We start from the raw sequence: 57,671 nt of genomic DNA, 5'->3' as shown, positions 1-57,671 counted from the left end.
GGCCCGGTCCTCGAGCGAGTGGTAGGACAGCACCACGATGCGACCACCGCCGCTGAGCGCGTCGACGGCCGCTGGAAGAGCCCGTCGCAGCACCTCGAGCTCGCCGTTGACCTCGATGCGAAGTGCTTGGAAGGTCCGTTTGGCCGGATGGCCGCCGGTCCGCCTGGCCGCGGCGGGAACGCTGTCGTAGATCAACCGCACCAGCCGCGCGCTGTTGTCGAACGGCTCGACCTCACGAGCCCGCACGACTTCCGACGCGATTCGGGCGGCGAACTTCTCCTCGCCGTACTCCCGAAGTATCCGGATCAGTTCGGTGCGCGAAGCGGTGTTGAGCACGTCGGCGGCTGTCCGGCCGGTGGTGGTGTCCATGCGCATGTCCAGTGGCGCGTCCCTGGCGTAGGAGAAACCGCGTTCGGACTCGTCGAGCTGCAGCGAGGAGACGCCGAGATCGAACAGCACACCGTCGAGTTCGGATATCCCCTGTTCGGCCAGGATCTCGTCCAGTTGATCATCCACCCCGTGCACCAGCCGCACACGTTGTCCGTATTCCGCGAGGCGCCGCCGAGCCAACCGGAGGGCCTCCGGGTCACGATCCACGCCGATCACGGTCACGTCGGGAAACGCACGCAACAACGCCTCGGTGTGTCCCCCCATGCCGAGTGTGGCATCCAGCACCGTGGTTGGGCGGTCCCGCAACACGGGTTCGAACAACTCCACGGTTCGTTCCAACAGGACGGGAAGATGCCGCTGCTGTGCCGCTTCCGGATCGGGCTTCCCCTCGGTGAATTCCCGCTCGTGTTCGGCAGCGGGTTCGGGGTTGTCTGGCACGCTGGCCTTTCCTTCCTGTTCCGATCGGGTCGTGCCGGGCGGGGCGGCGATTCACGAGAAATGTTCACGATCCCGGGCGAAGCGATCGGCTCCTCCCGGCCGCCCCCGAGCTGTCCGAGCCGACCGCCGGGACAACGCATCGGAGGCCGGCCGGGGCGACGAACTCACGGAGCGGAACGCGGTGCGGCAGCACGGCCGAGTTCCGGTCTCCGACGTCTTCGAACCCGTGACCACGACCGGCGAGACTCATCGGAAACCACCCCCCGCGGACCGGAAACCGGGCCAATTCGGCCGGGACTCCCGGAAGCCACCCCTCACGGGACCACCGGCGCGAATCCCGCACGTCTCGATCGCCCCGCCGGTTCGATTCCGCCGGAACGGCGAAATCGAAAATCCCCACTCGGAGGCCACATTACCCCACCCCTTTTCGCCGTCAACCGGAAACGCCGGGCCACACGGCGCTCCGGAGGGACGCGGATCGGAGTTCGCGGTCGCGGCTGCCGCGTGGAGCGCCGACGAGAGACCTCCACCCTCACACGGGCGTTGGGTCGCGGCGGGGAGCTCGTGGTGAGTTGTACGCACACTCACCACTTACACCGGGTCTGAGAGACTTCCGGCGAGGTGCGTGGCAACACCGCGAACGGCCGTGGACGCCCCGACCGCGGTAGTACGGGTCCACTCGTGGCAGCACGTCCGGCTGTGACGATCCGGGCGGAACGGTATCTGGAGGTTTGTTGAGGCCGGAGAGGAACACAACGAACGGCGCAGCGCCCACCACGGCCGACAGCGAGACGGCGCGGAACCCGGCGGGCGAGAACACACCTGACATCCCGCACGACGTCCCCATCGAGTGGATGCACGACACGTTGCGACGCATCACCACCAACGTGGAAAGCGTGCTGGTCGGGAAGCCCGAAGTGGTCCGGCTCGCCATGGTGACGCTGCTGGCGCGCGGACATCTGCTCGTGGAGGACGTGCCCGGCGTGGGCAAGACCTCGTTGGCCAAGGCACTCGCACGTTCCGTGGACTGCACCGCCAGCAGGATCCAGTTCACCCCGGACCTGCTGCCGAGCGACGTCACCGGGGTGTCGATCTACAACCGGGGCACCGAGAAATTCGAGTTCCGGGAAGGACCGGTGTTCGCGAACATCGTGGTCGGTGACGAGATCAACCGGGCCTCGCCGAAAACCCAGTCGGCACTGCTGGAATGCATGGAGGAGAACCAGGTAACCGTGGACGGCCACAGTTACGAGCTGGCGATCCCGTTCATGGTCATAGCCACCCAGAACCCGGTCGAGCTGGAGGGCACCTACACCCTTCCCGAAGCGCAGCGCGACCGGTTCACCTGCAAGATCTCCATCGGTTATCCGGACCCCACCGCGGAGTTGGCGATGGTCGACGAACGCGCCGCCTCCGATCCGCTGGACAAGCTGGAACCCGTCACCGACGCCGCCGAAGTGGCCGAGCTGCTGGCGGCGGTGGGCGGGATCCACGTCGCGGTCGAGGTGCGCCGCTACGCGATCGACCTGGTGGCGGCCACTCGCGATCTGGCCGAGCTGCGGCTGGGAGCGTCCCCACGAGCCACCCTGCAGCTGATCCACGCGGCCCGGGCACAGGCCGCCATCGAGGGACGGGAGTTCGTCGTTCCCGACGACATCCAGGCCGTGGCCGTGCCGGTACTCGCACACCGACTGGTGCTCAGCGGCGAGGCCCGCGCGGCGCGGCAGAGCGGAGCCGATCTGATCGGCCGACTGCTGGATCGAGTACCGGTACCGCGGGGTACCGAGCGACTTCGGCGACGGTGATCCCGTGTTGTCCGGCTTGACCATCCGTGGCCGGTGCCTGCTGGCCGCGGCCGTCGCATCGGCGATCTGCTCGTTGGTTCTCGACGAGCGCGACCTGCTCCGAGTGGCGGTGTTCCTCGCCGCACTGCCGTTGCTCGCCACCGCCTTCGCGGCACGCGGCGGAAGGGGACTCGCGGCACGGCGTGAGCTGGAACCGTGGCGGACCGAGGTCGACACCCCCACCACCGTGCGGCTGTGGTTGAGCTCCCGCTCCGGCACGCCGGTCGGTGCGACGGAGCTGACCGACAGCGTTCCGAGCACCCTGGGCGGTGATGCGTACCGAGCACTCGACCGGTCTCCGGGACGCGGCGGAACGACCGTGGAGTACACGATCCACGCCGAGCTCCGGGGCGTGCACCGGATCGGGCCGTTGCGCTGCCGCTCGGGAGATCCGTTCGGGCTCTCGGCCTTCGACAGGGAACTCCTGACCACGACCCGGTTGACCGTCGTACCGCGCGTATTCGAGTTGACCGGGCTGCCCGCCGGATTCGGCACCGGAACGGGGGAGCCCGGTTCCGGCAGGGCCCGCGCCGGTGAGGGGACCGATGACAGCACAGTGCGGGAGTACCGGCAGGGTGACGACATCCGCAGGGTGCACTGGAAGACGACAGCACGACGCGACGAGCTGATGGTCCGTACCGAGGAACGCGCGGAACGCGGCGGGACGACCGTACTGCTCGACCAACGGGCCGCCGCGCATCGCGGGGTGGGCAAACACTCCAGTTTGGAATGGGCGGTTTCCGCGGCGGCGAGCATATGCGCCCACCTGCACGACAGCGATCGGCGGCTACGACTGGTGGGCGCGGGAGGGGATCCGATACCGGGCGACGATCACCGGAGCAGTCGGCTCGACGTCGAGGTGAACGAGGCGCTCCTGCTGGAGGCGCTGGCGGCGCTGCAACCCTCCGGTAGGCGTGATCTCGCCGGGGGTGAGGATCCGGCCCGTGGGCAGGACCTGGTGGCGGTACTGGGGCGCACGACTCTCGCGGGCGCCGACGAACTGGCCTCACTCCGTCCCGCGGGTGCGCGCAGTCTGGCGCTGCTGCTGAACGTGGCGGGGTGGAACACCGACGGCAAGGAGGGTGGCCAGTCGGCTGTGGCACGACGACTGCGCGGCGCGGGATGGACAGTCACCACGGTCGACGGATCGACGACTCCGATACCACGCGTGTGGGAGAACCTTTGCGAACAGACCGTTTCCCCGGACATCGCGCGGACGGACCGATGAACCGGACCGAAACCGACCGTCGCTCCACCACCGGTGTACTCGCCCTGCTGGCCGTACTGCTGACCTCCACCTCCTTTTCGGTTGTGCTCGCCGACTGGAGGTGGTTCCCGCCCGCCGTGCTGACGGCCACGGCCGTGGCCGGAACCGGAATCGCGCTCCGCATGAGGCGTGACTCGTGGTGGGGTCTGCCGGTGCAGCTCGCCACGCTGGTCGTGATGCTCACGGCACTGTTCGGCGACCACGGTGTTCTCGGGCTGGTTCCCACTCCCACGACCTTCGATGAGTTCTCGCACCTGCTCGGCGAAGCGGTCGAAGTGATCCGTACCGGGATACCGCCCGTCCCGGCGGAGACCGCCATAGTGGCTCTGATCTGTTCGGGGATCGGAACGGTCACGATCCTGGTTGATCGGATCGCCGTCACCTGCCGTGCGCCGGCCGTGGCGGGGCTGGTGCTGCTGTGCATGTTCGCGATCCCCGCGTCACTGGCCGATCGGATGTTGCCGTGGTGGGTTTTCGTGGGCAGTGCCCTGGGATTCGCCGCCCTGCTGCCGCTCGGGGTGGGACTCCCGCGATCGAGGCGGGGAGATGGGGTTTCCGCTCGGCGGATCTCCGAGGTCGTCACCGTCCCGGCCATGGCCTCCGTGGTCGGTTTGCTGGCGGGCGCGGTCTTCACCGGGGTGGGGACGCAAGGCAGGATTCCGGGGGCCGACCGAAACCCGACAGCACCGGACACCGGCGAGATCGGACTGCGCCCGTTCACCTCGTTGCGCGGTCAACTGACACGCGACGAGGAAGTGGAGCTGTTCCGGGTGGAGGGGTTGCCCAGGGAAACCTACCTGCGTGCGATGACGCTGAGTCGCTTCGAACCGGAGCAGGGCTGGCGACTCGGCAGGCTCTCCGAAGGCGTTCCCGCACAGGGCCGGCTTCCCACACCCCCCGGAACGGAGCGGTCGACGACACCCCCGAAGCGGATCGAGATCGAGCCGGTGGGCTACCGCGATGCCTGGTTACCGGTGTTCGGGGTACCTCGCCAGGTCTCCGGCATAGGTGACGACTGGCGTTACGACCCCGATTCCGGAATGGTCTTCACCCGGGAAACCGACGACACCGAAAGCTACACCGAACTGGCCGTCCTCCCCGACCCGAGCAAGGCGGAACTGCGGGCCTCCTCGGGAAACTCCTCGGTCGATCGGGCCTATCTCGCCACCAGTGGTGCCGGGAAGCGGGTACGCGAGCTGGCTCGGCGCATAACGGCGAACGCGGACAACCGGTTCGACAAGGCCCTCGCGTTGAACAACTATTTCACCGATCCGGCGAACGGTTTCAGCTACGAACTGCGGACAGCGCCTGCTTCCTCGCACAGTGCGCTGGAGGACTTCCTGTTCCGGGGCAAACGGGGTTATTGCGAGCAGTTCGCCTCCGCCATGGCGGTACTGCTGCGGGAGGTCGGCATTCCTTCCCGCGTCGCCGTCGGGTTCACCTCGGGACGGCCCCGGGGCGACGAACGCGTGATCACCACCGAGGACGCGCACGCATGGGTGGAAGCGCACTTTCCCGGCCACGGCTGGGTGACCTTCGATCCGACCCCGCTGGCGGACGGCCGCGGTTCCACACCTTCGTACCTCGATCCCACCGCTGCCCAGCAGGAGGACGAAGGGGAGGCCACCGCCACGAGTGAGCGGACCACGACTCCGACCCAGCGGAACGACGGGACACAACACCAGGGGGATCCGCGAGCGGGTTCGGGTGATTCGACAGGATCCGACATACCGCTCGGTATACTGCTGCTCGGCGGCACGACACTGGCGATACTGGTGGCGGGTACCGGCACGCCCGCGGTACTGCGGTCACTGCGGCGCGGAAGACGATCGAGCATGATAGCCGCGAGTGGCCTCGGAGCGGCCGAGAACGCGTGGCGGGAACTGCTCGACGAAGCCACGGACCGGGGCGAACTCACCCCACCGGGCGAAACCCCGCGTCGTACCGCCGACCGGATCAGCGGGAAGTACGAGATGCCCCCGGAACAGCGGGGAGCCTGGCACGAACTGGCGAGCGCCGTGGAGCGGGAAAGGTACGGCCCGCCGGGGCGGCGCGAGACCGCGTCACCGCTCGAGATCCTGCACCGGGCCAGGGCGGGCCTGCGGACGGCCAGACCCCTCGGGTTCCGGGAGCGACTGCTGCCGAAGTCGGTACTGCGGCTGCCCGCGCGTCGAAGGCCCACGGCACGTCGCTGAGAGCCGTTCGAACGGAGACCGAACACGGAAACGCCCGGATCACGTCGTGACCCGGGCGTACCCAGCTCCGCTCGGGTGCGGCGAGCGCCGTCCCCGAGTCTCACATGAGCACTACCTCTCGAAGCGCTTCCGGAAACGGTCCTCCATTCGCTGCGTCAGGGAGTTCCGTTCCCCCGCCTTGCGTTTCGCACCGGAAGAACCATCACCGCCGTCACCCGACTGCGACTCCGGGTCCTCCGCACTACCGCGCATGGCGAACAGAATGATCACTGCTCCGCCGAACATCACGAGGAAGCCGACCACGCTCACAATGGGTATCCCGGCTGCCGTGACCGGAATAACCACGCCGAGCACCAGTAGGATCAACCCCAGCACGAACACGGCGGCGCCTTGCAGGCGACGCCGCCTGGAGGGTCGATGCAACCGCCCTCCACGCACGTTGGAGGCGAACTTGGGATCCTCGGCGTAGAGCGCGCGCTCGATCTGATCGAGCATTCGCTGCTCGTGCTCGGAGAGTGGCATGGCTCCTCCTCCGGCACACTAGTTCGTGTCACCGGAGCCCCACTCACTTCGTTTCACGAAGCTCCGGTGAACGCTTTTTGGGGGCGTCACACCCGAGGATACGGCCCCAGCGACGAGACGACTACCCGGTCCCGCCCCCGAGGCCATAATAATCACCCAACATCATCCTGTAGGGGTATTCCTCACTGCGCCGCGTGACCGCCCGGGACGCGGGCCAAGGCGTGCAGCCTGGTGGCTATGTCCCGCAGCGGCGGTTGCGCCGCGGCTGCCATCTCCAGTTCTCGCAGCGCATCGCCGTTCGAATGGGATCCCTCCAGCAGTGAACCGGGGACGAGGTCGGAAATCACGCTCTGCCCCTGCATCAGCTCGACCTCGAGACCGACGGAAACGAGCACGGCCCGTAGCGAATCCGTGTCGAAACGACGCCGCACTGTCTCACTCACCGGATGGTCGAGACGACCGTTCGGGTCGTTGAACAACCGCAGCGCCTCGGGAACCCGCCCGGTAAGGGCTCGCGCGAGCACGGCCGCGTACCTGTTGGCCGCCAGCACGGAGACGGCCGCGCCGGGGGAAACGGCGGCGGCGAGCGCACGCAACGACTCGCTGACGTCGTCGACGTACTCCAGCAGGCCGTGCCCCAGGACCAGATCGGCCCCTCCCTCGGGGACGGCTCCGCGCAGCGCATCGGTGTCACCCTGGACCGCGGCCACACGCTCGCTCACACCCGCCTCGCCCGCCCTGCGGCGCAACGTCGCGAGCGCGTCGGGGCTGGGATCCACCACGGTGACCGAACATCCCGACACCGCCAGTGGCACCGCCCAGACACCGCTGCCGCCCCCGATATCCAGCACCTCGGGCACACCGCCACGACGGCGACGTGCGTCGATCAACTCGGTTTCCAGCACCCGGTACACGGCGTCGGACTTCATAGGGGAAGCGTAATCTCGCCGTTCGAAACTACTGCACCGGACCGGTCCGCGACGGATCAGTTCACCCGGACGACTTGCGTGATACGTAGGCTACGGGCGTGCACACGGTGGCGGTACTGAGCCTCAAGGGCGGCGTGGGTAAGACGACAGTGGTGCTGGGGCTGGCTTCGGCGGCCATGCGCAAGGGCGCGCGCACCCTCGTGGTGGATCTCGATCCACAGTGCAACGCGACGGCTTCGCTGGAGCCGGGACGGACCGAGCGCGGGTTGAGCGACGTGCTGGCCGACCCGAGTCCCGAGACGGTGGCTCGCGCGGTGGCACCGAGCGCTTGGGGCGAGGAGGTCGACGTACTCGTCGGTTCCGAGGACGCCGAGATCCACAACGGTTGGGACGGTAGCGAACAACGCCTCACCAGGCTGACCGAAGCGCTCTCGGAGCTGACCAAAGCGGCGGCCGACGGGGAGCTGCCGTACCGACTGATCCTGTTGGACTGTCCACCCTCGCTCGGACGGTTGACGCGTTCGGCGTTGATAGCCGCGGACCGGGCACTGCTGGTCACCGAACCGACCATATTCGCTGTTTCCGGCGTACAGCGGGCGTTCGAAGCGGTTCAGACGGAACGAACGGCCAACAATCCCGACCTGCAACCACTCGGGGTGGTGGTGAATCGGGTTCGTGCTCGCTCGCACGAGCACCAGTTCAGAATCGACGAGTTACGTGACATATTCGGCCCCCTGGTGATGCCGGTAGCCCTACCGGACAGACTGGCGGTACAGCAGGCCCAGGGCGCCTGTGTACCCGTGCACCAGTGGGGAACACCGGGTGCCAGGGAGGTGGCTCTGGCGTTCAACCTGCTGCTGGCGCGCACCCTGCGTGCGGGTAGACCGCAACGCGATCCGGAACCGGAGGAGGGGGAGGACGACGAGATCGACGCGGCGGAGGGCTGAGGGCACCTGTCCGCCACTGCCGCACCCCCGTGGGATCGGCGAATTCCCGCCGACGGTCAGTGCCGGGAACCCGCCCTCCGAGCGGTACGGGCAACCCGTGCTCGCTGAGCACCTCGAGCTGCGGAGTCAGTCGCGCGGACGACCCCGTACCGCGTCGACCAGGGCGCGCAGCAAGGGGTAAACCAGCACGAGCAGGAGTGAGCCCCAGACCACGCCACTCAGCCGGAAGCCGCCGAGCGAGAGCGTGGGATTGCTCGCACCGATGAGCAGCGTGGCGACCACGACCGCCAGGTTGGCCGGATCGGCGAACCGAATGCGGGCCCGCAGCCAGATCCGTCCACCTACCAGTGTGACCATCCCCAACAACACCATCGTCGCCGCGCCCACGACACCGATCGGAACAGTGTCCAGCAGCGCCACGAACTTCGGCGAAAAGGCCAGCATCACGGCAGCCACAGCCGCGGTCACGCAGGCCGCCGTGGAAAACACCCTGCTGGCGACCATCACTCCGGTGTTCTCGGCGTAGCCGATCAGCCCGCTCCCTCCCACGGCCCCGGAGAGCGTCGTGGCCAGGCCGCCACCGATCAGCGCATCGCCCACGTTTCCGTCGAGATCGCGATCGGTCGAGGCCGCCACCGCCTTGACCACGCCCACCTGCTGCGCGGCCAGGACGACCACCAGGGGCAGCACGACCGGGATCACCGAGATGTGCAACCGCGGCGTGATCAGTTCGGGAAGCCCGAACCACGGAGCACTGCGCAGTGACTCGAGCCGAGCCTGGTAGATCCCTCCGACGGCGAACGCGTAGAACCATCCGGTGGCGATCCCGAACAGCACACAGCCACGGTTCAGCAGGCCACGGCCGAAGACCGCCAGCAGCACGATGACCAACGCGGTCATCACGGCAGCCACCGGAACCGGCCGGAAGGACGGGACGCTTCGCGCGGCTTCCCGGAACAACGTGACCGAGTGGGTGGCCATGCCGAGTCCTACGAGCACGACGACTCCCCCGGTGACGACGGAGGGCATGACCGTCTCCAGCAGTCGCACCCCCAACGCTTTGACGGAGATTCCGACAGCGGTCACCAGCAGCCCCACGACCAGAACGGCACCCACCAGGCCGCCCGGTCCCGCGCCGGAACGCTCGGCAGCCACCCCCAGCGGCACCACGAAGGTGGCCGAGGCCCCCAGATAGGCGGGCACGCGGTTACGCGTCAGCAGCGGAAAAAGCAGGGTTCCCACCCCGGAGGCCAGTAACGTCGTCGCCACCGGCAGTCCGGTCAACCTGGGCACCAGCACCGTCGCGCCGAACATGGCGAACAAGTGCTGCAGCCCGAGTCCCATCGTCAGTGGCCAGCTGAGCCGCTCCTCGGTTGCCACGTCCTCGCCGTCCGGCGGTTGTCGACCGTTGCCGTGCACGGCCCACAAAGCCACATCTTCCTCCTGTCGTAGGAATCGTGGGAAACGTATCCCGAGCCGTGTTGTTCCAACGCGGTGTTCTCCCGGCCGGCTGACCCGTGGACGGATCGCCGACAGCACGCCGCGGCGCACGAGATCACCTCAACCGACAACCGCGAAGATTACTATTTCACAACAGTTGAGGAAACCAACTTGGGGGTTGTTAGCTGTTCCCGCTCCTGTGTAACTGTGTGCCAAACATTGTGATACTGTCCGTGGTGAAGGAGTTCGGGGTAGCGAACGCCAAGCCGCCCCGAGGTCCTGATCGTCCGCTACGGCGGCGTCCACGGAGAGTTGCGCCGGGACGGTAAACAAGCCCGCTGGAAACCTCGGTAAGACCAGCTCCGCTGGCGCAGGGTATCGCCACGGGAAGACCGCACCCACGGGTGCGGTCAAGGCCGCGTAGTAATACGACGGCTCAGAGAGTGCACGTTTCTACACACTTTCTGAACGGAAACTCAGGTCCGGCCGACTTCGCGGGGAGTGCTCGCGCGGCGTGCCCGCTTTCCGGAAGCCCGGACGGGCGGCTGGAATCGGCAACGGGATCGGGGCAGCCGTCACCCGCGCGGGCAGCTGGGACTTCACTCCGAGGAGTCGTTCCGAGGCCGTCGGCCGGGAGGCTGCTCCGGCGGGCCGAGGTCCTCGGTTTCCTGGGATTCGTAACCGGAGAGTTCACGCAGTGCCGAGGCCAGCCCCGCGAGTCTGTCCGTGGCGTCACGCAACTGGTGCCCGTGCTGTTCACCCCCGCTGGCGGCCACGGCACGTCCAGCCGCGGCCACGAGGGCGCCGTACCGTTCGACACCGTCGTCGAGCTCGGCGCGCATCCGACGAACGTCCGCGCGCAGCTGGGCGCGTTCCGCTTCCGGAGCGTGTTCGACCGTGGCTTCCACCGCCACGAGACGGTCGGCCACCGAACGCAACGTCGTTGCCACCTCGGCGGCGGTACCACGCGCCTCGGCCACCGGCTCGTCGAGCTGACCGACGTTCTCGGCGAGTCGACTCAACGAGATGTACAGGCTCTGCTCCGCATCGCGTAGTCGCCGCATGGGCTCGTGAGCGGCGGATTCGCGCGTAGGCAGGCTGACCGGTTCCGGCGGCGGCTCCGGAAGCGGCGTCCGGTTGAGCCTGCGGTAGCGACGTATCGCCCCGACGGTCCCCACCCCCGCGGCCAACGCCATGCCACCGAGTCCGAGTGAAGCCAGGTCGAGCAGCACGTCCCCAGCGGAGTCAGCCGGAAGCCCGATGGTTTCCGGCGCGTAGGCCAGGTAGGCCCCACCTCCGAAGACTCCGGTCGTCATTCCGCTGCCGACAGCGGTTCGTTTCGCCCTGTTCCGCCTCCGGATCAAGCGGGCGCGCGGATCACGCCAAGCCGCGATCCTGCGGCGAACACCGGTGAGCACCGGTCCACGCAACTGCTGGAGCGCGTAGTCGCTCCACTCGCCGAATCCGTCGCCCCTCCCGCGCACGGTGGGTCACGCTTGGCCGGACTGCGGGTTCTGCTGCTGCGACTGCGGCTGCTGTTGCGGGGCGGGGGCCGACTCGCTCCGAGTCGTCCCATCGGTGACCTGCTGCTGGTCGCCGGTCCCCATGGACGCCCTGATCTGGGCGAGTCGATTGACGCCCGCCGCGTCCGTGGCCGCCTGCTGGACCTCCATCATCCGCCCCTGCACACTGTTCTGCGCCAGGTCGGCCTCACCGAGCGCGGTGGTGTAACGCTGCTCGATCTTGTCCCGCACTTCGTCGAGCGAGGGAGTGTTACCGGGTGCGGCCATGTCGTTCATCTGCCGCAACGAACCCGCCACCTGCTCCTGCATCTTGGCCTGCTCGAGCTGGCTGAGCAGCTTGGTCCGCTCGGCTATCTTCTGCTGCAGTACCTGTGCGTTGCGCTCGACGGCCTGCTTGGCCTGGTCGGCGGCCTGCAGGGACTGATCGTGCAGGTTCTTGAGGTCCTCCACCCCTTGTTCGGCCGTGACGAGTTGGCCGGCCAACTGCTGGGCGGTTTCCTCGTACTGCTGCGCCTTGGTCTCGTCACCCTCGGCGCGAGCCTGATCGGCCATGGTCACGGCCTGGCGCGCCGACCCCTGCAGCTTCTCGACCTCGTTCAGCTGCCGATTGAGCTTCATCTCCAGCTGCCGCTGGTTGCCGATGACCGAGGCGGCCTGCTGCGACAACGCCTGGTGCTGCCGCTGAGCTTCCTCGATGGCCTGCTGGATCTGCACCTTGGGATCGGCGTGCTCGTCGACCTTGGACGAGAACGACGCCATGAGGTACTTCCAGAACTTCACGAAAGGGTTGGCCATCTCCTCCGCCTGCTTTCTGTCCTACCGGTTGCGCCCTGATCGGGCATTCACGCCGATGGGACGCCGCTGCCGGTTGCTCCGCGGAGCCGCTTCACCGAACCGTGGAACCCCGCGCACAACAGACCGGAAACGCTTACCGACCTCAGCGTCTACCCCCATAGTGTCAGCTCGGTCGAACGGCTTCCACCAAGACCCGTGGATCTCCGGCAAAAATTCGGAGACCCACGGGCGTTTCGGTCGGTCACGGATTCTCAAGCGGCCACTACCACCCCGTTGGAAGTTCGTCCCGGCGGGCTGATGCGCTGGCTGAGCACCGGCTGCAGCCGCCAGTCCTGCGACTCGGAGTCCTCGTCCACGTCGAACGAATCCGAAACACTTTCGGCTCCGGCCGGCACGGGCTCGGCTTCCCCGTCGGCCATCTCCGCTTCGGCCAGTTCGGAGTCGATCAGGCTGGAGACCAACCGATCCCCCTCGATCTGGGCAGGCGTGGCCTGCTCCACGACCGAAGGCGCTACCACGGTCTCCGAGGAGTCCAAGTCGCCCGCCACGGTCACGAGCAACTCGGGCAATGGTAGATCGAGTGCGTCGCAGATAGAGCCGAGCAGCTCACTCGACGCTTCCTTGCGACCGCGTTCCACCTCGGACAAATAACCAAGACTCACCCGGGCTGCGCGCGAAACCTCCCGCAGGGTGCGGGACTGAGCAGCCCGCGCGCGGCGCAGTCGCTCTCCGACCGCCTCCCGCAACAACACGGTCATCGCGCGCCTCCATTCCGTCGCCTACATCCTGCGCGACGCGTCAACGCCCCACACTACTCAACGCGACGCCAACGCACGGCTCGCTTACCACGAGTCCGCCGAGGGCGAACGAGTCTCACCCACGAGACGGAGCCAACGACCCCAATGTCCCATGAAGCGAGACAACGCGCGTGACTGCCGGCGGTAACGTCGAGTTCTCTTCCGATTCAACGCAACAGCCCCTCCAAGTGTTCCAGGGCTCGAAAAGCGGCGCCGCACCGGATCGAACCACGGTCCCCGCTCAACCGCTCCGTCCGGATCACGGACCCGCGCGGCCCGGCGAATCCCAGGTGAACCGTTCCCGGTGGAACCCCGTCCTGCCAGTCGGGCCCGGCAACGCCGGTGAGACCGACACCCCAGTCCGCCACGCAGTGTCGCCGAGCTCCCCTGGCGAGCTGTTCGGCCACCTCTGGCTGCACCGCGCCTCCCTCGGCCAACAGCTCGGAGCTCACTCCCGCGAGCGAACTCTTCAGATCGGTGGCATACACCACAAGGCCGCCACGCACCACCGAACTGGCACCGCTGACATCGGTCAGCAGCATGCTCAGCATCCCGGCCGTCAGGGACTCGGCGGTGGCGATCGTGAGATCACGGAGCCGCAGCGATTCCAGGATGCCACCGACCAGCTCCTCGTGCTCCCCCTGCCGCTCCGGGCGGAAGCTCATGCGCGCACTCCACGCGAACGCGGACTCGACGAGCGCAGCCGGAGCGCGCGCACTGCGTAGTCGACACCCGTGACCACGGTGGCCAGCACGGCCGCCCCCATGACCACCCATTTCAGCGGATCGGCGGCGTCACCGAGCGGCAGCAGGTAGAGGCCGATCGCCACGGCCTGCAACATCGTCTTGAGCTTGCCGCCCGGGCTGGCCGGAATGACGCCGTGCCGGATGACCCAGAATCGCAGCAGGGTGACCGAAGCCTCCCTGAAAATGATGACACCGGTCACCCACCAGCCGAGATCACCGAGCGCGCTCAGCCCGACCAACGCGGCCCCGGTCAGCGCCTTGTCCGCGAGCGGATCGGCGATCTTGCCGAAGTCGGTGATGAGACCGCGACGACGAGCCAGGTCACCGTCGATACGATCGGTGACCGAGGCGACGACGAAGACCGCGGTGGCCACCCAGCGCCACAGCGAGTCGTGTCCGCCCGCCCAGAACAGCACGATCAGGAAGACGGGAACGAGCAGCAAACGTGAAGTGGTCAGCGCGTTGGCGATGTTGACCAACGGGACCTTCCGCTCGGTATCGGCGTCGCCCTGGCCGGACGCAGGCCGGTCCGACGCCGCACTGTCCGCTGTCATGGCAACTCCTCGAACCGATCCTGTCCGCTACGAACCTCATGCGCCGTTCCACCCCCAGGATCTGCGACGACGGTCGCACCGTCCACCGCAGGGGCGGTCGACCGGACGAACTCGCACCGACAACGGCGGTGCGGCGCGACGGCCGCGACTTCAGGGCGGCGGACGAACCGACCACCACTGGCGGGCCAAGCATAGCGTCCGGTCACGAGGCGACGACCGGGGAAACCCACCGGTTCGGGAGAGTACGGCAACCGGTCGAGATCACGACGGGCTCAACCCCGGCTTTCCACCGGACCGGAAAATCGCAGTAGAATACCTTTATGCATGATTATGCGGAAAACAGGATAACGATTCGTCGTGCTCGTATCGGCGACGTGCGGGAGATCAAACGGCTCGTGGACACATATGCCGGTCGGGTACTGCTCGAAAAGGATCTGGTCACCCTCTACGAGAACGTGCAGGAGTTCTGGGTGGCCGAACGCACGGATCGGGAGCCGAAGGACATCGTCGCCTGTGGCGCGCTACACGTGCTCTGGGAGGATCTCGGCGAGGTGCGCACCGTGGCGGTGGACCCGCGTGTCCGCGGCCGGGGAGTGGGGCACCGACTGGTGAACGGTCTCGTCGAACTCGCGGCGGAACTGGGGCTGCCGAAGCTGTTCGTACTCACCTTCGAGACCGAGTTCTTCGCCAAACACGGATTCGAACCGATCACCGGAACACCGGTCAGTCCCGCCGTCTACGCGGAGATGCGTCGCTCCGCGGACAAGGGAGTCGCCGAGTTCCTGGATCTGCCCTACGTCAAGCCGAACACGCTGGGCAACACGCGCATGTTGCTGCGACTGGACGAGCGGACCTGACCACGACGCGGCGAAAGGGACCGAGCGGCTCATCCGATAACGCCCGATCGCACGAAGCGTTCGCCCGCCCGAAGCGATAGAACTGATTCGACTACAGATCATCCGTCGCTAGGGGACGATCCGTGTTCGGACGGAATACTCGAAACGGGCCGCGAGTACTGGTGATGCTGCTGGCAGCCTGTTTCGCGACACTGCTGACCGGCACCAGCGCGTACGCGGCGATCGGCGACTCGCAACTTCGCCGGACCACCGACCACTACCTCTTCGAAGTCACACTGGGCGAGTTCGGGCAAATTCGCGCCGAACGCCCGTATCCCGACCAACTCGACTGGTCCTCGGACTCCTGCTCGTACTCACCGGACGCTCCACTCGGCTACGACTTCACGCCGAGCTGCCAACGGCACGACTTCGGGTACCGCAACTACAAGCTCCAGAACCGGTTCACCGAACAGAACAGGGCGATCATCGACGACAACTTCCGCGCGGACATGTACTCCAGCTGCGCGGGTGACGCGCTGTGCGAACGCGCGGCCGATGTGTACTACTACGCCGTGCGGCAGTTCGGCGCCAGTAGCGCCAGCACCGCGGAGGCACTTCGGAAGGCACAGCTCGCGACGCGGTAACCGTTCCGAAGACGGAGTTCGGGAGCCGCTCGAGTGGCGTCGGAAGGACTCCCGGCCGGGAAGGCCCCGGCCGTACGGACCCGATTACGCCGCGGTGCGTCGGAGCACCGCGGCGGAATCACTCCGCTTCCTCCGGGGGCGGACCACCCCGGATAGCACTCAGCGCACTGTCCAGGTCCTCCGGTTTGACCAGCACCTCACGCGCCTTGGAACCCTCCGAGGGCGCGACGACGCTTCTGGACTCCAGCAGATCCATCAGCCTGCCCGCCTTGGCGAAACCGACCCGCAGCTTCCGTTGCAGCATCGAGGTCGAACCGAACTGACTGGTGACGACCAGTTCCGCTGCCTGCAGCAACACGTCCAGGTCGTCGCCGATATCGGAGTCCACCTCCTTCTGCTGCCCTGCCTTGGCAACCGTGACCCCGTCCGCGTAGTCGGGTTCCGCCTGTTCCTTGGTGTAGCCCACGACTCGGTGTATCTCCTCGTCACTGACGAAGGAGCCCTGCACCCGGCCCGGGCGTGCGCCTCCCATCGGCAGATAGAGACCGTCGCCCATGCCGATCAGCTTTTCCGCCCCCGGTTGGTCGAGGATCACTCGCGAATCGGTGAGCGATGAGGTGGCGAAGGCCAACCGGGACGGAACATTGGTCTTGATCAGACCGGTGACCACGTCGACCGAGGGACGCTGGGTGGCCAGCACCAGATGGATCCCCGCCGCGCGCGCCTTCTGCGTGATCCGCACCACCGCGTCCTCGACGTCGCGGGGCGCGGTCATCATCAGGTCGGCCAGCTCGTCGACGATCGCCAGGATGTACGGATAGGGACGGTACTCGCGTTCACTTCCCGGCGGAGTGGTGATCTCGCCGGAGCGCACCTTGGCGTTGAAGTCGTCGATGTGGCGGACCCTGCTGGCCTGCATGTCCTGATACCGCTGTTCCATCTCCTCGACGAGCCACCCGAGGGCGGACGCCGCCTTCTTGGGCTCGGTGATGATGGGGGTGATCAGGTGTGGAATCCCCTCGTAGGGCGTCAGTTCCACCATCTTCGGATCGATCAGGATCATCCGGACCTCGTCCGGGGTGGACCTCGCCAACAGCGAGACCAGCATCGAGTTGACGAAGCTCGACTTGCCGGAACCGGTCGAACCGGCGCAGAGCAGGTGGGGCATCTTGGACAGATTCGCGGTGACCATCTGCCCCTCGATGTCCTTGCCCAGCCCTATCACCAGTGGATGCGTGTCGTTGGCCGCCGTCGGCGAACGCAGCACGTCACCGAGCCGCACCATCTCGCGGTCGCTGTTGGGGACCTCGATCCCGACCGCGGACTTGCCGGGTATGGGAGCCAACAGCCGTACGTTGTCGTTGGCCACCGCGTAGGCGATGTTCCTGGTCAGCGCCGTGATCTTCTCGACCTTGACGCCGGGGCCCAACTCGACCTCGTAGCGGGTGACCGTGGGACCGCGGACGAATCCGGTCACCTCCGCGTCGATCTTGAACTGACGCAGCACCCCGTTGATCGCCTCGATCATCGCGTCGTTGGCGGTGCTGTGCCGCTTCGCGGGATCGCCCTCCTGCAGCACGTCGAGCGGCGGAAGGTGGTAGTCACCCTCCACGGTACGGCTGATGGTGAGTTGCTGCGGCTCCTCCGGGGCGGCCCCGGTCGCCTGGACCGACGCGGCACCGCCGCTCTCGGCCGCCTTCGAGGACGTCTCGGTGCGCGATTCGGCCCGCGGCGGCTCCGGCGTCGCGGCGGCTTGGGTCGTACCCGACCGCTCGACAGCGTCCTCGGACTCCTCCCGGGACGGCGACCCGGTCATGGCGGCCTGCCTGCGCCTGGCCGGTCGACGGAGCTCGGCACTGCCCTGATCGGACGGACGCAGCTCCTCGGCGGCCGGTTCGGACGCGGCGTGTTCGGGATGGGCGAGCTGACGCAGTCGTTCCGGAACGTCGCGTACCGCGGTTCCGGTCAGCAACAGCACGGCGAACAGCGAGACCAACACGAGAACCGGCACCGCGACGACGCCGGTCATCCCGTTGGCCAACGGTCCGCCCGCGGCGTATCCGAGCAGCCCACCCGCCTCCGACCACTCCTCGGCGCGACGAGGGGCACCGGTCACGATGTGCAGCACACCGAGTCCCGCGAACAGCAGCAGCGCCGTTCCGACCACCATTCGCGGACGCGCGTCGGGGTTGGTCTCGGTACGCATCAGCAGCACCGCCACCGCGAACAGCACCGGGGGAAGCACGAGTGCCGCCGACCCCACCACCGAACGCAGCAGCCAGTCGAGCCAGTGCCCGACCGGACCGCCCGCCTGCCACCACACGCCTGCCGCGGTGATCACCGCCACGGCCAGCAGGATCAGGGCCACCCCGTCCCGCCGGTGCGCGGGTTCGAGCTCCCTGGTGCGCCCCAACGCACGCAGCAGGGTTCCGGTCGTCCGGGCAAGGCTGCGGCCCAGCTCGGATCCTCCGGACCCACCCCGGGAGTTGCGGGAGCCACCGCCTTTGGCGGCGTTCCCCCGGTTGGCGGTGGAACGCCGCGAGCCGTTCTTCGCGGTGCGCTTGGTCGTGGCGGCATTGCCGGTGGAGGACCGACCGGATCGCGTTCCCCCGCTGCTGGTGTTCTTGGAACCGGATCCGTTCGAGGTGGACTTCTTGGTGCTCGCCCCGGAGGAACCACGACGCTCCCCACCGCCACGCGCGTTCGTCCGCCCCTTGCCCGTCGTGCCGCTGGCCATACCGAACACGGTATCGGTGCTCCGTCTCTCTCGTAACACCAGCCGAAAAGCCGTCCATCGCTGTTCTCGGAGGAGCCGCTCGTCATGTTCACAGCCACAGGGTTCCGGCCACGAGGCGACACGCCGTCGAGCGGGCGACCAGGAGCGGCGGAGGACGGGCACGCGTCGAGGTCGTGGAGTCGTGACACCCGTTCCCGGCAGGACCGCTCGGACGTCGCCGTCGACGGCTTCGCCGCACACATTTCACCCACCCGGGTGGGTGTGGTGCTGCGGTGACGTGACAAGTACCGGGACGGACATGCCGATAACACTGGTCGGGAGTCTTCGGACGGAAGGACGGACCTGGACGTCCTTCGCCGGGAGGAACACGAAACTTCGGTGGACCGTCGGCGAGCAGCGGCAACACCACGAGTCCGGGAGAGCGAGCGAACGGAAACGAGTGCGGAAGAATCTCGCCGTGACACTGATCGTCGGAGTACTCGCCGGCGGTCCGGTGCCACCCGCTACCGGGGCGACGGGCGTCGCCCCGGAGTTCGAACCGGCACCGATCCGATGGGGACAGTGCGGGGACGGGAAGCTGCGGCGGGCAGGAGCCGAATGCGGTTTCCTCCGGGTGCCGTTGGACTACGCGAGGCCGAACGGCAGGAAGATCTCGCTGGCGGTGTCACGGATCGAACACACCTCTCCCGAGGCGGAGTACCAGGGACTCATGCTGGTCAATCCCGGTGGCCCCGGGGGCTCGGGAAGAAAGCTGTCACTGCTCGGGGGCGCCGTACCTGGGGCGGCGGGAAGCACCTACGACTGGATCGGGTTCGACCCACGCGGGGTCGGCGCCAGCAGACCGGCGCTTTCCTGCGAACCCGACCACTTCTCCACCGACCGTCCCGCCTATGTCCCCGACGGGGAGGGCGTGGAGCGGAAGCGGCTGCGACGCGGTGCGGACTACGCGACGGCCTGCGCACGCGCGGCCCCCGAACTGCTGGAGCACCTCAGCACCACCGAGACGGTCGAGGACATGGAGAGCCTGCGCAAGGCGTTGGGCCGTGAGCGGATCAATTACTACGGCTTCTCCTACGGCACCTATCTCGGGCAGGTCTACGCCACGAGATACCCCCGGCGGGTGCGCCGCCTCGTACTGGACGGCGTGGTGGATCCCAGGAAGGTGTGGTACCGATCGAACCTGGAACAGGATCTCGCCTTCGATCGCGTGTTCGCGCGCTACACCGACTGGATCGCCGAGCACCATTCCGCTTATCATCTCGGTCGGACCGGCGAGGAGGTCCGGCGACGCTACTATCAGCGGCTCACCGAACTGGACCGTGCACCCGCGGGCGGTGTGATCGGTTCCGCGGAGTGGACCGACATCTTCCTCCGGGCCGGATACGGTACGCGAGGCTGGGAGAGGATCGCCGAGGCGTTCGCCGCCCTGGTGCACGAGCACGATCCCGAACCGGCGAAGCGGCTCTACGAAGCCGCGCACAGTCAGGGGGACAACAGCTACGCCGTGTACCTGGCGATCGAGTGCACCGACGCGGAGTGGCCGAAGCGGTGGAGTACCTGGCGGACCGACCACTGGCGCGTCTACGCGCGTGCACCGTTCGAGACGTGGGGCAACGCCTGGTACAACGCGCCCTGCCGTACCTGGTCCGCACCGGCGGGCGATCGGCTCCGGGTGAGCGGTGACGATGTGAGCGGGGCACTGCTGATCAACCAGGAGTTCGACGCGGCCACTCCCTACAGTGGCGCGCTGGAGGTCAGGCGGCGGTTCCCGGAATCCGCCCTGATCGGAGTGCGCTCGGGAGTGACGCATTCCGGCTCGCTGTCGGGCAACGCGTGTGTGGACGATCGGATAGCGGCGTATCTGGCCGACGGCGAGCTGCCCGAGCGGAAGAGGGGCGATCGTGCCGACGTGGTCTGCGCACCGCTTCCCGCTCCCGACCCCGGCTCCGAACCGAATTCCGGGGCGAAGCGGCGGTCGGAACCACGAACCACGCAGCCGACGGTGTTGCGCACGGCGCTGCGGTCCGCTCGACGTTGAGGTTCCACTCGACGCCACGGAATCACTCGACGTCCAGCGGGAGCGCACTGGACACCGCGGGACCACTCGGCCTCCCGGAATGTCCGGGAAGACGAGCCTCCACACCGAAAAAACGCTCGGCGCCGCACACGATGTGCGACGCCGAGCGCTCCCCCTCCCCTGGTGTGACTTCGGCCCGTACCGGCTTCCCGTTCGACCGCTCCCCGAGCGCGCCCACCCCGACAGCGCCCATTGGGAAACGTCACCGGTTCTACCCGTTCGGTTCGGTGTGCCCGACGGCTCCCACTTCACTCGGGCACCCGAACACCGGATCGCCGATCACGAGAACTCCGTCACACGTCTTCGCGGCACGTACCGGTCCCCGCCACCGCGGCGGGGACCGGTCGCCCGATCAGCGAATCTTGGCGTGGTCGACGATGGGCGCGTTGACGCAGTGGCTGTTCTGCGAGGAGCCGATGTTGCCGACGATGGCGAGCACACCGACGTTGTTCCCGCAGAGCTGGATCGGCAGGACGCTGATGTTGTTGTCGTTGAGGATGTTGATGCCGTCGTTGTCATAGCTGTCGGCCATGGCGGGTGATCCGACGGCCATGAGACCGGCGGCGGCTGCCGATACCGTCAGAAGGCGAAGCGACTTACGCACGATCGGACCCCAATCTGCGATCTACTGCTACTGCCGAGCGAACCGGCTCAGCGGAAACACGAAAGTTTCCCCGCAAGCTTTCCGCCGACCGGCTGTTTTCCACATTGGCATCACAGCCGGGAACCAGCGCGCGCAGTCACACCATCGAGGCAACATCACCACACGAAAGTGCTGTTGCAAACAAAATGTGTCCACGGTAGCCGGAACCGCACCCGGGATTATCCACTCGAAAGTGTCTTTCAAACGGCCCCGAGCTCACGATCGCGGGGCGGCACGGAACACGGAGTTCACGAACCGCCGAGGACGTTCCCACCGACGTACCCGCTTCCACCACGAGCCGGTGTGCGGTCGCGCTGTGCCGGCGCTCCGTCAGCCGGAACGAAAAACCCGGTTCAGGAGCTCACCGGAAGCACGTTTGGCACGATCATCGGACGACGCCGGTAGGTGTCGGCGACCCACTTGCCGACCGTACGCCGCACCGTCTGCGCGATGCGGTGCGTATCGCTGATGCCCTCGGCCTCGGTCCGCGAGAGTTCCATCTCCACCAGCGGAACTACCTCGTCGAGCGCCTTGGGGTCGTCCGAGAAGCCCCTACCGGAGACCGTCGGGGGTGATACCGCGCGTCCCGTACCGGCCTCCACCGCCACCGTGATGGAGATGAAGCCGCCCTCACCGAGCACCAGTCGATCGGACAACGTGGACTCGCCGACGTCACCGACCGAGAGTCCGTCCACGTAGACGTGTCCGACCTCGACCCGGCCCGCGATGCTGGCGATACCGTCGATCAGGTCCACCACGACGCCGTCCTCGGCGATGACCACCCGGTCGGGTTGCACCCCGGTGAGGGTCGCCAGTTCGGCATTGGCCCGCAGGTGCCGCCACTCCCCGTGCACCGGCATCACGTTGGCCGGGCGCACCGCGTTGTACAGGTAGAGCAGTTCGCCCGCCGAGGCGTGCCCGGAGACGTGCACCTTGGCGCTCCCCTGGTGGACCACCTCGGCCCCCAACCGGACCAAGCCGTTGACGACGCCGAAGACCGCGGTCTCGTTGCCGGGAATCATCGAGCTCGCCAGGATGACCGTGTCGCCGTGCTCGATGCTGATCTGCTTGTGCTCGCCACGGGCCATCCGCGACAGCGCCGACAGCGGCTCCCCCTGCGACCCGGTGGAGACGAACACCACGGAGTCGGACGACATCTGCAGCGCATCGTCCAGGTCGACCAGGGCTCCCTCCGGAACCCGCAGGATGCCGTGCTCGGCGGCGATCCCCATGTTGCGCACCATGGAGCGCCCGACCAGGCAGACCTTGCGTCCGTAGGAGGTCGCCACGTCGAGCACCTGCTGCACCCGGTGCACGTGGCTGGCGAAGCAGGCCACGATCACACGCTGCGTGGCTCGTCCTATCACCGAGTCCAGCACGGGGCCGATCTCGCGTTCCGGTGTGACGAAGCCGGGCACCTCGGCGTTGGTGGAGTCGACCAGGAACAGATCGACTCCCTCACTGCCCATCCGCGCGAATCCCGCGAGGTCGGTCAACCGACCGTCCAGCGGCAGCTGGTCCAGCTTGATGTCACCGGTGTGCAGCACCGTCCCCGCGGGGGTACGGATCGCCACCGCCAGCGCGTCCGGAATCGAGTGGTTGACCGCGAAGAACTCTAGGTCGAACTCGCCGTGACTGCTGCGCTGCCCCTCCTCCACCTCGACGAGCCGCGGCGTCAACCGGTGTTCCTGGCACTTGGCGGACAGCAGCGCGAGCGTGAAGCCGGAACCGATCACCGGCAGTTCCGGACGCTGCCGCAGCAGGAAGGGCAGAGCGCCGATGTGGTCCTCGTGCCCGTGCGTGAGCACGATCGCCTCGATCTCGTCGAGGCGGTTCTCGATCGGGCCGAAGTCGGGCAGTATCAGATCCACCCCGGGGGAATCGTCCTCCGGGAACAGCACACCGCAGTCGACCACCAGCAACCGACCGTCGTACTCGAACACGGTCATGTTCCTGCCGACCTCACCGATACCGCCGAGGGCGACCACCCGTAGCGCCCCCTCCTCCAACGGAGGCGGGGCCGGAGTCGCCGACGTCGGTGTCAGGGGATGTTTCTCGGTCGACGTTGCGCGTGCTGTCAACGCGATGTCACCTCGGTTGCCGCATCGGGATTGACCAGGACCAGACCAGCATCCCACAGATCGCTGGCGATGATGCGCACCTGTTCGTCCGTGGCCGACGGCAACGGGAGCCGGGGTTGCCCCGTCTCGTAACCACACAGGCGCAGTGCCGTCTTGGAGAAGATCACACCACCGACGAAGTTCATCGACCGGTAGACCGGGAGCAGCCCGTAGTGAATCTCACGGGCGGTGGCTACGTCACCGGACTCGTGCGCGTCCAGCATCTGGCGCAGCCGGTCACCGACCACGTGGCCCACCACGCTGACGAAACCGACCGCCCCGGTGGACAGCCACGGCAGGTTCAGCGGGTCCTCGCCGGAGTAGTACACGAGGTCGGAATTGGCGATCACGTCGCTGCCCGCGAGCAGATCGTGCTTGGAGTCCTTGACCGCCTTGATGCGGGGGTGCTCGGCGAGCCGCTTGAGCGTCTCGGTCTGGATCGGAACCACCGAGCGCGGCGGGATGTCGTAGAGCATCACGGGAAGTTCCGTGGCATCGGCGACCGTGGTGAAGTGCGAGTACAGCCCTTCCTGCGGCGGCTTGGAGTAGTAAGGGGTGACCACGAGCAGCCCGTGGGCCCCGGCCTTCTCGGCCCCGCGCGCCAGTTCCACGGAGTGCGCGGTGTCGTTCGTTCCCGCCCCCGCGACCACGGTGGCACGATCCCCGACGGCCTCGGAGACGGCACGCAGCAGCCGCTCCTTCTCCTCGGTGGTGGTGGTGGGGCTCTCACCGGTGGTGCCGTTGACGACCAGGCCGTCGTTACCCAGCCGGTCCACCAGATAACAGGCCAGCTGCTGCGCGAGAGCCGTGTCGAGATTCCCGTCCGTGTCGAACGGGGTAACCATGGCGGTGAGAACGCGCCCGAAAGGACGACCTTCGGTAGCTGTGGGACTGACGGTCATAACTGCTGACGCTACCCTCCGAGGAGATCATCGGACGTGCCCGTCTCGGAACTGTGTCCCGGGAACGTCCGGGCGACGGAAACATCACGACGATTCGAACCGCGGCGAGGCATTGTTCCGCGCCCGACGGGAACAACACCCGGATTCTTCCACGACTCCGAGCAGTGAGACACATCACTTCTCGCGGTGCCCGGGGCACCGCGGACCCGACTGCCCCACCGACCGGAGCCGCTCGCTCAGACGCTACGGCGAAGATCCTCCACCGCCAGCACGTCGGCCTCGTTCCCCTCGAAGCTGACCTGTGCGGGCTTCCTGCCGAAGGCGTGCAGCAGGAGCTCCTCCGAGGAACCGAGGATGCGCACCGTGCGCGGCCCGTTCTTCGCGGAGATCTCGTGGCCGTCCGGACGACGAAGCACCACGCCCACCGGGCTGCGGCCGTAGAAGTACCTGGCGGTGCGGGACAACGCCTTCCAGAGGGCCTCCGAACGCTCGGGATCCTCCGGTCGCGGCTGCCAACCCGGCTGTGCCCGGCGGACGTCCTCGTGATGCACGTAGTACTCGGCGCTGTTCACACCCTCGTTGACCGCCCCGATACCGAGCGGGTTCCACTTCGGCGGCCCCTGACGTACCCGGTCGACCAGCTCCTCCCACTGAAGTTGAGCCAGTTCGCCCCGAACACGTTCCCCGCGATCGGCCAGTGCCTTCAGCAGCTTCCCACCCGCCGCGTCCGGGCGGTGTTCCCGCACCACCAGGTGAACGGCCAGCTCACGCGTCGACCAACCGTGGCACAGCGTCGGCGCCTCCGGCCCCAACCGCTCGAACAGATCACACAACTGCTGACGTTCGTCGTTAGCCACACCCATGCCCGCACTCTAGCCGGAACATCCGGGCGAGGTCCGCGCGAGGAGGTGATCCACGGCCCGCAGCGGATCGTCGAGGGTCACGAGGCGGATCAGCCCTCGGTCACGTACGGACTCGAAGCCACCTCGGTGCCGTCCCGTAGTTCGGTGATCTCGAAGTCACCGAAGACGTTGGGGGCCACTCCCCGCAACTGCCTGAGGCATTCCACGGCCAGCCCGCGGATCTCCACGTCGGCGTGCTCACTGGCGCGCATCGCGACGAAGTGCCGCCAGGCGCGGTAGTTACCGGTGACGACGATGCGCGTCTCGGTGGCGTTGGGCAGTACGGCGCGGGCGGCCTGTCTGGCCTGCTTGCGGCGCAGCGTCGCCTTGGGTTCGTCGGCGAACTTGTCCTGCAGCGCCTGCTGCAGATCCGCGTAGGCCTCCAGGCCCGCCTTCGTCGCGGCCAGGAACTTCTCGTGCAGCTCGGGGTCCTCGGCGATGATGTCGGGCTCGACCATGCCCGCGTCCCGTTCGGGGACGTAACGCTGCGACAGCTGGGAGTAGGAGAAGTGCCGGTGGCGGATCAGCTCGTGGGTCAACGAACGGGAGACGCCGCTGATGTAGAAGGTCACGGTTCCGTGTTCGAGCACGGAGAGATGCCCGACCTCCATGATGTGGTCCAGGTACCCGGCGTTGGTCGCGGTGGCGGGATTCGGTTTGCTCCAGGACTGGTAACAGGCACGACCCGCGAACTCCGCCAACGCCTGCCCCCCGTCGGCATCGGTCGACCAGTCCACGTCTTCGGGCGGGAAGAACTCGGTCTTGCCGATCAGCCGTACCTTCGGCGGAACGATCTCGGTCACGGCGGGCGAACCCCTTTCCTGCGTACTACGGCCGGCGCGATGCCACCGGCGATGACTCCCCCGGGAGGCCCGCACCGGCGATCGGCGTGGCCACTTCCCTCGTCGAACACCCTAACGACCCCGAGTTCGCCGGCCCGACGCGCGGTACGCGGCTGCCGAACCCGATGCCTCACCGCACCGGGACCACGCACGAGGCCGCTCTCCCGGCGACCGGACAGGACTCGCGACACCACTCCCCCCCCCTTGCGGTGACACCAGAATGACGTCATGGTGACGTCATGGATTTGAGCTCGCACATCAGCCAACTCCGTGAGGACCTGACGGCGGCGGCATCGATGGGGGACGAGGACACCCGACACGCCGCGACCCTGTTGGCTGGGGCGCTGGAGCCGGCTGTTCGGCTGACCCTGATGAACGCGCTGTCCGATCTGGCGGCGGAGGTGACCACACAGCTGGACGGCCGCGTGGTCGACGTGCGCCTCGAGGGCAGGGACGTGCGCGCGGTGGTGAGCGGGCCGAGCGAACACCGCCGGGAGAACGCCGAGGAGGAGCCCCCACAACCGCCTCCCATCGGTGACAGCGGCGACATCAGCAGAATCACGCTGCGACTGTTGGACGAGATCAAGGGACAGGCGGAACAGGCCGCCTCCACGCAGGGCGTCTCGTTGAACACCTGGGTCGCCAGGGCTGTGCAGGGGGCGCTGCACGGCAACCGGCCGCACGGCGCCTGGAGCGGTGGCGGACCGGAGCAGCCGGGCCGCTCCGGGGACTCCGGCCAGGACGTTCCCGACTCCTCCCGGCTGTGGGGATGGGTCACCGGCTAGCGGCGGGGCAGCCGACGCGGATCGACGCTCGACGTGTCCCGCGAGACTTCCCGAGGTAGCGGGATCACCGGCCGAGGTGCGACCTCACGGGCGGGTGGAGGGCTCACCCGCACCAGCCCCGATCCGGCAGCTCTCGGGCACACCTCGCAGCGGCCCACTCAGGACTTCCCAAGGAGCAGAGCAGGATGAGCGAACATTCGGAGCCGCCGCCTCGGGAACTCGTGCGTGACCATGAGTTCCGGGCCTCGGGGCCGGTGGAACTCGACCTGAGTAACGGCCTCGGCCCGATCGAGGTCGAGCTGGCGGAGTCCGAGACGGTTCGGGTGGAGGTGCGGCACGAGCCGGAGCACGGCTATCCGGACTGGCGAGGCGGGCTCAGCGGACTGTTGAACTGGGTCAGCGAGCAGTTCAACGAAACCGGCATCAAGCCCGGGAACGGACGCGGCAACGGCGGCACCCGCGAGGGAGAGCGCTCGCTGAACGCGGCGGCGGAGGCGGTACAGCAGACACGGGTGGACATGACCAACAGCCGAGTGGCCGTGCATCCGCCCACCACGGTGCCGCTGCGCTCGGTACCACTGGCGGTTCGGGTACACGCCCCGACGGGTTCCCGGGTCAACGCACGAACCGGACCGGGCTCCATCCGGATCGGCGGCAGCTCGGGGCGGCTCAGCCTGCAGAGCGGTTCCGGCTCGGTACTCACCGATGAGGCAACCGGCACCGCGACCGTGCGAACCGGGTCCGGACAGGTCCGGCTCGGAACCATGCGGGCCGGGTTACAGGCACGCAGCGGTAGCGGAAGAATCGAGATCGCCGCGATCGAGGCCGCTTCCTCGGTGGTGACCGGCAGCGGCAGTGTGTGGCTGGGCAGGATCGCCGACGACCTGCTGGTGCGTTCCGGCAGCGGTGACATCACCGTCGCCGAGGGAACGGCGGGGCAGGTGGAACTGATCACCGGCTCAGGAGAACTGCAGTTCGCCGTGGGACGCGGCGTCACCGCGGAGGTGGACCTGACATCCTCGACCGGCAGCATATCCAGCGAGCTGGAGGTTTCCACGGAACCGCCCGGCACGGAGTCCGCGCTGAAGCTGTTCGGCCGCACCGGCAGCGGGCAGGCACTGTTGACCTCGGCTGTCTGACCCACGGACGAGATCCGAACACCCTCGTCACGGCGCTGGAAGTCGAGATTCGACGAGCCGGCGGCCACAGGACGGATGGACCGAGCGCCACCACCTCAACCCCACCGCCGACCACCGAACACGTGGGAGCTACTCGTCCGGAGGTGGAGCAATGAGCGAGTGGGAGCGTTCCTCGGTCGTACTCCTCGACGTCGATGAATCGGTACTCGAACAGCTGGTACGGGCAGCGATCACAGATGCCGCCGCCGACGACGTGACCCCACCACTGACCGTCGGCGCGGGCTGGACAGCTACCAGGGTCCGTTGGTTGCGGTGTTTCCATCGTGAACGCCGTACGGGACTGAGCGGCCTCGCGGGCGAGGCAACCTGGGGGGTGGTCACAGACCTGGGTCTCATCGGCTCGGTGCGCCTCAGACGCATCGACGAAGACGTGGCCGAGGTGGGCGTCTGGTTGACGCGGAGCGCTCGAGGACAAGGTCTCGGGACAGCGGCGATGGCAGCGCTGCTGCGGCAGGCATCCGGACAGAATTTCCGCGAGATTCGTGCGAGCACCACCGCCGGCAACGTCAGCGCGCTCCGCGTTCTACGACGGCTGGGATTCGCCCTCACCCACGAGAGCGATGGTGTCGGTGTCCAGGCGCTGCTCCACCCGCACGCGAGCCCGGAGCGGTGAGGGCAGAAGGCGCTCAGTGGCTACTTCGGGAAACAACCACGACAACCACCACGCGCACTCGGCGATCGACGATCGGCCTCGGCCACCCCGCACCATGTCACCAACCCCGGATGCGGGACGGCCAGCGAGGCTTCCTCGACCGAGCTCCGTCGTGCTCGTTTCGTGCGATCCTCCCGGGAGGATCACGCCACGAGGCGCAACCTGGTGGCGAGCTCACCGCGCTCTCCGACGACCACGTCGCCCAGCCCGAGCCAGTCGGCCATTTCGCGCAGTGCGGCGCCCAGCTCGGAGGCAACCCGGTCGTGCTCGACGTCCGGCTCGGCGAACACCCCCGGAACGCGCAACACGCCCTCCTGACGATCGGCCTTGAGATCCACGCGCGCCACGATCCGATCGTCCAGCAGGAACGGGAACACGTAGTACCCGTACTCCCGCTGCTCCCGGGGCACGTAGATCTCGATGCGGTACCGGAAGCCGAACAGTCGCTCGGCTCTGGGGCGGAACCAGATCAGCGGGTCGAACGGGCAGAGCAGTGCCCGAGCTGCGACCGAACGGGGCGTACGAGCACCGCGATGCACGTAGGCCCGATCCGACCAGCCCTCGACGGCGACGGGACGAAGCTCGCCCTGCTCGACGAGTTCGTTCACCGCCGCGCGGGAGCGCTCCGAAGACAGCCGGTAGTAATCCCGCAGATCCGGTTCGGTGGCGATGCCGAACGCGCGGGCGGCACGGGAGACCAGGGTCCGCACGGCCTCGTCCACGGGTGGATCCTGGGCCAGGATCTCCGGGGGCAGCACGCGCTCGACGAGATCGTAGTGGCGTTGGAAACCGCGCCTGGTGGCCGTGGTCAGCTCCCCGGCGGCGAACAGGAGTTCGCAGGCGTGTTTGGTGTCCGAACGGTTCCACCAGGTGCCGGTTCCCGTCTTGGACCCGCCGATCTCGCGTTCCAACTCCGCCGCACTGACCGGGCCGCTCTCCTTCACAGCGGTACGCACCTCGTCGGTCAGTCCGGGCGCGCGCTCCAACAGTTGACGGTAGCGGCGCCGTGAGGTGTCGGCGTGTTCCCGCATCCGCCATCGCAGTAACGGCCAATCGGTCAACGGGATCAACGAGGCCTCGTGTGCCCAGTACTCCACCAGCAGACGGCGGGAGCCGGGATTCCAGGCGGCGTCGTCGAGCGACGACCTGTCATAACCGCCGATCCTGCTGAACAGGGGCATGTAGTGGGCACGTACCGCCACGTTGACCGAGTCGAGCTGCAGCAGGTTCGTGCGTCGCAGCACACGACGCAGCCGCCCTCGGTCCGAGGTGCCGGTCACCGGAGGGTCGGAGAATCCCTGGGCGGCCAGCGCGATCCGTCGAGCCGCCGCGATACCGATCGTGCGCATACCGGGCAATCATGCCAGCGGACACCGACACACCGTGTATCCGTACGACGATCCGGTTTCGGCCACCACCACCGACCCCGTCGGGATGGACACGTTAGGTTTTCGTCATGGCCGACGCCGAGGTACGGACCGCCACAGTCGCGGACGCGGCAGAGATCGCCCGGATTCAGCTCGATACCTGGCGCAGTGCCTACTCGGAGCTACTGCCGCCCGGTGTGCTGGAGGAGCTCGCCCAGGACACCACCGAGCGGCAGTGGTCGGAGGCCGTAGCGGAGAGCGCGACGACGGTGCTGCTGGCCACGGAGGGAAGCTGGACGGTCGGCTTCTGCGTGGGCGGTACGGCTCCAGCGGGGGAGACGGCCGCGGCGGACGGCTCCGTACCGGAGGACGCGAACCACACCGGGCTCGTGAGCACTCTGCTCGTGGAGCCGCGTTGGGGACGCAGGGGGCACGGTGGCAGGTTGCTCGGCACGCTGGCCCAACGGCTGCGAGAAGCGGGCAACATCAGAGGCATCGCCTGGATACCGGAGGCAGACGAAGCTTCCATGGCCTTCTACCGCGGTGTCGGTTGGGAACCGGACGGAACGGTCCGAACCCTGGACGCCGGGGGCAGGCCACTGCGTGAACTCCGCGTCACCGGATCTCTGGAGCTGCGTTTCGAGTGATGCGACCGCACAGCGGTTCACTCGGAATCCCGCCGCTCCAGCTCGATGGCCCTGCGCATCGAGCGACGGCCGCGGTTCCGGTCACCCGCCAGATCATAGGCCTGCGCCAGGGCGTACCACGCCCGCCAGTCGTTCGGGGTCCGCTCCAGTTCCGCGCGCTTGGTCTCGAACCACTCGTCGGCGGCATCGCGCCGCACCCGGCCCGAGGGACGAAGCGGCAGCTGCGACACGTCCGGCAGCGTTCCCTCGTCACTCATCCGCTCCGCGAGATGCTGCGTACGCATCCCGAACCGGATCTGGTCGAGCACCAGAACCGCACCGAGCACCGGAAGGACGAACACGGCCACGCCGAGCACCGCGAACGCCGGAACACCGCTGAGCAGCATCGTCACAGCCCGCTGCCCCAGCAGCACCAGGTACACCGCGAGCACGAGCGCGAGCAGCAGCGCGGCTCCGCGCGCACCCGGCGACCACGAACGGCGTTTCGCGCTCTCGGACATCACAGCCCCAACAGGGGATCCAGCCCCACGGTGACTCCCTTGCGCCGCTCGATCTCGCGCACCGCGAGCAACAGGCCGGGCATGAACGAACGCCGGTCGTAGGAGTCGTGCCGCACCGTCAGCGTCTCTCCCTCGGTGCCGAACACCACTTCCTGATGCGCGACCAGACCGGTCATGCGCACCGCGTGCACGTGAACGTCGTCGATCTCCGCACCACGGGCACCCTCCGGGTCCCTGGTGGTCGCATCGGGCATCGGCCCCAGCCCCGCCGACGTCCTGGCCTGGGAGATCATCCGTGCGGTACGGGCCGCGGTTCCGGATGGGGCGTCGGCCTTGCGGGGGTGGTGCGATTCGACGATCTCGGCCGAATCGAAGTACCTCGCCGCGATCTCGGAGAACTTCATGGCCAGCACCGCGCCGATGGCGAAGTTCGGGACCACGAGCACGCCGATCTCCGGCTGTTCACCCAGCCAACTCTGAATTCTGCTCAGCTCTTCGGTGCCGACACCGCTCGTGCCGACCACCGCGTGGATACCGTGCTCCACGCAGAACGCCAGGTTGTCCATGACCGAATCCGGATGGGTCAGATCCACTGCCACCTGGACCCCGGCCTCGGACAACCCACGCAGCGAATCCTCCCGATTGATCTCGGCGACCAGTTCGGTGTCGGCTGCCTCCCCGACGGCTCGAACGGCCTCGGAACCCATTCTCCCGCGCGCACCGAGTACTCCGACCCTGATCGGCTCCACCGGCTCGACTCCTTTCGAAAGCTGCACGATCCCCTGCCCGACGATCTCCTGCCCGACGATCCCCTGCCCGGCACGATATTGCTCGCCCAGCCCCCGCTCGCGCACCGGCCCCTCACCACGAGAGGTGTCGCACGCGGCACGTGAACGCTGCTCGCGCCGGCCGCGGGACCCCACGAGCAGCGACGACCGGACGGGACGTTCGGCGGTCACCGACGAGTGCGGCCCGCCCGGAGAGTTCCGGGCGGGCCGGGTCACGTCGATCGGTCCACCGTCGAGTCGGAGCTTCCGGCCGAAGTTCGGCCGGTCGGCGTACCCTGCCGGGAACGCCGGTTCCGAGGGATGGTCACTCCGCCTCGGGCGACTGCTGCACCGAGGCCTCGTCGACGTTGACCGACTCGGACTCCTCGTCGACGGGAACCAGGCTGATCTTGCCCCTGCTGTCGATGTCGGCGATCTCCACCCGGAGCTTGTCGCCGACGTTGACCACGTCCTCGACCTTGCCGATGCGCTTGCCGTTGCCGAGCTTCGAGATGTGGACGAGACCGTCCTTGCCCGGCATCAGGGAGACGAAGGCACCGAACGCGGCGGTCTTCACCACCGTTCCGAGGAAGCGCTCACCGATCTTGGGCAGCTGCGGGTTCGCGATCGAGTTGATCCGATCGATGGCCGCCTCCGCGGAGGGACCGTCCGAAGCGCCGACGTAGATCGTGCCGTCGTCCTCGATGGTGATCTCGGCACCGGTCTCCTCGGTGATCGTATTGATCATCTTGCCCTTCGGGCCGATGACCTCACCGATCTTGTCCACCGGAACATTGATCGAGGTCACCCGAGGTGCGTGCGGGCTCATCTCGTCCGGCGAGCCGATCGCCTCGGCCATGACGCCGAGAATGGCCAACCGGGCGTCCCTGGCCTGTCCCAGCGCCTGCCCGAGAACCTCGGAGGGGATGCCGTCGAGCTTGGTGTCCAGCTGCAGGGCCGTGATGAAGTCCTTGGTGCCCGCGACCTTGAAGTCCATGTCACCGTAGGCGTCCTCGGCACCGAGGATGTCGGTCAGCGCCACGTAGTGGGTCTGCCCGTCCACCTCGTCGGAGACCAGCCCCATGGCGATGCCCGCGACCGGGGCCTTGAGCGGAACACCCGCGTTCAGCAGCGACAGCGTCGAGGCACAGACCGATCCCATGGAGGTGGAACCGTTGGAGCCCAGCGCCTCGGAAACCTGACGCAGCGCGTAGGGGAACTCGTCCCTGCCCGGCAGCACCGGGAGCAGTGCGCGTTCGGCGAGCGCACCGTGCCCGATCTCACGCCGCTTCGGCGTACCCACTCGACCGGTCTCGCCGGTGGAGTAGGGCGGGAAGTTGTAGTGGTGCATGTAACGCTTGCTGGTGTCCGGACCGAGACTGTCGATGGTCTGCTCCAGCCGGAGCATGTTCAGCGTCGACACCCCGAGAATCTGCGTCTCGCCGCGTTCGAACAGCGCGGAACCGTGTGCCCGGGGAACCACGCCCACCTCGGCCGAGAGACCGCGGATGTCGGTCAGGCCACGGCCGTCGATGCGGACCTTGTCCCGGAGGATGCGCTGGCGGACCAGCTTCTTGGTCAGCGCCTTCAGCGCGGCACCGAGCTCCTTCTCCCTGCCGGCGAAGGCCTCGCCCTCCTCGACACCGACCCGCTGCAGCGTGATTTCCTTCAGCTCGTCGAGCCGCTGCTCCCGCTCCTGCTTGCCGCCGATGGCCAGCGCCTCGGCCAACTCACCGGAAACGGCCTGCTCGACGGCGGTGTAGGCGTCCTCGGCGTAGTCCCGGTAAACGGGGTACTCCTCGGTGGCATCGCCCGTGGCCTCGGCCAGCCGCTGCTGCGCCTCGCAGAGCACCCGGATGAAGGGTTTCGCCGCCTCCAGACCACCCGCGACCACTTCCTCGGTGGGTGCCTGGGCGCCTTCGGCGAGCAGCTCGTCGGTCCCCTCGGTGGCCTCGGCCTCGACCATCATGATCGCCACGTCGTCACCGACGATGCGCCCGGCCACGACCATGTTGAACACGGACCGCTTGAGCTGCTCGTGCGTCGGGAAGGCGACCCACTGGCCGTCGATCAACGACATCCTGGTGCCGCCGACCGGGCCGGAGAAGGGCAGTCCGGACAGCTGGGTGGAGGCCGAGGCGCCGTTGATCGCCAGCACGTCGTAGGAGTCCTCGGGGTTCAGGCTCATCACCGTGACCACGACCTGCACCTCGTTGCGCAGGCCCTCGACGAAGGTCGGGCGAAGTGGGCGGTCGATCAGCCTGCAGGTCAGGACCGCGTCGGTGGAGGGCCTTCCCTCCCTGCGGAAGAACGATCCCGGGATGCGTCCCGCCGCGTACATCCGCTCCTCGACGTCGACCGTCAACGGGAAGAAGTCGAGGGTCTCCTTGGGTTGTTTGGAGGCGGTGGTGGCGGACAACAGCATGGTGCCGTCGTCCAGGTAGGCGGTGACGCTGCCCGCCGCCAGCTTGGCCAACCTGCCGGTCTCGAAGCGGACGGTGCGTTGGCCGAATTCGCCGTTGTCCAGGACGGCGGTGCTTTCGTACACCCCGTCGTCGTATGACTGCGAGTCTGTCAACTCATGCTCCTAGAAATCGCGGGCTCCTCCGAACGCAGAGACCACAACGACCGCACGCAGCATGGTCCGACGGGGCCGGTCATCGATCGAAGCCCAGGGGATGTTCGCTCCGACACCCCCTGTGGCCACTACCGAGGACCGGCGAAGGCACCTGCTTGGCAGCGGTGTGGACTCTGTGTTGGCAACCCTGTTTCGCTTACCGGTTGTGATCCGGACGTCGCTCGTGGGGTTCCACTCCATACACCAAGGGGAGTGGCAGCGCGGCCACTCCCCCGAGCGAACTGTCAGCGGCGCAGTCCCAGTCGCTGAATCAGCGAACGGTAACGCGTGACGTCGACCCGCGTCAGATAGTTGAGCATCCGACGGCGACGGCCGACCATCAGCAGCAAGCCACGACGCGAGTGGTGGTCGTGCTTGTGTTCCTTGAGGTGTTCGGTCAGCCCCGAGATCCGGTGGGTCAGCAGGGCGACCTGCGCCTCGGCCGATCCGGTGTCGGATTCGTGCAGGCCGTACTCGGAAAGGATCTGCCGCTTATCGGTAGTGGACAGCGCCACGAGTGAGTCTCCTTGTTTTTCGTGTCCCGTGCCGCCGACACCGTGCTGGGCACGACATCGGATTACGTATCGTCACCGTTCGGTTGAGGCCAAAAACTCAAGCTGGCAATCACCCGTCTGGCTGATCTCCGGCCGCCACGGACCGCAGCCGGAGGCTGCCACCGAGCATAACAGGGGGACCGGTGAAAAGCGGCATACCCGCTGCGAGGCGTGTCACCGAGGGTTCAGCGGAACCCGGTACACCGTCCGATAGGCCAGCGTCCCCGAGTGCCGCTCACTGGCAACCACGTCGAGCGATTCCGCCGACCAGGCCGGTCCCACATAGCTGCTCAACCGATCGGTGAGCCGATCGGGCTCCACCCTACCGCCCGACCAACGAGCGACCGTAACGTGTGGGCGGAAACGCCGAACGTCCGCTCCTGCCAGCAGGGCCACCCTGCGCAGCACCGGTGAAACCCCGCCGCTGCCGACGTCGTTCTCCGGCGCGACCCCCACCCAGAGCGCACCGCGAAACGTGCCGGCCCCCGCCAGGCACAGCGGTGGCAGGGCGAAGCCCGGTTCGGTCTCGTGGAGTTCGGCCACTCCGGCGCGCAATCGGGCGGCGACGGTGTCGGGATCGGCGTAGTCACCGTGAAAGCACAGGGTCACATGCCACCGTCGGGACGGAATCGGACGGAAACCGCGCGGCCGCTCCGCTCCGCCCGCCCACTTGCCACGCCGGTCGCCACCCAACGCGGCGGCGAGGTCGGCGACGGCGGCTTCGGAGGGCCAGAGCGCGGTGAACAAACGCATCAGGAATCCTCCCGAAAACCGCCGACGGGGACGTCGTCCGTACCGGGACGAGTCGTACGTTCGCCGTCACGGCGCGCCCACGCCGAAACTCGGACCGCCCCCCCCCCCGGAGCAGCGTCCCACCCGTGGTCACCGCTCACGCCGATCTGCTGCCCTCGGCCCTGGTCTCGCCGGAAGCGGCTCTTCGCAGCAGTCCGGCCAGGGCGGGATGATAACTGTCCAGCAGGTCGGCAGCCCATTCCAACTCGTGCGGCTGGGCGACCTGCCGCAGCGCGGGTCGCACCACTTCCTCGCTGTTGCCCACCTGCCGAACGGGCATGCTGTCCCTTCCGAGCGCGGGTCGGGAGTCCCTGACGTCCTCGAGCGCCTGTTGCACCGCTTCGGACTCCCCGGCTGCCACGCCCGAGGTGAACACCTTGCGTTCCAGCATGACGAGCCTGGCCAGCACGGAGGGGTTACCGATCTTGGCACGCCTGCCGCTCATCACCTGGCTGAGCATCGGTGCGCTGATCCCCAGTACTTCCGCCAGCTGAGCCTGTGAAGTGCGGTAGGCGACCACCAGTCGCCGTACCCGATCGCCCAGCGGTTCGCCGTACCACTGGCGTTGCAACGCCAGATTCCGCTGGACGACCTCGCGTTCCTGCACGTTGGCTCCCCCCGGCTGCCGTTCGGATCGATGAACCCTCTCGAGTTCCGAATACTGCCAGGCCGGCGACACGCACGGGTCCGGAATCCGAAAAATCTTTCATAACGCCTGGGCAATCAGCCGCACGGCGGAACGGGTCACCGCGACATGAGGAGGGCACGTGTCTCGGCCACGTCCTGCGCCATCCGAGCGACCAGTTCGTCGGCCGAATCGAAGCGGACCATTCCGCGCAATCGGTCCACGAAATCCAGCTCGGCGTACTCGCCGTAGAAATCGCGATCGACGTCCAGTACGAACGCCTCCACGGTGCGTTCGGTGCCGGAGAAGGTGGGATTGCTGCCGACCGAGACCGCTGCCGGCAGGGTTTGTTCCGGTTCCGCCGCGCCACGCTGTCGATGTGTGAACCAACAGGCGTAGACCCCGTCCGCCGGTATCGCCGCGAACTCGGGGGTGGACAGATTGGCCGTCGGGTATCCGAGTTCCCTGCCCCCTCGGCCGGTACCGCGAACGACGATTCCCTCCAGCCGGTGATAGCGCCCCAGCGCGGCGGCAGCGGCGGCCACGTCACCCGCGTCCACGCAGGAACGCACGAAGGTCGAGGAGAACGTGACCGGCGGTTCGTGCTGTTCCGCGCCGTCGGTGTGGCCGCCCAGCAGTTCGGCGGACTCCGCCTCGAAACCGAACCGCTGCCCGAGCGCGTGCAGCAGGTTTATGTCCCCCGCGGCCTTGTGGCCGAACGTGAAGTTCTCCCCCACCACGACCACGGCGGCGTGCAGCCGCTCCACGATGATCTCGTGAACGAATTCGTCGGCGGGCATTCGCGACATTTCCGCGGTGAACGGCAATACGCAGAAAACGTCGACCCCCTGCTGCTCCGCCAGTTCGGCTCTGCGCTGCAGTGTGGTCAGCTGCGCGGGATGACTGCCCGGGCGGACCACCTCCGCCGGATGCGGGTCGAAGGTGACCAGCACGCACGGCAGAGCGCGCTGTCGCGCCCGCCGCACGGCCTGCCCGATCAGTTGCTGATGCCCCCGGTGCATCCCGTCGAAAACTCCGATGGTGACCACACACCGGCCCCACCCACTGGGAAGCTGCTCCAAGCCACGCCAACGCTGCACGGCTTTCCACCCTATCTAGCCATGCGTGCCGCGCGGCCGGGACCTGGGCGTGTCGCAACGAAGAGCCTCGTGGTGGCCCCGCTCGGGGACATCACCGCAGCGGCGTCCAACGGAGCGAGAGGAGACCACCGGGCAAGGACGAGTCCCTCCCGGCACGATCCGGAACCGGGACGGCGACACGTCACGGGTGGTCAACCGGCCGGACGCAGCACCAAAACCGGCTTGGCCGTCGCCCCCTGGTTCCGCAGCAGTGCGATGGCGTGACCATCGGGATCGAACGCCGCGTAGGTGCCGTCGAGGTCCGCCCCGGTGACCGATTTGCCGTGCGAGAGCGCCCGTGCGGTGGCCGCGTCGACCTGGTGTCGCGGGAAAGCGGCGGCGACAGCCTGATCGAGGTCCATGGACAGCTCGGGGTGTTGTTCCAGGTACTCGAGACCGCGGACCGTCGCCAGCCCGAACGGACCGACCCGCGTACGACGAAGCCTGGCCAGATGACCCCCGACTCCCAACCGCTCCCCCAGGTCACGTGCCAACGCGCGAACGTAGGTACCGGAGGAGCACTCCACCATCACGTCGAGATCGAGCGTCTCCCCGGCGGAGTGGGTGGCGAGCAGGTCGAACCGCGACACGGTGACCGGTCTGGCGCTCAGCTCGACCTCCTCACCGCTGCGGGCGAGCTCGTAGGCACGGCGCCCGTTGATCTTCACCGCACTGACCTTGCTGGGAACCTGTTCGATGTCACCGGTCAACTCGGCCATCACTGCCGCGACGGCGGACTCGGTGATCCCGGAAGCATCGGCGGCGGAGATCTGTTCCCCGTCCGCGTCGTCGGTATCGGTCGCCGAACCGAGTCGGACAGTGGCCAGATAGGCCTTGGTGTCGAGCGCGAGGTGGCCGAGCAGCTTGGTGGCGCGCTCCAAACCGAGCACCAGCACACCGGTGGCCATCGGATCGAGCGTTCCGGCGTGCCCGACCTTGCGGGTCCCCATGATGCGGCGAACGCGGGATACGACGTCATGCGAGGTCATCCCCGCCGGTTTGTCCACGACCAACAAACCGGCTGGAACTGTCTGCTGCGAGGAGGTACGGGTCTGACGCGGCACGACGCCCCATCCTGCCTGACATCGACGACCGGACCGAAGCGGGTCACCCTGTCAACGGACACACGCCCCCGGGAGCACCCCTGGAACGCGGCTCGCTAACGTGGTGCGCGCGGAAGAGCTGGAGGGGGCGACGTTGACGATCAAGCCGATCCGACGGTTCGGCGACCCGGTGCTGCGCACGGTGGCGGAGCCGGTCACTGTCTTCGACGACAGAATAACTTCGCTGGTGACGGACTTGCTGGACACCGTGACCGAGCCGGGACGCGCCGGTGTTGCCGCACCGCAGATCGGGGTGAGCCTGCGGGCGTTCAGCTACAACGTCGACGGCGAGAAGGGCTACGTCCTCAACCCGGAGCTCGTGGAGACCTCGGGGGAACAGGACGGCGAGGAGGGCTGCCTGTCAGTCCCCGGCCTGAGTTACCCGACGCACCGGGCATCCCACGCGGTGGTTCGTGGGGTGAACCTGCGCAACGAACCGGTCACCGTCGCGGGGGACGACCTGATGGCGCGCTGTCTGCAGCACGAGACGGACCATCTGGACGGGATCGTCTACCTGCAGCGACTGGAACCCGAGAAGCGCCGCTCGGCCATGAAGGACGTGCGCGGCACGGACTGGTTCTGGAACGGCAACTGAGCCGTTCCCGGAACGGTCGTCGACACGCCTACTGTTGCTGGGCCGCCGACTCGCCGGGAACCCGCGTCGCTCCCACGACGGCCCACCGACCCGAGCGCGCCCGCGCCAGCAGGGTCAGCAGCCTGCCGAACATGAACAGACTCAGTCCGGTCCAGATGCCCGCCAGTCCCCAGTCGAAGACCAACGCGAGCCAGATCAGCGGGAGATAGCCGATCGCTGCGCTGAGCATCGTCGCCGTTCGGAGGTAGGCGGCGTCGCCGGCGCCGAGCAGCACCCCGTCCAACGCGAAGACGACACCCGCGACCGGCTGCAGGGCCACGAAGAACCACCAGGCGTAGGGCATCTCGGCCAGTACCGAGGAATCACTGGTGAAGGCGGACGGCAGCACCGGGAACAACACGGCGAACAACACGCCGAGCAGTACGCCGAAGCCGAATCCGTACCAGCTCACCTGCCTGCCGATGCTCCTGGCCGCACGAGCCGCCTCTCGTCCCAGCGCCGCTCCCACCAATGACTGCGCGGCGATCGCCAACGAGTCGAGCACCAGCGCCAGAAAGCTCCAGAGCTGCCAGACGACCTGGTGGGCCGCCGCGGTGTCCGCACCGGTCCGTGCCGCCACCGAAGTGGCGGACAGGAAGCACGCCTGGAAGGCCAGAGTGCGCAGAATCAGATCCCGCCCCAATGAGAGCTGGGCGCGCATCATCGCGGTGTCCGGGCGGAGAGCGGTGACCCGTTCCGTCAGCAGCGCGCGGACGAACAGGCTCGCCGCGATGGTCTGGCCGACCACGTTGGCCACCGCGGACCCCTCCAGTCCCCAGCCAACCGGGTAGACCAGTACGGGGCAGAGTACGAGCGAGACACCGTTACCCGCCAACACGTAACGCAACGGCCGAACCGTGTCCTGCACCCCACGCATCCACCCGTGCCCGGCAAGACTGAGCAGCACCATCGGAGCTCCGAGCAACGCGATGCGCAGCCAACCGGTAGCGGCCTCCGCGATGGCCCCGCCCCCGGTCATCAACCGCACGACCGGACCGGCGAACAGCTGCGCCAGCAGCAGGATGCCCAGACCTACGCCGAAGCCGACCCAGCTCGCCTGCACACCCTCCGCGACGGCATCGGCACGTCGTCCCGCTCCGTGCAGTCGCGCGGCACGAGCCGTGGTCCCGTAGGAGAGAAAGGTCAGCTGGCTGGAGACGACCGTGAACAGTGTTCCGCCCAACGCCAGCCCCGCCAGTGGAACCGCGCCCAGATGACCTACCACGGCCGTGTCGACGAGCACGTACAGCGGTTCGGCGGCAAGCACGCCCAGCGCCGGGACAGCCAGTGCGAGCAGCCGTCGCACCGGAACCCGTTCAGCGGTCTCGGACACCACACCTCCAGGCGGTGGAAACGGCAGCGGTCGCCGCGTGGGGACTCGCGCAAGGAGTGGTGCTACACGGCAGCGACCGATGGGGCAGGTGCACGGCCCCGGACTGTGCTAACTACTTCCCGGACACCACGGCGAACCGAACCGAACAGTTCTGTTCGGCCCGCTGTGCGAATCGGTTGACTCCCTCCCCGCCCTGAAGGGCGGGGATTCCCATCGGGCTCGCGCCCGATGGTTCCTGCTTCGTCGCCGATTGCCGAAGGGAGGACCCTTGCGGACTGATACCGGCTCCACAGGCTTCGCCGGGTTATGGCCCGGCTACCGCTTGACCAGCGGCACGGATGTTCTTCGCGGCGTTGTGGTCCCGGTGGTGCCGGGTGCCGCAGTCGGGGCACGACCATGCCCGAACGGAAAGCTTCAGGTTGCTCAGCAGGTGCCCGCATGCGGAGCACGTTTTGCTGGACGGGTACCACCGGTCCACCACAACCAGTGTCTTGCCCGCGCGGGTGGTTTTGTACTCCAACTGCCTGCGGAACTCGCCCAACGCGGCGTCCAGCACTGCCCGGTTGAGTCCGGCTTTGGCGCCCACGTTGCGGCCCGTAGATTCGACAGTGCCCCGCGCCGAACTGGTCATGCCCGCGACGTTGAGGTCTTCGATCGCGATGACATCGGCACGGCGCACGAGGTTCGTGGTGGTGCGGTGCAGAAAGTCCTGCCGCGCGTGGCGGACCTTGCGGTGCGCGCGCGCCACCTTGCGCTTGGCCTTACGACGGTTGTTCGAGCCGCGCTGTTTGCGGGCCATCATCCGCTGATACCGGGCAAGGTTGCGGGCCTTGCGGTCCATATGCTGCGGGTTGGCGATGGTTTCCCCGGTGGACAGCACGGCGAAGTCTTTCACCCCGAGATCGATGCCAATGGACTCGCCGGTCGACGCGGAGGGTTCGGGATCGTCGGTGTCGACGGCGAAGGTCACGTACCAACGCCCGTCCGGTTCGCGGGAGACCACCACCATCGTGGGGTTCAGGTCACGCAGGGTTTCGGCGTCCCAACTCCACACGAAGTTCAGCGGCGTGGTCTGCTTCGCCAGCGTCAGAGACCTGTCGCGCAGTTTGAACGCGGAGCGGGTGTAGTGCGCCGACTGCCGCCCAGTGCGGGACTTGAAGCGCGGGTATTTGGCGCGTCCGGCGAAGAAGTTCTGGTACGCGGTGTGCTGGTGCCGCAGGGTTTGTTGCAGCGGAACGCTGGAGACTTCCGACAGGAACGCCAGCTCGCTGGTGCGTTTCCATTCGGACAGGGCCGCGTCGGTTTCGGTGTACGAGGTCTTTTTGCCTTCGGTGTGGTAGACGCGGTGCCGCTGATCGAGAGTTTTGTTCCACACGAGACGCACACAGCCGAACGTGCGCCCCAGTTGGGCCGCTTGTTCGGAGTCCGGGTAGGCCCGGCACTTGTACGCCGTCCGCATACCGATCATTTTACACAACTAGCGATCACGAGTAAGAACGTGGGTACGTGGTCACCCAACAGCACTCGAGACCGCCTTCCTCTCCAGCCCGAAGACCGGAGCTTCCAGCAATTGGAGCCTGGTGAACGTGGCGGCTTTCCGCGCTCGTAACCGCGAAGACGGGTTGCCCGAGTCGAGAAGCGTCCCCTCCGGGGCACTCCTCGCCGGGCTCCCGCAACGGTGAGTCGACGCTCTCGACAAGAAGCACGGAGGCTCCACCCGAAAAATCCTCCGGGCCCACGAGAAGCGCCCCGTACGAGATCTCCGGTTCAGTCCTGTCTACCACCGGAGTCCTGCTCGTCCTCCCGTGTCGCGGCAACCGCGCCCGCGTCGTCGACGATCTCCGCTTCGGACGAGCGGTAAGGATCCACGTCACCTGCCGGGCTGGCGGCAGAGGCCAGTCGTGCCACCTCGGCATCGGCCTCCTTGGCCTGCGCGAGGACTTCGTCCAACCTACGCGCGTCACCGGGGATCGAATCCGCGACGAAGGTCAGCGTCGGTGTGAACCGGACCCCGGTCTGCTGCCCGACACGGGAACGCAGCACGCCGGTGGCGCTGTGCAACGCCGCCGCGGTGGCACTCTCGTCGGTGTCGTCACCGAAAACCGTGTAGTAAACAGTCGCGTCCCGCAGATCGGCGGTGAGCCGCGCGTCGGTGATGGTCACCATGGCCAGCCTCGGGTCCTTGACCTCGTGCTCCAGCCCGGAAGCCACGATCTGCGCGATACGTTTGGCCAGTCTGCGGGCGCGCGCCGAATCAGCCACGGCGCACCTCCTCTGTCGGTCGATCCCCACGGGACGACCCCATAGTCATGTTCCTCCGACAACTCGCGAGGACACTCACCGTGCCCCCGAGGGGGAACCCGTCACCCCTGACGGGTAGCAGAGCACATGTCGGCTCGCGGGAACAAACTCAATCCTGCGGGCCGAGCATGCGCTGCCGAGTCGAAAGCAGTTCCAGTTCGGGATGTTCCGCGACCGCGCGCTCGCACGCTTCCAGAACCTCACGAACCTGCCCCGCCTCTCCGGAGACGGCTGAGACCCCTATGACCGCGCGGCGGTAGAGATCGTTGCCACCCACCTCGGCGACCGCGACGTCGAAGCGCCGCCGCAGTTCCGAGACCAGCGGCCGGACCACCGCACGTTTCTGCTTCAACGACTGAACGTCACCGAGCAGCACATCCAGTTCGAGCGCACCTACGTACATCGGCTTTCCACACCGGCACGAGCCCCACGGCACGGTGGGGACCGAAAACTCGGTCCCCACCCGCCGGCGAGGTCTCAGATGCGCGGCTTCTCCTGCATCTCGTAGGCCTCGATGATGTCGCTCTCCTTGATGTCCGAGTACGACCCCAGGGTCATACCGCACTCGAAGCCCTCGCGGACCTCGGTGGAGTCATCCTTGAACCGTTTGAGCGAGCTGATCGTGAGGTTCTCCGCCACGACCACGCTGTCCCGCAACAACCGGGCCTTGGAGTTACGCCGCACGATGCCGTTGAGCACCATGGAACCGGCGATGGTGCCGACCTTGGAGGACTTGAACACCTCGCGCACCTCGGCCCTGCCGAGCTGCACCTCTTCGTACTCGGGCTTGAGCATGCCCTTGAGGGCCTGCTCGATGTCCTCGATGGCGCGGTAGATGACCGAGTAGTACCGGATCTCCACACCCTCGCGGTTGGCGACCTCGGCCGCCTTGCCCTCCGCTCGGACGTTGAACCCGAGAACGATGGTGTTCTCCGCCGTGGCGAGGTTGATGTCGCTCTCGTTGATGCCACCCACGCCGCGGTGAATCACCCGCAGCTCGACCTCGTCACCGACCTCGATCTTGTTCAGGGACTCCTCCAGCGCCTCGACGGTACCGGAGTTGTCACCCTTGATGATCAGGTTGAGCTGGTTGGTCTCCTGCAGGACCTTGTCCAGGTCCTCGAGGCTCACGCGCTTGCGCTTGGCGGCGTTCTGCGCCTCGCGAATCCTGGCGGCACGGCGATCCGCGATCTGCCTAGCCACCCGGTCCTCGTTGACCATGAGGAAGGTGTCACCGGCACCGGGAACCGAGGTGAATCCTACGACCTGGACCGGTTGCGACGGCTTGGCCTCGGTGACGTCCTGATCATGCTCGTTGATCATCCGACGTACCCGGCCGTGCGCCCCACCGGCCACGATCGAGTCCCCGATCCGCAGCGTGCCGCGCTGCACCAGCACGGACGCCACCGGGCCACGACCGCGGTCGAGATGCGCCTCGATCGCCACACCCTGGGCCTGCATGTTCGGATTGGCCCGCAGGTCGAGGGTGGCGTCCGCCGTGAGCAGGATCGACTCGAGCAGTCCCTCGATGTTCTGCCCCTGCTTGGCGGAGATCTCCACGAACATGGTCTCGCCGCCGTACTCCTCGGCGACCAGGCTGTACTCGGTGAGCTGCTGCTTGATGCGGTCCGGATCGGCACCCGGAACGTCGATCTTGTTGATAGCCACCACGATCGGCACGCTCGCCGCCTGGGCGTGGTTGATCGCCTCGACGGTCTGCGGCATCACGCCGTCGTCGGCCGCCACAACCAGCACGGCGATGTCGGTGGACTTCGCACCCCGAGCACGCATGGCGGTGAACGCCTCGTGACCGGGAGTGTCGATGAAGGTGACCGGACGGTCCTGGCCCGCCAGCTCGGTCTGCACCTGATAAGCACCGATGTGCTGGGTGATTCCGCCTGCCTCGCCCTCCTGGACGTTCGACTTGCGGATGGTGTCCAGCAACCTCGTCTTACCGTGATCGACGTGTCCCATAACGGTCACGACCGGCGGACGCGACACCAACTCGTCGCTGCTGCTGCCGGGGTCACCGAAACTGAGATCGAAGGATTCGAGCAGCTCCCGATCCTCGTCCTCGGGGCTGACCATCTCGATCTTGTAGTTCATCTCCTGGCCGAGCAGTTCGAGCACCTCGTCGGAGACGGACTGCGTGGCGGTGACCATCTCGCCGAGATGGAACATCGCCTGCACCAGCGAAGCCGGGTTGGCGTTGATCTTCTCGGCGAAGTCGGTCAACGAGGCGCCCCGGCGCAGCCGCAGCGGCTCGCCGTTACCACGCGGCAGGCGCACACCGCCGACCGAGGGCGCCTGCATGTTGTCCATGTACTCCTGGCGCTTCTGGCGCTTGGACTTGCGCCCGCGACGGGACGGACCGCCCGGCTTGCCGAAGGCGCCGGCCGTGCCACCACGACCGCCGCCCGGACCGCCACCGGGCCGTCCCCGGAAGCCACCGCCGCTGCCGCTACGGCCACCGCCGGGACCGCCGCCGGGACCGCCACCGCTCGGCGGACCACCACGGCCACCACCGGGGCCACCGGGGCCACCACCGGCCGGAGCGTTGCCACCACGGCCGCGACCACGGCCACCACCGGGGCCACCACGACCGCCGCCACCGGAACCACTTCCGGCGCCACCACCGGGTTTGGGTGCCCGCGAGGGCATCATGCCCGGATTCGGACGCGGCGGCATCATGCCGGGATTCGGCTTGGCAGCATCTTCACCGCGCTGGTTGCTCTTGGCCGCGGGGGTCTGCTGCTGGCCCTGTCCCGAGCCCTGCTGCTGACCGCCCTGCTTCTCCGGGCGCTGGCCGCCACCCTGCTTGTCGGGACGCTGACCGCCGCCCTGCTTCTCCGGACGCTGGCCGCCCTGTCCCTGACCGCCTCGGCCGGACTGACGCTGGCCGCCGGAACCGCCCTGGCCGCCCTGCTTTCCGCCGGAGCCGCCGCGTTGTCCCGGGGAACCGCTGCCGACGCCGAACGGGTTGTTGCCGACCCGCGGCGAGCGCGGTCCCGGCTTGGGAGCCTGCGGCTTGGGCGGCACTACGCTGCCGTCACTGCTTTCACCGCCGGCCTGCTGCTGTTGTTGTTTGTCCGAAGGACGCGGACCGGGCTTGGGGACATTGCGCGGTCCGGGCTTGGGAGCCTGACGTTCGCTCTTCGCCGACCCGTCCTGGCCGGAACCGGCCTGGGCCTGCTTGTTCGACTTGTCAGCCGGAGCCTGCTGCGCCCCGTTCCCCTGACCGCTCGAGTCGGCGCCCTTGGCCTGCTCCTCCCGGGAACCGGTCTCGTCCCGGAACTCGGCAGCGGGCGGCCGCGACCGTTGCGAGTCGGCACCGTCGCCGGACCGCTCCGAGTCCGCCTCGGCCGCGGGCTTCGCCTCCGGAGGCCCCGGCTTCGGGCCGGGCTTGGGCCGCGGACCGGGCTTGGGAATTCGCGAGTCCGTCTTGTCGGAACCGGAGCGCGACGTGCTCTGTTCGGACTGGGCCTTGGTGTCCTGCCCGTTCGTCTTGTTCTCCGACTTCGACTGCGTAGCGGTACTACCGTTGTCCGCTGCTGCCGCGGCGGACTTGTCCGCCTTGGTGAACGCGTCGCGCAACCTGCGTGCCACAGGTGCTTCCACCGTCGACGACGCGGACTTCACATACTCACCCTGGTCGGCGAGTTTGTTGAGTACGTCCTTGCTTGTAACGCCGAGCTCCTTGGCGAGCTCGTGCACGCGGGCCTTACCTGCCACTGCTCTCCTCATCTGGTGAGGTCGGGCGGCAGACCCGCTCGACCTCGTCCTACTGCCGGTGCGCGTTCATGGCTTCAGCTTCACGGCTGATTCATGACGGGTCGACCTGCTTCCTTTAACTGCCTGGTACGGGAAAAACCCGTGTTGGCTTGCTCGTGAGCAACCTGCTCCACATAGGCCTGCACTGTTGTGCTGTCGAGTTGTCCTCGCACGCGCAGTGCGCGTGGAAAGGCCCGACGCCGTTCGGCCGAACGTAGACACGCGGGATCGGGGTGCAACCAAGCACCCCGTCCCGAAATCCTGCGCCCGGGATCGGGGACGGCCTCACGACCGTCCTCGGCCACCACTCGCAGCAGATCGGAAGCCCACGTTCGGGTGCGACAACCGATACACGTTCGGATCGGTTCGTGAGTTCCACCACGGCTACCGGTCGATCGTGTACGAATTCTCGCCCCCTCGCGCTGAGCCACCTGTGATTCTAACCCGTAGTTCTCACTCCGCCGAACCCACGGTCGGCAGATCATTCACCTGGGAGACGAAACCCTCCACACCCGGGGGTTCGGCATCCGGATGCCCCGCGGTCGTGGCGGGCGAACTCGGATCGGCATCGCTGCGAATGTCGATGCGCCATCCCGTCAGCCGAGCCGCCAACCTGGCGTTCTGGCCCTCCTTGCCGATCGCCAACGACAGCTGGAAATCCGGCACGATTACCCGTGCCGTCTTCGCTCGTTCGTCGACGACCTCCACCGATACTACCTTAGCCGGTGAAAGCGAGTTACCCACGAAAGTCGCCGGATCGTCGGAGTAGTCGATGATGTCGATCTTCTCCTGGCCGAGCTCGTTCATCACGTTGCGCACCCGGGCGCCCATCGGACCGATGCAGGCCCCCTTGGCGTTGACCCCCTCGACCGTCGACCGCACGGCGATCTTGGAGCGATGCCCGGCCTCCCTGGCCACCGAGGGGATCTCCACGGTCCCGTCGGCGATCTCGGGGACCTCCAGGGCGAACAGCCTGCGGACCAGGTTCGGGTGGGTGCGCGAGAGGGTGATCTGCGTACCGTGCACCGTGCGGGAAACGCCTACCACGTAGGACTTGATCCGGCTGCCGTGCTCGTAGCGTTCCCCCGGAACCTGCTCCGCCGCCGGGATGACGCCCTCGCTGTCACCGACCTCCACCACGATCATGCCTCGGGAGTTGGCCCTGGCGTCGCGCTGGATGACGCCGCCCAGGACCTCGCCCTCCTTGGTGGAGAACTCACCGAAGGTCTTCTCGTGCTCGGCGTCCCGCAGCCGTTGCACGATCACCTGGCGCGCCGTGGTGGCAGCGATCCTGCCGAACCCTTCCGGCGTGTCGTCCCATTCCTCGGCGACCTCTCCCTCCGGCGTGAGACTGTGAGCAATCACACGCACCACGCCGGTCTTGCGGTCCACTTCGACCCTGGCGTGCGGTTGGTGCCCCTCGGTGTGGCGATAGGCCGTCAGCAGGGCCGACTCGATGGCCTGAAGGACCGTCTCGAATGGGATGTCCTTGTCGCGTTCGATCGCCCGCAGCGCGGCGATGTCGACGTTCACCTCGACTCCTCCGTGTCATTTCCGTCGCCGCCGTCGTCCGCGGCAACGTCCGCGGCCCGATCGAGCTTGACCAATTCCTCCGCCGGTGGCTGCTGGAACTCAACCTCGACCACCGCGCGCTCGATGTCACCGTAAATCAACCGACGAACACGACCACCGGCCAGAACCAGCACACCGTCCTCGGCCGCGGGGCCGACCCTACCGAGCAGCTCCTCACCGCCGACCGTTCTGATCCTGGCAAGCCTGTTGCGAGCACGGTGCCAGTGCCGCTGTTTGGTCAGCGGACGATCGACACCGGGCGAGGTGACCTCGAGGTCGTATGGCCCCGCGAGCACGTGTTCGTGCTCGTCGAGAACCTTGGACAGGGCTCTGCTGACATCGGCGATGTCATCGAGCGCCACCCCCTCGTCGGCATCTATGATCACTTTGACCAGCCGCCGGCGACCGGCTCGCTGCACGTCGAGTTCCTCGAGGTCGTATCCCACCTCCGCTACGGCCTGCGAAACGGTGGGCGTCAGGCGCGCGACTATCTCGTCCCGCGGCGGGCTGGACACGTTTGCACTCCAAAAAGTTCGCGGCGGCTGAAATTGTCCGGTGCGGGCAACGCCGGATGATTTTCCTACGAACCGACGTAACCCGCTTCGCGGGGCTGCGAAGCCCCACGGTCGTGACGCACCGACGGTGACCGTGGTATTCCAGGGTATCGCGTCCGACCACTGACGAGCGCGGCGTACGGCGAACCGATAACGACACGATCACGGGACCACGGGCGACCGGTCACCGCCGGCGGCTGGCAATATATGTGACCGTGGATTTTCCTCCCCGCATCGGCCGCGACGCCCCCGCCGGAAACGTGGACCGACGCACTCTGCTGCGCCTTTCGGCACTGGCCACGTTGTCACCGGTGTTGCTGAGCTGTTCCGGTTCCGCGGAACCGGACCCTGACCCGCTGGTCGAGCTCGCCGAGACGGCACGGGCCGACGCGGAGCTGGCACGAGCCACGGCCGAGAGCCACCCCGACCTCGCCGAGAGCGCGCGGCTCGTCGCGAACGCACGCGAGGAACACGCCGGGGAGCTGAGACGCGAGATCGATCGCCTGACGGGTGGTGGTTCCACGACGACGAGCACCGCCCCCGCCGAGCGGCAGGGCACCGCGGCGGGGTCCGAGCAGGCCGCGGAACGTCTGCGGGCCGCGCTGCGCGAGGCACAGCGGCAGGCGGCCCGGACCGTTCCCGAACTGTCCGGCTACCGGGCGGGGCTCGCGGGGTCCGTCTCGGCCGGATGCGCGGGTCTGCGGGAGGTCGTGGCATGAGTTCGACGGAACTCTCCGGAACGAGCGAACAGGCAGCGCGGAAAGCGCTGGAGGCAGAGCACGCGGCGGTGTGGCTCTACGGGCTGGCAACGGCCTTCACGGAGGATCCGAAGGTGAGATCGGGGATCGACGAGGGCGCGGCTGCACACCGCGAGCATCGCGATCGCACCCGACGGTTGCTGCGCGCCGCGGGTGTCGCGCCGCCCTCGGCCGAACCGGCGTACCGTCCGCCGAAAACCGTCACGGACCAGAGCTCGGCGCTGCGCGCGTTGCTCGCGGCCGAGCAGGACTGTTCCGTCGGTTGGTTGGCGGTGCTGGAGCGCTCGACGACCCGGCAGCTGAGTGAGCTGGCGCTGACCTGCCTGACCGATGCCGCCACCCGGGCGACGCGGTGGCGGTCGCGGCTGGGAATCGAACCGAGCGCTCCCGCGTTTCCCGGACGGGAATAGCCGAACGGAGCGGGTGCTCGGGAATCTCCGGACCGGCTCCGGGACGAACAACGGTCCTCCGGCGAACCGAACGCGGGCCCGTGGCACGCGCTCGGTGTCACACCCGCTCCGGAAGTCACCCGCGAAACCGGCACCGCTCCCCGACCCCGCGTCTGCTGGTCCGCAGCTGGGCGACGAACTGGTCAACCGGGGTTTTTGTCCTGGTATCCGCCGAGTTTCAGGGCTTCGGTGGTGACGCTCTTGAGCCTGCCGTCATCACTGTCGCTGCGCCCGAAGTAGGACGACTCGCCGATGACGACCAGGCGCTGCCGCTGCATCGAGTCGTACCCGTAGTCGTGTGACAGGCTCGGGTACTTCTCCGGCATGTCGCGCCCCGCCGTGACGAGGTCCTCGATGTTGCCGGTGGCGTTGCGGGTCGCCATCCGCTCCAGCCGCTCGGCGTTGTCGACCTCGGGCATGAGCACGGTGACCACCGAGGTCAGCACCCGCTCCCCGTTGTCCAGCTGTGTGGTGTACAGCGCACGGGTGAGGTGCTCGCAGGGGTTGTCGGCGAAGAATTCCGCGATCTTGCCCGTCGAATGCTCCGCACAGTTGTCGGGCTCGTCGTTGAGTCGACGTTCGAAGTCGTAGGCGGTCTGCGGTTTCCCGGCGTCCTGGGTGGAGTCCTCGGAGGTGCCGGGGGGCGCGCTCGGTTTGATCATCACCCACAGCAGTCCGGACACCACCGAAATCGCGCAGAGCAGCAACGCACGTTTGGCCCACCCCAGCGGAGTGATGCCGCCACCGCCACCTCCGGAGCCGGATGAACCGCCTCCGACAGGGCTGTTCGGCACGTCCGCGCCGAAGCCCGCGTACCCGGGATTTCCCCGTGACGGATCGGACGGTGGGGAAACCTGGCCGGCTCCCGGTACCGGCCCGGACGGCGCCGGGCCCGGAGGCTGGGCCCCCTGGGAGTGCTGCGGGTGCGAAGGCTGGGACCGGGGGTGCTGGGGCTGCCCGTGATCGCCCCGCTCGGGTGGGGGAAACGTCGGTCGGGTGCGTTCCTCGCCGGATCCTTCCGAACGATCCTGTCCATGCCACGCCGGTGTTGCTCGTTCGGGTGACCCCCCGTGGCCGCCGCGGACAGCATTGAGTGGCGCGGTGTCCCCGCGCTCGAAGTTTTGCTGCGACCCCGTCATCTGTTCGGGTGCACCGTGGTGATCCGACACGGGCACCTACCGTAGCGGGTAACGATCGGGCAGAGAACAGCACATCAACTACGACGGAAAAGCGGAGCCGGATCGGAGCACGTCCAGGAGCGCCCGAACGTCCTCCGCCGTGTTGTAGAGGTGGAAAGCCACCCGGATCCTGTCGTCCCGCTCGGAGAACCGAACACCGGCCTCACGCAGCCGTGACACGGCTTCGGGCGCCTCGAAGGAGACTATGGGCGAATCGGGTTCGGCCAGCCCCAGCTCCGAGCACAACGACCCGGCCAGCCCGAGGCAGTGCTCGCGGATCGCGGCCCTGTCCAGTCCGACCAGCCAGCGCAGCGAGGCCGCCGCTCCCAGCTGTGCGAACCAGTCCGGCGAGGAGTCCAGCGAACGCGCGTCACTCGCCAGCCGCAGCGGCAGACCGTAGATGCTCTGCCACGGGTCCTCCCCCGCGTACCAGTTCGCGCCGTGCGGACGTGGCCACGGTGTTCCCGTGCCGACTGCCAGCCAGGCCGCACCGCGCGGCGTGAGCAGCCATTTGTAGCCGCATCCCACGACCCAGTCCGCCCAGTCCAGCTCCAACGGCATCCAGCCCGCCGCCTGAGTCACGTCGAGCAGCACCCGAACACCGTGTCGCTCGGCGAGCGCGCGTAGTCGGTCGGTGTCCATCACCGCGCCGTCGGCGGACTGCACCACGCTGACGGCGACCACGTCGTGATCCGGCAGGGAGTCGAACAACCGGTCCGGGTCGACCTCGGTCACCCGCACGCCACGGTCGTGTTGTGCGGCGAACGGAAACACCACGCTCGTGAACTCCCGTCGGACCACCAGCACGCTGCTGTTGTCGGGCAGCCCCGCCGCCACCGAACCCACCAGTTGTCCCACCGAACCGCCGGTGGCCACCCGTTCGGAGGAAACGCCCACCAGTCGAGCGAAGTCCCGCCGTGCCGAAGCCACGAACTCGTCGAACTCGTTGGCTGCGAGTCGACCAGCTCGCCACCTGTCGATCACCGCGGACACGGCGTCGGCCGCGAAAGCGGGCGGAACCCCGATGCTCGCGGTGTTGAGATAACCGGTCGGGACCTCGAAGCTCGCACCGAACGACTCGCGCATGGCGGAACGATACCGCGACGAGGAGGGGTGGTGATCGCATCGAGAACCGCCCGGCTTTGCCGACCCCGGTACGACAGCGGGCCACCGCCCCCGCGCCATCCGACCGAATCGCCGGGGAGGTCCTAGACTGCCCGGTATGCACAGCGAAGAGGTCGAGATACGCACCGGGGGTCGCGAAGTGGTGCGCGATCTCAGCACCGAGTGCGAGAAGTTCCTGCGCGGAGCCGGAGGGGACGAGGGTCTGCTGCACCTCTGGGTCCCCCACGCCACGGCGGGAATCGCGGTCATCGAAACCGGGGCCGGCAGCGACGAGGACCTGCTCACCGCGCTGCGCGAACTGCTCCCGGCTGACGACCGTTGGCGACATCGGCACGGCTCGTACGGCCACGGACGTGACCACGTGCTTCCCGCTTTCGTGGCGCCCTTCGTCTCGGTACCGGTGCTCGGGGGGCGCATGGCGCTGGGAACGTGGCAGTCGGTGTGCCTGGTGGACACCAACACCGACAACCCGACGCGTCGGATCCGGATGAGTTTCCTCCGAGGCTGAACGGAACGGTCCCGTCTGCGGTGGCGGACCGTCCCGGACCCGTGAACGGTAATCTTCCCGGTGTGACGCAACCACCCGGTGGGCCGTACGACAACACGTCCGGCCAATCAGGATTCGGTCCGCGAGGCGGACAGCAGTATCCACAGTGGCCGCCCCACTCCGGTGGTTACTCCGGCAGGTGGTCGACGGATTCCAGTTCCAGTCCGTACGGCTGGCAGTCCGATTCCAACCGCTCGGGGATCCCCGGGGAGTCCGTCTACCGCGGCTTCGGCACGTTCGACGAACCCGCCCGTGGCGGGAACCGCCGGAGAACCCGCTGGGGGGTGGTTACCGGGCTCACGCTCGCCGCCCTGTTGCTGGCGAGTGCGATCACCATCAGCATCCACTACGGAACCGCCTCCTCGCCGTCCGGCGGTAACGTCGCCGCGGACGAGGAGCGATCCTCGACGACCGCCCGGACCGCCCCTCCGGCGCCGGAACCGGAGATCGACGGCTGGCAGGTGGGCTACAACGAGCGGAGCCGGTTCGCCTACGACGTACCGCGGGACTGGAGCGTACTGCCGTCCGAGCGGAGCTACACGATTTCCGGTGTGCCGAACGTGACCTTCCACGGCCTCGTGGACGGCCCCTCGTACCGGTGCGGCGACCGTACGCTGGTAGCCGGTCGGGTGGTGAGCGCGTTGGTGGAAGACGAAAAGCCGATGTCGAAGACCGCCGAGGGACTCTTCGAGGAAGCCGTAACCGACTTCTACGCCACCAACGGAGTCGATCCGGACGTCTCGTTCGAACCGGCGGAACCACGTGAGACCACGGTGGAGGGATTCGACGCGGTCCGGCTGTCGGGCACGGTGACGCTGGGGGGCGAGCGTTCGGGGGACGGGAAAACCGGGTGTCTTCCCGAGAAGGCCACGATGGCGACACTGGTGGTACAGGCCCGGGAACACTACGTGGTGCTGGTGGCGAGCGCGGACAGCGAACGGCCCGCCTCGGCACCGAGCGCTCCCGGCGAGAAGGTCGTGCCCCGCATCGTCGACTCGGCGCGGACGGTGCGCTGAGCGGCGGATGGGCTCAGCGGCGGATGGCAGGCCACCGCCGAGAATCGATTCGCCACCACCGCACGGCGATGTCGCGTTCCCCGATGAACAGGCGGGTGTTCCGCCCAGGCGAGAGCTCGCCGGAGCGGAACACCACCGCGCTGATCAGCCGCGCAGCAGACCGACCAGATGCCCCACGATCCGGTCGGTGGCGATCTCGGTGCGCTCCCCACCGGCGCGGTCCTTGACCTCGACCACACCGTTGGACAGCCCCTTGCCGACCACGAGGATCGTCGGGACACCGACCAGCTCCGCGTCGGCGAACTTGACCCCTGGTGAGGCGTTCCGGTCGTCGAGAATCACGCTGATACCGGCACCGTCCAACTCGGCGGAGATCCGTTCCGCCTCGGTGGCCAGGCTCTCGTCCTTGCCCGCGATCACCACGTGCACGTCGGCGGGGGCGACCTCCCTGGGCCAGACCAGACCGAGCTCGTCGTTGTGCTGCTCGGCGATGGCCGCGACCAGACGGGAAACCCCGACGCCGTAGGAGCCCATGGTGACCCGCTTCGGTTTCCCGTCCTGCCCGAGCGCGTCCAGCGAGATGGCGTCGGTGTACTTGCGACCCAGCTGGAAGATGTGCCCGATCTCGATACCGCGGGCGGAGCGCAGTACGCCGCGTCCGTCCGGTGAGGGGTCTCCCTCCCTGACCTCGGCCGCCTCGATCGTTCCGTCCGGGGTGAAGTCACGGCCGCAGACCAGATCGACCACGTGGTGGTCGGGCTTGTCGGCACCGGTGGCCCAGGCGGTTCCCCGGACCACCCGGGGATCGACGAGGTAGCGCACCTCGTTGTCACGCAGTGCCAGCGGACCGACGTACCCCTTGACCAGGAACGGGTTCGCCTCGAAATCGGCCTCGTCGAGCAGGGCCACCTCCAGGGGCTCCAGGGCGGCCTCGAGTCGCTTCATGTCGACCTCGCGGTCGCCGGGCACACCCACCGCTAGCAGCTCCCACTCCTCGGCACCGGGAGCACGGGTCTTCACCAGCACGTTCTTGAGCGTGTCCGCGGCGGTGAAGGTGCGTTGCCCGCTCTCGGAGTTGAGGAACTCCACCAGGGTCTCGATGGTCGGGGTGTCCGGGGTGTGGTGAATCTCCGCCGGGGGGTGATCCTCGATCCTCCCCTCGGGGGGCGCCGGGGTCGTGACGGCTTCGACGTTGGCCGCGTAGTCGGACTCACTGCTGCGCACGAAGGTGTCCTCGCCCGTGGCACACTCCGCCAGGAACTCCTCGGAGGCCGAGCCACCCATGGCACCGGAGGTCGCCGACACCACGGTGTAGTCGAGTTCGAGCCGGTCGAACAGCCGCACGTAGGCCTGCCGGTGGAGCTGGTAGGACCGCAGGAGTTGTTCGTCGTCGAGGTCGAAGGAGTAGGAGTCCTTCATCACGAACTCCCTGCCGCGAAGAATCCCGGCGCGGGGTCGTTCCTCGTCGCGGTACTTCGTCTGGATCTGGTAGAGGATGACGGGGAAGTCGCGGTAGGAGTTGTACTCCCCCTTGACCGTCTGCGCGAACAGTTCCTCGTGAGTGGGACCGAGCAGGTAGTCACCGTTCTTCCGGTCCTTGAGCCGGAACATGTTCGGCCCGTACTCCGTCCAGCGACCGGTGGCCTCGTAGGGTTCCTTCGGCAGCAGTGCGGGCAGGTGGATCTCCTGGGCACCGATGGCGTCCATTTCCTCACGTACCGCCCGCTCGATGTTGCGCAGCACCCGCAACCCCAACGGCAGCCAGGAATAGATGCCCGGCGCCACCCGACGTACGTATCCGGCGCGCACGAGCAGGCGGTGACTCGGCACCTCCGCCTCGGCCGGATCCTCCCGCAGGGTACGCAGGAACAACGTGGACATCCTCGTGATCACGGCTGCGCGCTCCTTTACGCCCGGCGTTCTCCTCGCGTGTTACGGGGCAGCGTAGCTGTCGGGACCACGGTCAGTGGCGAGTCCCCTCCCGGAGGGGAGCCACCGCCCGAAAGGTCCGGAGTACGGGACGCGAGTCCCACGATCGGAGCACAGCGACGGATCTTCGCACGCTCGCCACGCGTGGGTGTGGCTCAATTGTTCCGCACTTCGAGCGAACCGAACACACGATGGGAGCTGTGATGAGCTCGGAAGACGACGACGGCCCCCTGTTCTGGCATCCGGCACGGCAGCTGGACGGGAAACGCCACGCGATCCGGCAAGATCGCCCGCCGAGGGGATGGTCGAAGGTCCGGACGCTGTGCGGCTCGCTGCTGGACCCCGCTCCCGTGAGTTCCACGGAGTGGTTGCTGTATCCGACCTGCCGAGCGTGCTGGGACAGCGTGGTTCGTAGGCAGGTACCGGACTTTCCCTGCGCGGCCCCCGAGGGGGACCAACCGCCCGAGGAGGGCTGAGGGAACGCGGAACGGCGGCGCCGCGCGGTTGCCCGGTTGCCCGTTCGGTCGGGGCGGTCAGCGCCGAAAAGGTACACGCACGCGACCCGGCCACCAGTGGAAACGACCACGAGAACCGGGTCCACGAAGTCCTGCTACTAGGCTGCGGTGGACCCCACGGGCCTCTTTCACCTCTCCGGCCCCCTCCGAACCACAGGCTCACACGGAAAGGATCCCGATTTCACGTGTTGGTGTTGCTTCCCCCGTCCGAAACCAAGTCGAACGGCGGTGACGGAGCGCCGCTGCGGCTCGAATCGCTGTCGTTCGGGGAGCTCAACCCGGTGCGGGAACGGCTGGCCGAAGCCCTGACCGAGCTGGCGTCGGACACCGATGCCAGTCTGCGGGCCCTCGGACTGTCCGAGCGGATGTCGGGCGAGGTCGCGCGCAACGCCACGCTGTGGAACTCCCCGACCGCGCCGGCGCTGGAGCGCTACACCGGAGTGCTCTACGAGGCGCTGGAGATCGGTTCGATGTCGGAGGTCGAGCGGTCCCGTGCCGACAACCGGTTGGCGGTCGCCTCGGCGTTGTTCGGCATGGTCCGGGGCGGGGACCCGATACCCGGTTACCGGCTTTCGGCGAACTCGGCCCTGCCCGGAGTCGGCCGACTGCACACCGTGTGGCGCCCCGCGCTGGAGCCGGTGCTGGCCGCCGAACGGGCACCGGTAGTGGATCTGCGTTCCGGGGCCTACGCCGCGCTGGCGAGAACGCACGGTGCTGTGGCGGTAAGCGTGGTCACCGAACTCGCGGACGGCTCGCGCAAGACCGTGAGCCATCACAACAAGGCCTACAAGGGACGGCTGGCGCGCGCACTGGCATGTGCCGAGGAGGAGCCCAGCGATCTCGACTCGATAGCGGTGGTGGCGGAAAAAGCCGGGATCAGGGTGGAACGCGCGGGCGAACGAGCACTGCGCGTGATCGCGGACTGACGAGGACCGTGCTGGTCACCGGCAACGTCGCCGCACCCGAAGTGGGATAGGATCACCCCGTCGCGTCCGGTCGGTGAGCAGTGCGGTGTGTTCGCCTCGCCCGTCGACCGGGAGAAGCGAGGCGCAGCGCCGCGCGGAGCCGCGGCAGGAGTCGCCCATGACGTCCGGAACCTCCCGGATCCCGGTTGCCGATACGCCGTACCGGCAACACCGAACCGGGCTGTCC

The 57,671-nt window shown here is 67.8% G+C and carries 54 protein-coding genes and 1 pseudogene (1 of these 55 only partly in view); 20 read left to right on the top strand and 35 right to left on the bottom strand.

The window, feature by feature from the left end; all coding sequences use genetic code 11:
* Positions 1-828 carry the 5' portion of a 16S rRNA (cytosine(1402)-N(4))-methyltransferase RsmH gene (gene rsmH, locus BM150_RS05130; protein ID WP_092924591.1) on the bottom strand. Its footprint begins 195 nt before the window's first position, so 828 of the gene's 1,023 nt are visible here — the first part of the coding sequence; the start codon lies at positions 826-828; its stop codon lies off the left edge, out of view.
* An 827-nt stretch (positions 829-1,655) separates the two neighbouring features.
* Between rsmH and BM150_RS05120 the strand changes: the two genes are divergently transcribed.
* Genes BM150_RS05120 through BM150_RS05110 form a run of 3 tightly spaced genes read left to right on the top strand, consistent with a single transcriptional unit; the run spans position 1,656 to position 6,134 of the window.
* Positions 1,656-2,633 carry an AAA family ATPase gene (locus BM150_RS05120; RefSeq protein ID WP_342752532.1) on the top strand — a complete coding sequence of 326 codons (978 nt, stop codon included), beginning with the start codon at positions 1,656-1,658 and terminating at the stop codon, positions 2,631-2,633.
* A 4-nt stretch (positions 2,634-2,637) separates the two neighbouring features.
* On the top strand, positions 2,638-3,900 hold the full coding sequence (locus tag BM150_RS05115) for a DUF58 domain-containing protein (RefSeq protein ID WP_092924587.1): 1,263 nt from the start codon (positions 2,638-2,640) through the stop codon (positions 3,898-3,900).
* Positions 3,897-6,134, top strand: a complete 2,238-nt coding sequence (locus tag BM150_RS05110) for a transglutaminase TgpA family protein (RefSeq protein ID WP_092924585.1) — start codon at positions 3,897-3,899, stop codon at positions 6,132-6,134. Before BM150_RS05115 ends, BM150_RS05110 begins: the two co-directional genes overlap by 4 nt.
* Positions 6,135-6,245: 111 nt before the next feature.
* On the opposite strand, the gene BM150_RS05105 is transcribed toward BM150_RS05110, so the two are convergent.
* Together BM150_RS05105 and BM150_RS05100 are read right to left on the bottom strand one after the other, a co-directional pair.
* Complete coding sequence (locus BM150_RS05105) at positions 6,246-6,656, bottom strand: DUF3040 domain-containing protein (RefSeq protein WP_092627322.1); 411 nt, start codon at positions 6,654-6,656, stop codon at positions 6,246-6,248.
* A gap of 182 nt (positions 6,657-6,838) precedes the next feature.
* A complete protein-coding gene (locus BM150_RS05100) occupies positions 6,839-7,585 on the bottom strand; it encodes a class I SAM-dependent methyltransferase (protein ID WP_092924584.1) in 747 nt (248 codons plus the stop codon).
* A gap of 98 nt (positions 7,586-7,683) precedes the next feature.
* On the opposite strand from BM150_RS05100, the gene BM150_RS05095 reads away from it, so the two are divergent.
* Positions 7,684-8,532 (top strand): ParA family protein, encoded by an 849-nt coding sequence (locus tag BM150_RS05095; RefSeq protein ID WP_092924583.1) that lies wholly within the window; start codon positions 7,684-7,686, stop codon positions 8,530-8,532.
* Between the two features lie 126 nt (positions 8,533-8,658).
* On the opposite strand, the gene BM150_RS05090 is transcribed toward BM150_RS05095, so the two are convergent.
* The 6 genes from BM150_RS05090 to pgsA form a co-directional block, all read right to left on the bottom strand.
* Positions 8,659-9,966: a solute carrier family 23 protein gene (locus BM150_RS05090; protein ID WP_092924582.1), complete on the bottom strand. Its 1,308-nt coding sequence runs from the start codon at positions 9,964-9,966 to the stop codon at positions 8,659-8,661.
* Positions 9,967-10,571: 605 nt separating this feature from the next.
* On the bottom strand, positions 10,572-11,456 hold the full coding sequence (pspM, locus tag BM150_RS05085) for a phage shock envelope stress response protein PspM (protein ID WP_217641373.1): 885 nt from the start codon (positions 11,454-11,456) through the stop codon (positions 10,572-10,574).
* 6 nt (positions 11,457-11,462) lie between these two features.
* Positions 11,463-12,290, bottom strand: coding sequence for a PspA/IM30 family protein (locus BM150_RS05080; protein ID WP_092924581.1), 828 nt, complete (start codon positions 12,288-12,290; stop codon positions 11,463-11,465).
* Between the two features lie 251 nt (positions 12,291-12,541).
* A complete protein-coding gene (locus BM150_RS24875) occupies positions 12,542-13,048 on the bottom strand; it encodes a helix-turn-helix domain-containing protein (RefSeq protein WP_092924580.1) in 507 nt (168 codons plus the stop codon).
* Between the two features lie 206 nt (positions 13,049-13,254).
* A complete protein-coding gene (locus tag BM150_RS05070; RefSeq protein ID WP_092924579.1) occupies positions 13,255-13,752 on the bottom strand; it encodes a CinA family protein in 498 nt (165 codons plus the stop codon).
* The gene (pgsA, locus tag BM150_RS05065) at positions 13,749-14,387 is read right to left on the bottom strand and encodes a CDP-diacylglycerol--glycerol-3-phosphate 3-phosphatidyltransferase (RefSeq protein ID WP_092924578.1); all 639 of its coding nucleotides are present in this window, start codon (positions 14,385-14,387) and stop codon (positions 13,749-13,751) included. The genes BM150_RS05070 and pgsA overlap by 4 nt, the downstream gene beginning before the upstream one ends.
* A gap of 320 nt (positions 14,388-14,707) precedes the next feature.
* Between pgsA and BM150_RS05055 the strand changes: the two genes are divergently transcribed.
* Positions 14,708-15,244, top strand: a complete 537-nt coding sequence (locus tag BM150_RS05055) for an amino-acid N-acetyltransferase (RefSeq protein ID WP_092924576.1) — start codon at positions 14,708-14,710, stop codon at positions 15,242-15,244.
* 164 nt (positions 15,245-15,408) lie between these two features.
* A complete protein-coding gene (locus tag BM150_RS05050; RefSeq protein WP_092924575.1) occupies positions 15,409-15,867 on the top strand; it encodes a phospholipase in 459 nt (152 codons plus the stop codon).
* A gap of 118 nt (positions 15,868-15,985) precedes the next feature.
* Here BM150_RS05050 and BM150_RS05045 read toward each other — a convergent pair whose 3' ends face one another.
* Entirely contained in the window at positions 15,986-18,604 is a 2,619-nt protein-coding gene (locus BM150_RS05045; RefSeq protein ID WP_175496694.1) for an FtsK/SpoIIIE family DNA translocase, read from the bottom strand.
* A gap of 84 nt (positions 18,605-18,688) precedes the next feature.
* On the opposite strand from BM150_RS05045, the gene BM150_RS23620 reads away from it, so the two are divergent.
* Together BM150_RS23620 and BM150_RS05040 are read left to right on the top strand one after the other, a co-directional pair.
* A complete protein-coding gene (locus tag BM150_RS23620; RefSeq protein ID WP_139219453.1) occupies positions 18,689-18,880 on the top strand; it encodes a hypothetical protein in 192 nt (63 codons plus the stop codon).
* Between the two features lie 181 nt (positions 18,881-19,061).
* Positions 19,062-20,642 carry an alpha/beta hydrolase gene (locus BM150_RS05040; RefSeq protein ID WP_217641371.1) on the top strand — a complete coding sequence of 527 codons (1,581 nt, stop codon included), beginning with the start codon at positions 19,062-19,064 and terminating at the stop codon, positions 20,640-20,642.
* 391 nt (positions 20,643-21,033) lie between these two features.
* On the opposite strand, the gene BM150_RS05035 is transcribed toward BM150_RS05040, so the two are convergent.
* The 5 genes from BM150_RS05035 to thyX form a co-directional block, all read right to left on the bottom strand.
* A complete protein-coding gene (locus tag BM150_RS05035) occupies positions 21,034-21,213 on the bottom strand; it encodes a hypothetical protein (protein WP_245755269.1) in 180 nt (59 codons plus the stop codon).
* Positions 21,214-21,677: 464 nt separating this feature from the next.
* A complete protein-coding gene (locus tag BM150_RS05030) occupies positions 21,678-23,369 on the bottom strand; it encodes an RNase J family beta-CASP ribonuclease (RefSeq protein WP_092925003.1) in 1,692 nt (563 codons plus the stop codon).
* A gap of 32 nt (positions 23,370-23,401) precedes the next feature.
* A complete protein-coding gene (dapA, locus tag BM150_RS05025) occupies positions 23,402-24,346 on the bottom strand; it encodes a 4-hydroxy-tetrahydrodipicolinate synthase (RefSeq protein ID WP_092924572.1) in 945 nt (314 codons plus the stop codon).
* Between the two features lie 236 nt (positions 24,347-24,582).
* Complete coding sequence (locus BM150_RS05020; protein ID WP_092924571.1) at positions 24,583-25,209, bottom strand: TIGR03085 family metal-binding protein; 627 nt, start codon at positions 25,207-25,209, stop codon at positions 24,583-24,585.
* 89 nt (positions 25,210-25,298) lie between these two features.
* The gene (gene thyX, locus BM150_RS05015) at positions 25,299-26,051 is read right to left on the bottom strand and encodes an FAD-dependent thymidylate synthase (RefSeq protein WP_092924570.1); all 753 of its coding nucleotides are present in this window, start codon (positions 26,049-26,051) and stop codon (positions 25,299-25,301) included.
* Positions 26,052-26,329: 278 nt separating this feature from the next.
* Between thyX and BM150_RS05010 the strand changes: the two genes are divergently transcribed.
* The 3 genes from BM150_RS05010 (at position 26,330) to BM150_RS05000 (ending at position 28,687) form a co-directional block, all read left to right on the top strand.
* Positions 26,330-26,875: a toxin-antitoxin system HicB family antitoxin gene (locus BM150_RS05010; RefSeq protein WP_092924569.1), complete on the top strand. Its 546-nt coding sequence runs from the start codon at positions 26,330-26,332 to the stop codon at positions 26,873-26,875.
* A 185-nt stretch (positions 26,876-27,060) separates the two neighbouring features.
* Positions 27,061-28,014: a DUF4097 family beta strand repeat-containing protein gene (locus BM150_RS05005; protein WP_092924568.1), complete on the top strand. Its 954-nt coding sequence runs from the start codon at positions 27,061-27,063 to the stop codon at positions 28,012-28,014.
* Positions 28,015-28,165: 151 nt separating this feature from the next.
* Complete coding sequence (locus BM150_RS05000) at positions 28,166-28,687, top strand: GNAT family N-acetyltransferase (protein WP_092924567.1); 522 nt, start codon at positions 28,166-28,168, stop codon at positions 28,685-28,687.
* Positions 28,688-28,869: 182 nt separating this feature from the next.
* On the opposite strand, the gene BM150_RS04995 is transcribed toward BM150_RS05000, so the two are convergent.
* On the bottom strand, positions 28,870-30,075 hold the full coding sequence (locus BM150_RS04995; protein WP_092924566.1) for a winged helix-turn-helix domain-containing protein: 1,206 nt from the start codon (positions 30,073-30,075) through the stop codon (positions 28,870-28,872).
* A gap of 107 nt (positions 30,076-30,182) precedes the next feature.
* Here BM150_RS04995 and BM150_RS04990 point away from each other — a divergent pair, with 107 nt between their 5' ends.
* Positions 30,183-30,740 (top strand): GNAT family N-acetyltransferase, encoded by a 558-nt coding sequence (locus BM150_RS04990; protein WP_092924565.1) that lies wholly within the window; start codon positions 30,183-30,185, stop codon positions 30,738-30,740.
* A 17-nt stretch (positions 30,741-30,757) separates the two neighbouring features.
* Here BM150_RS04990 and BM150_RS04985 read toward each other — a convergent pair whose 3' ends face one another.
* From BM150_RS04985 to truB, 8 genes are all read right to left on the bottom strand, one after another.
* Entirely contained in the window at positions 30,758-31,240 is a 483-nt protein-coding gene (locus tag BM150_RS04985; protein ID WP_092924564.1) for a tetratricopeptide repeat protein, read from the bottom strand.
* Positions 31,240-31,947 carry a 4-hydroxy-tetrahydrodipicolinate reductase gene (gene dapB, locus BM150_RS04980; RefSeq protein ID WP_092925001.1) on the bottom strand — a complete coding sequence of 236 codons (708 nt, stop codon included), beginning with the start codon at positions 31,945-31,947 and terminating at the stop codon, positions 31,240-31,242. The genes BM150_RS04985 and dapB overlap by 1 nt, the downstream gene beginning before the upstream one ends.
* 385 nt (positions 31,948-32,332) lie before the next feature.
* Positions 32,333-34,585, bottom strand: coding sequence for a polyribonucleotide nucleotidyltransferase (locus tag BM150_RS04975; protein ID WP_092924563.1), 2,253 nt, complete (start codon positions 34,583-34,585; stop codon positions 32,333-32,335).
* Between the two features lie 284 nt (positions 34,586-34,869).
* Positions 34,870-35,139 (bottom strand): 30S ribosomal protein S15, encoded by a 270-nt coding sequence (rpsO, locus tag BM150_RS04970; RefSeq protein WP_092924562.1) that lies wholly within the window; start codon positions 35,137-35,139, stop codon positions 34,870-34,872.
* Between the two features lie 213 nt (positions 35,140-35,352).
* Positions 35,353-35,931, bottom strand: a complete 579-nt coding sequence (locus BM150_RS04965; RefSeq protein WP_092924561.1) for a 2'-5' RNA ligase family protein — start codon at positions 35,929-35,931, stop codon at positions 35,353-35,355.
* A gap of 136 nt (positions 35,932-36,067) precedes the next feature.
* Positions 36,068-36,577, bottom strand: coding sequence for a helix-turn-helix domain-containing protein (locus BM150_RS04960; protein WP_092924999.1), 510 nt, complete (start codon positions 36,575-36,577; stop codon positions 36,068-36,070).
* Positions 36,578-36,714: 137 nt separating this feature from the next.
* Entirely contained in the window at positions 36,715-37,695 is a 981-nt protein-coding gene (locus tag BM150_RS04955) for a bifunctional riboflavin kinase/FAD synthetase (RefSeq protein WP_092924560.1), read from the bottom strand.
* 191 nt (positions 37,696-37,886) lie between these two features.
* On the bottom strand, positions 37,887-38,798 hold the full coding sequence (gene truB / locus BM150_RS04950; protein WP_092924559.1) for a tRNA pseudouridine(55) synthase TruB: 912 nt from the start codon (positions 38,796-38,798) through the stop codon (positions 37,887-37,889).
* 133 nt (positions 38,799-38,931) lie between these two features.
* Here truB and def point away from each other — a divergent pair, with 133 nt between their 5' ends.
* Positions 38,932-39,432 carry a peptide deformylase gene (def, locus tag BM150_RS04945; RefSeq protein ID WP_092924997.1) on the top strand — a complete coding sequence of 167 codons (501 nt, stop codon included), beginning with the start codon at positions 38,932-38,934 and terminating at the stop codon, positions 39,430-39,432.
* A gap of 28 nt (positions 39,433-39,460) precedes the next feature.
* On the opposite strand, the gene BM150_RS04940 is transcribed toward def, so the two are convergent.
* Positions 39,461-40,804, bottom strand: a complete 1,344-nt coding sequence (locus BM150_RS04940; protein ID WP_092924995.1) for an MATE family efflux transporter — start codon at positions 40,802-40,804, stop codon at positions 39,461-39,463.
* Between BM150_RS04940 and BM150_RS25010 the strand changes: the two genes are divergently transcribed.
* Positions 40,759-41,001, top strand: coding sequence for a CGNR zinc finger domain-containing protein (locus BM150_RS25010; RefSeq protein WP_092924993.1), 243 nt, complete (start codon positions 40,759-40,761; stop codon positions 40,999-41,001). The two genes, BM150_RS04940 and BM150_RS25010, sit on opposite strands and share 46 nt — an antisense overlap.
* On the opposite strand, the pseudogene BM150_RS04930 reads toward BM150_RS25010, so the two are convergent.
* The 7 genes and pseudogenes from BM150_RS04930 to rimP form a co-directional block, all read right to left on the bottom strand.
* Positions 40,917-42,263: pseudogene (locus BM150_RS04930) on the bottom strand (RNA-guided endonuclease InsQ/TnpB family protein). The gene BM150_RS25010 and the pseudogene BM150_RS04930 overlap by 85 nt on opposite strands.
* A 308-nt stretch (positions 42,264-42,571) precedes the next feature.
* Positions 42,572-43,066, bottom strand: a complete 495-nt coding sequence (gene rbfA / locus BM150_RS04925; RefSeq protein ID WP_092924557.1) for a 30S ribosome-binding factor RbfA — start codon at positions 43,064-43,066, stop codon at positions 42,572-42,574.
* Positions 43,067-43,214: 148 nt separating this feature from the next.
* A complete protein-coding gene (locus tag BM150_RS04920; RefSeq protein WP_092924556.1) occupies positions 43,215-43,508 on the bottom strand; it encodes a DUF503 domain-containing protein in 294 nt (97 codons plus the stop codon).
* A gap of 74 nt (positions 43,509-43,582) precedes the next feature.
* Positions 43,583-46,837 carry a translation initiation factor IF-2 gene (gene infB / locus BM150_RS04915; protein WP_092924555.1) on the bottom strand — a complete coding sequence of 1,085 codons (3,255 nt, stop codon included), beginning with the start codon at positions 46,835-46,837 and terminating at the stop codon, positions 43,583-43,585.
* An 80-nt stretch (positions 46,838-46,917) separates the two neighbouring features.
* Positions 46,918-47,361 (bottom strand): YlxR family protein, encoded by a 444-nt coding sequence (locus BM150_RS04910; protein WP_092924554.1) that lies wholly within the window; start codon positions 47,359-47,361, stop codon positions 46,918-46,920.
* Positions 47,330-48,409 carry a transcription termination factor NusA gene (gene nusA, locus BM150_RS04905; protein ID WP_092924552.1) on the bottom strand — a complete coding sequence of 360 codons (1,080 nt, stop codon included), beginning with the start codon at positions 48,407-48,409 and terminating at the stop codon, positions 47,330-47,332. The genes BM150_RS04910 and nusA overlap by 32 nt, the downstream gene beginning before the upstream one ends.
* Positions 48,406-48,963 carry a ribosome maturation factor RimP gene (gene rimP, locus BM150_RS04900; RefSeq protein WP_092924550.1) on the bottom strand — a complete coding sequence of 186 codons (558 nt, stop codon included), beginning with the start codon at positions 48,961-48,963 and terminating at the stop codon, positions 48,406-48,408. Before rimP ends, nusA begins: the two co-directional genes overlap by 4 nt.
* A gap of 299 nt (positions 48,964-49,262) precedes the next feature.
* On the opposite strand from rimP, the gene BM150_RS04895 reads away from it, so the two are divergent.
* Positions 49,263-49,721 (top strand): hypothetical protein, encoded by a 459-nt coding sequence (locus BM150_RS04895; protein WP_217641370.1) that lies wholly within the window; start codon positions 49,263-49,265, stop codon positions 49,719-49,721.
* Positions 49,718-50,170 carry a ferritin-like domain-containing protein gene (locus tag BM150_RS04890; protein ID WP_092924548.1) on the top strand — a complete coding sequence of 151 codons (453 nt, stop codon included), beginning with the start codon at positions 49,718-49,720 and terminating at the stop codon, positions 50,168-50,170. The genes BM150_RS04895 and BM150_RS04890 overlap by 4 nt, the downstream gene beginning before the upstream one ends.
* Before the next feature lie 182 nt (positions 50,171-50,352).
* Here BM150_RS04890 and BM150_RS24660 read toward each other — a convergent pair whose 3' ends face one another.
* Both BM150_RS24660 and BM150_RS04880 read right to left on the bottom strand, forming a co-directional pair.
* Entirely contained in the window at positions 50,353-51,003 is a 651-nt protein-coding gene (locus tag BM150_RS24660) for a hypothetical protein (RefSeq protein ID WP_245755265.1), read from the bottom strand.
* A 423-nt stretch (positions 51,004-51,426) separates the two neighbouring features.
* Positions 51,427-52,473, bottom strand: a complete 1,047-nt coding sequence (locus BM150_RS04880) for an aminotransferase class V-fold PLP-dependent enzyme (protein WP_092924544.1) — start codon at positions 52,471-52,473, stop codon at positions 51,427-51,429.
* 136 nt (positions 52,474-52,609) lie between these two features.
* Between BM150_RS04880 and BM150_RS04875 the strand changes: the two genes are divergently transcribed.
* Complete coding sequence (locus BM150_RS04875; protein ID WP_092924542.1) at positions 52,610-53,020, top strand: YjbQ family protein; 411 nt, start codon at positions 52,610-52,612, stop codon at positions 53,018-53,020.
* A gap of 62 nt (positions 53,021-53,082) precedes the next feature.
* Positions 53,083-54,075 (top strand): DUF8017 domain-containing protein, encoded by a 993-nt coding sequence (locus BM150_RS04870; protein WP_245755264.1) that lies wholly within the window; start codon positions 53,083-53,085, stop codon positions 54,073-54,075.
* A 144-nt stretch (positions 54,076-54,219) separates the two neighbouring features.
* Here the strand turns inward: BM150_RS04870 and BM150_RS04865 are convergent, their stop codons facing one another.
* A complete protein-coding gene (locus BM150_RS04865; protein WP_092924540.1) occupies positions 54,220-55,968 on the bottom strand; it encodes a proline--tRNA ligase in 1,749 nt (582 codons plus the stop codon).
* Between the two features lie 239 nt (positions 55,969-56,207).
* Between BM150_RS04865 and BM150_RS04860 the strand changes: the two genes are divergently transcribed.
* Positions 56,208-56,480, top strand: coding sequence for an HC3 family zinc finger protein (locus BM150_RS04860; protein ID WP_092924987.1), 273 nt, complete (start codon positions 56,208-56,210; stop codon positions 56,478-56,480).
* Between the two features lie 224 nt (positions 56,481-56,704).
* Positions 56,705-57,445, top strand: coding sequence for a peroxide stress protein YaaA (gene yaaA, locus BM150_RS04855; protein ID WP_092924538.1), 741 nt, complete (start codon positions 56,705-56,707; stop codon positions 57,443-57,445).
* The last annotated feature ends 226 nt before the right edge of the window (positions 57,446-57,671 follow it).

This window comes from Actinopolyspora alba (assembly GCF_900112765.1).
Taxonomy (GTDB): Bacteria; Actinomycetota; Actinomycetes; order Mycobacteriales; family Pseudonocardiaceae; genus Actinopolyspora; species Actinopolyspora alba.
Note: the sequence above shows the minus strand (reverse complement) of the source record. Positions and strands in the feature narration are given on the sequence as shown.

Excerpts from the sequence above, each read along its gene's own strand:
- BM150_RS05110 (WP_092924585.1), top strand. The coding sequence starts at position 3,897 with ATGAACCGGACCGAAACCGACCGTCGCTCCACCACCGGTGTACTCGCC.
- BM150_RS05105 (WP_092627322.1), bottom strand. The coding sequence starts at position 6,656 with ATGCCACTCTCCGAGCACGAGCAGCGAATGCTCGATCAGATCGAGCGC.
- BM150_RS05100 (WP_092924584.1), bottom strand. The coding sequence starts at position 7,585 with ATGAAGTCCGACGCCGTGTACCGGGTGCTGGAAACCGAGTTGATCGAC.
- BM150_RS05080 (WP_092924581.1), bottom strand. The coding sequence starts at position 12,290 with ATGGCCAACCCTTTCGTGAAGTTCTGGAAGTACCTCATGGCGTCGTTC.
- BM150_RS24875 (WP_092924580.1), bottom strand. The coding sequence starts at position 13,048 with ATGACCGTGTTGTTGCGGGAGGCGGTCGGAGAGCGACTGCGCCGCGCG.
- BM150_RS05070 (WP_092924579.1), bottom strand. The coding sequence starts at position 13,752 with ATGAGCTTCCGCCCGGAGCGGCAGGGGGAGCACGAGGAGCTGGTCGGT.
- pgsA (WP_092924578.1), bottom strand. The coding sequence starts at position 14,387 with ATGACAGCGGACAGTGCGGCGTCGGACCGGCCTGCGTCCGGCCAGGGC.
- BM150_RS05055 (WP_092924576.1), top strand. The coding sequence starts at position 14,708 with ATGCATGATTATGCGGAAAACAGGATAACGATTCGTCGTGCTCGTATC.
- BM150_RS05050 (WP_092924575.1), top strand. The coding sequence starts at position 15,409 with ATGCTGCTGGCAGCCTGTTTCGCGACACTGCTGACCGGCACCAGCGCG.
- BM150_RS05045 (WP_175496694.1), bottom strand. The coding sequence starts at position 18,604 with ATGGCCAGCGGCACGACGGGCAAGGGGCGGACGAACGCGCGTGGCGGT.
- BM150_RS23620 (WP_139219453.1), top strand. The coding sequence starts at position 18,689 with ATGTTCACAGCCACAGGGTTCCGGCCACGAGGCGACACGCCGTCGAGC.
- BM150_RS05035 (WP_245755269.1), bottom strand. The coding sequence starts at position 21,213 with ATGGCCGACAGCTATGACAACGACGGCATCAACATCCTCAACGACAAC.
- dapA (WP_092924572.1), bottom strand. The coding sequence starts at position 24,346 with ATGACCGTCAGTCCCACAGCTACCGAAGGTCGTCCTTTCGGGCGCGTT.
- BM150_RS05020 (WP_092924571.1), bottom strand. The coding sequence starts at position 25,209 with ATGGGTGTGGCTAACGACGAACGTCAGCAGTTGTGTGATCTGTTCGAG.
- BM150_RS05010 (WP_092924569.1), top strand. The coding sequence starts at position 26,330 with ATGGATTTGAGCTCGCACATCAGCCAACTCCGTGAGGACCTGACGGCG.
- BM150_RS05005 (WP_092924568.1), top strand. The coding sequence starts at position 27,061 with ATGAGCGAACATTCGGAGCCGCCGCCTCGGGAACTCGTGCGTGACCAT.
- BM150_RS05000 (WP_092924567.1), top strand. The coding sequence starts at position 28,166 with ATGAGCGAGTGGGAGCGTTCCTCGGTCGTACTCCTCGACGTCGATGAA.
- BM150_RS04995 (WP_092924566.1), bottom strand. The coding sequence starts at position 30,075 with ATGCGCACGATCGGTATCGCGGCGGCTCGACGGATCGCGCTGGCCGCC.
- BM150_RS04990 (WP_092924565.1), top strand. The coding sequence starts at position 30,183 with ATGGCCGACGCCGAGGTACGGACCGCCACAGTCGCGGACGCGGCAGAG.
- BM150_RS04985 (WP_092924564.1), bottom strand. The coding sequence starts at position 31,240 with ATGTCCGAGAGCGCGAAACGCCGTTCGTGGTCGCCGGGTGCGCGCGGA.
- dapB (WP_092925001.1), bottom strand. The coding sequence starts at position 31,947 with ATGGGTTCCGAGGCCGTTCGAGCCGTCGGGGAGGCAGCCGACACCGAA.
- BM150_RS04965 (WP_092924561.1), bottom strand. The coding sequence starts at position 35,931 with ATGCGTTTGTTCACCGCGCTCTGGCCCTCCGAAGCCGCCGTCGCCGAC.
- BM150_RS04920 (WP_092924556.1), bottom strand. The coding sequence starts at position 43,508 with ATGTACGTAGGTGCGCTCGAACTGGATGTGCTGCTCGGTGACGTTCAG.
- BM150_RS04910 (WP_092924554.1), bottom strand. The coding sequence starts at position 47,361 with ATGATCTGCCGACCGTGGGTTCGGCGGAGTGAGAACTACGGGTTAGAA.
- BM150_RS04890 (WP_092924548.1), top strand. The coding sequence starts at position 49,718 with ATGAGTTCGACGGAACTCTCCGGAACGAGCGAACAGGCAGCGCGGAAA.
- BM150_RS04880 (WP_092924544.1), bottom strand. The coding sequence starts at position 52,473 with ATGCGCGAGTCGTTCGGTGCGAGCTTCGAGGTCCCGACCGGTTATCTC.
- BM150_RS04875 (WP_092924542.1), top strand. The coding sequence starts at position 52,610 with ATGCACAGCGAAGAGGTCGAGATACGCACCGGGGGTCGCGAAGTGGTG.
- BM150_RS04860 (WP_092924987.1), top strand. The coding sequence starts at position 56,208 with ATGAGCTCGGAAGACGACGACGGCCCCCTGTTCTGGCATCCGGCACGG.